General features: G+C 71.8%; 44 protein-coding genes (2 of these 44 cut by a window edge). 25 read left to right on the plus strand and 19 right to left on the minus strand.

Annotated elements, in window-relative coordinates:
* Both AS029_RS08180 and AS029_RS08185 read left to right on the plus strand, forming a co-directional pair.
* A protein-coding gene (locus AS029_RS08180; protein ID WP_058232111.1) for a glycosyltransferase crosses the window boundary here: on the plus strand, positions 1-2,779 show its 3' portion. 65 nt of this gene lie to the left of the window's left edge; only the last 2,779 of its 2,844 coding nucleotides appear in the window; its start codon lies off the left edge, out of view; its stop codon occupies positions 2,777-2,779.
* Positions 2,776-4,167, plus strand: a complete 1,392-nt coding sequence (locus tag AS029_RS08185) for a DUF5719 family protein (RefSeq protein WP_058232112.1) — start codon at positions 2,776-2,778, stop codon at positions 4,165-4,167. The genes AS029_RS08180 and AS029_RS08185 overlap by 4 nt, the downstream gene beginning before the upstream one ends.
* Before the next feature lie 42 nt (positions 4,168-4,209).
* Here the strand turns inward: AS029_RS08185 and AS029_RS08190 are convergent, their stop codons facing one another.
* Positions 4,210-4,644 (minus strand): metallopeptidase family protein, encoded by a 435-nt coding sequence (locus AS029_RS08190; protein WP_228375911.1) that lies wholly within the window; start codon positions 4,642-4,644, stop codon positions 4,210-4,212.
* A 215-nt stretch (positions 4,645-4,859) separates the two neighbouring features.
* Here AS029_RS08190 and AS029_RS08195 point away from each other — a divergent pair, with 215 nt between their 5' ends.
* On the plus strand, positions 4,860-5,066 hold the full coding sequence (locus AS029_RS08195; protein WP_058232113.1) for a DUF3499 family protein: 207 nt from the start codon (positions 4,860-4,862) through the stop codon (positions 5,064-5,066).
* A gap of 407 nt (positions 5,067-5,473) precedes the next feature.
* Here the strand turns inward: AS029_RS08195 and AS029_RS08200 are convergent, their stop codons facing one another.
* On the minus strand, positions 5,474-6,304 hold the full coding sequence (locus AS029_RS08200) for an RDD family protein (RefSeq protein WP_058232114.1): 831 nt from the start codon (positions 6,302-6,304) through the stop codon (positions 5,474-5,476).
* 16 nt (positions 6,305-6,320) lie between these two features.
* On the opposite strand from AS029_RS08200, the gene AS029_RS08205 reads away from it, so the two are divergent.
* From AS029_RS08205 to katG, 3 genes are all read left to right on the plus strand, one after another.
* Positions 6,321-7,316, plus strand: a complete 996-nt coding sequence (locus tag AS029_RS08205; protein WP_058232115.1) for a stage II sporulation protein M — start codon at positions 6,321-6,323, stop codon at positions 7,314-7,316.
* Positions 7,317-7,387: 71 nt separating this feature from the next.
* On the plus strand, positions 7,388-7,849 hold the full coding sequence (locus AS029_RS08210; protein WP_058232116.1) for a Fur family transcriptional regulator: 462 nt from the start codon (positions 7,388-7,390) through the stop codon (positions 7,847-7,849).
* Entirely contained in the window at positions 7,846-10,098 is a 2,253-nt protein-coding gene (katG, locus tag AS029_RS08215; RefSeq protein ID WP_139168068.1) for a catalase/peroxidase HPI, read from the plus strand. The genes AS029_RS08210 and katG overlap by 4 nt, the downstream gene beginning before the upstream one ends.
* Before the next feature lie 514 nt (positions 10,099-10,612).
* Here the strand turns inward: katG and AS029_RS08220 are convergent.
* The 8 genes from AS029_RS08220 to AS029_RS17585 all read right to left on the minus strand — a co-directional run bounded on the left by AS029_RS08220 (position 10,613) and on the right by AS029_RS17585 (position 21,021).
* Entirely contained in the window at positions 10,613-11,572 is a 960-nt protein-coding gene (locus tag AS029_RS08220) for an NAD-dependent epimerase/dehydratase family protein (RefSeq protein WP_058232117.1), read from the minus strand.
* Entirely contained in the window at positions 11,569-14,250 is a 2,682-nt protein-coding gene (locus AS029_RS08225; RefSeq protein ID WP_058232118.1) for an alpha/beta fold hydrolase, read from the minus strand. The genes AS029_RS08220 and AS029_RS08225 overlap by 4 nt, the downstream gene beginning before the upstream one ends.
* Complete coding sequence (locus AS029_RS08230; protein WP_058232119.1) at positions 14,247-15,269, minus strand: 3-oxoacyl-ACP synthase III; 1,023 nt, start codon at positions 15,267-15,269, stop codon at positions 14,247-14,249. Before AS029_RS08230 ends, AS029_RS08225 begins: the two co-directional genes overlap by 4 nt.
* Positions 15,270-15,394: 125 nt before the next feature.
* Positions 15,395-16,696: a DUF58 domain-containing protein gene (locus AS029_RS08235; protein WP_058232120.1), complete on the minus strand. Its 1,302-nt coding sequence runs from the start codon at positions 16,694-16,696 to the stop codon at positions 15,395-15,397.
* Positions 16,696-17,802, minus strand: a complete 1,107-nt coding sequence (locus tag AS029_RS08240; RefSeq protein WP_082642230.1) for an AAA family ATPase — start codon at positions 17,800-17,802, stop codon at positions 16,696-16,698. Before AS029_RS08240 ends, AS029_RS08235 begins: the two co-directional genes overlap by 1 nt.
* Positions 17,799-18,965: a DUF4350 domain-containing protein gene (locus tag AS029_RS08245; RefSeq protein ID WP_058232121.1), complete on the minus strand. Its 1,167-nt coding sequence runs from the start codon at positions 18,963-18,965 to the stop codon at positions 17,799-17,801. The genes AS029_RS08240 and AS029_RS08245 overlap by 4 nt, the downstream gene beginning before the upstream one ends.
* On the minus strand, positions 18,962-19,615 hold the full coding sequence (locus AS029_RS08250; protein WP_058232122.1) for a DUF4129 domain-containing protein: 654 nt from the start codon (positions 19,613-19,615) through the stop codon (positions 18,962-18,964). The genes AS029_RS08245 and AS029_RS08250 overlap by 4 nt, the downstream gene beginning before the upstream one ends.
* Complete coding sequence (locus tag AS029_RS17585) at positions 19,612-21,021, minus strand: DUF7847 domain-containing protein (RefSeq protein ID WP_058232123.1); 1,410 nt, start codon at positions 21,019-21,021, stop codon at positions 19,612-19,614. Before AS029_RS17585 ends, AS029_RS08250 begins: the two co-directional genes overlap by 4 nt.
* Before the next feature lie 161 nt (positions 21,022-21,182).
* On the opposite strand from AS029_RS17585, the gene mtrA reads away from it, so the two are divergent.
* From mtrA to hpf, 5 genes are all read left to right on the plus strand, one after another.
* The gene (gene mtrA / locus AS029_RS08260) at positions 21,183-21,863 is read left to right on the plus strand and encodes an MtrAB system response regulator MtrA (RefSeq protein WP_058232124.1); all 681 of its coding nucleotides are present in this window, start codon (positions 21,183-21,185) and stop codon (positions 21,861-21,863) included.
* A 7-nt stretch (positions 21,864-21,870) separates the two neighbouring features.
* Positions 21,871-23,553, plus strand: a complete 1,683-nt coding sequence (gene mtrB / locus AS029_RS08265) for an MtrAB system histidine kinase MtrB (RefSeq protein WP_058232125.1) — start codon at positions 21,871-21,873, stop codon at positions 23,551-23,553.
* Positions 23,550-25,208: an LpqB family beta-propeller domain-containing protein gene (locus AS029_RS08270; RefSeq protein WP_058232126.1), complete on the plus strand. Its 1,659-nt coding sequence runs from the start codon at positions 23,550-23,552 to the stop codon at positions 25,206-25,208. Before mtrB ends, AS029_RS08270 begins: the two co-directional genes overlap by 4 nt.
* An 80-nt stretch (positions 25,209-25,288) precedes the next feature.
* The gene (locus AS029_RS08275; RefSeq protein WP_058232127.1) at positions 25,289-25,957 is read left to right on the plus strand and encodes a ComF family protein; all 669 of its coding nucleotides are present in this window, start codon (positions 25,289-25,291) and stop codon (positions 25,955-25,957) included.
* A 93-nt stretch (positions 25,958-26,050) separates the two neighbouring features.
* A complete protein-coding gene (gene hpf / locus AS029_RS08280) occupies positions 26,051-26,716 on the plus strand; it encodes a ribosome hibernation-promoting factor, HPF/YfiA family (protein ID WP_058232128.1) in 666 nt (221 codons plus the stop codon).
* 195 nt (positions 26,717-26,911) lie between these two features.
* On the opposite strand, the gene AS029_RS08285 is transcribed toward hpf, so the two are convergent.
* The gene (locus AS029_RS08285; protein ID WP_058232129.1) at positions 26,912-28,228 is read right to left on the minus strand and encodes a coiled-coil domain-containing protein; all 1,317 of its coding nucleotides are present in this window, start codon (positions 28,226-28,228) and stop codon (positions 26,912-26,914) included.
* 183 nt (positions 28,229-28,411) lie between these two features.
* Here AS029_RS08285 and secA point away from each other — a divergent pair, with 183 nt between their 5' ends.
* Both secA and AS029_RS08295 read left to right on the plus strand, forming a co-directional pair.
* On the plus strand, positions 28,412-31,213 hold the full coding sequence (gene secA / locus AS029_RS08290) for a preprotein translocase subunit SecA (protein ID WP_058232130.1): 2,802 nt from the start codon (positions 28,412-28,414) through the stop codon (positions 31,211-31,213).
* A gap of 118 nt (positions 31,214-31,331) precedes the next feature.
* Positions 31,332-32,558, plus strand: a complete 1,227-nt coding sequence (locus AS029_RS08295; protein WP_058232131.1) for a pyridoxal phosphate-dependent aminotransferase — start codon at positions 31,332-31,334, stop codon at positions 32,556-32,558.
* A gap of 175 nt (positions 32,559-32,733) precedes the next feature.
* On the opposite strand, the gene AS029_RS08300 is transcribed toward AS029_RS08295, so the two are convergent.
* A complete protein-coding gene (locus tag AS029_RS08300; protein WP_058232132.1) occupies positions 32,734-33,177 on the minus strand; it encodes an Rv3235 family protein in 444 nt (147 codons plus the stop codon).
* A gap of 621 nt (positions 33,178-33,798) precedes the next feature.
* Between AS029_RS08300 and AS029_RS08305 the strand changes: the two genes are divergently transcribed.
* On the plus strand, positions 33,799-35,295 hold the full coding sequence (locus AS029_RS08305; RefSeq protein ID WP_058232133.1) for a sensor histidine kinase: 1,497 nt from the start codon (positions 33,799-33,801) through the stop codon (positions 35,293-35,295).
* 295 nt (positions 35,296-35,590) lie between these two features.
* Here AS029_RS08305 and AS029_RS08310 read toward each other — a convergent pair whose 3' ends face one another.
* Positions 35,591-35,839, minus strand: a complete 249-nt coding sequence (locus AS029_RS08310) for a WhiB family transcriptional regulator (protein WP_013583608.1) — start codon at positions 35,837-35,839, stop codon at positions 35,591-35,593.
* 208 nt (positions 35,840-36,047) lie between these two features.
* Between AS029_RS08310 and AS029_RS08315 the strand changes: the two genes are divergently transcribed.
* Entirely contained in the window at positions 36,048-36,428 is a 381-nt protein-coding gene (locus AS029_RS08315) for a hypothetical protein (RefSeq protein ID WP_058232134.1), read from the plus strand.
* Positions 36,429-36,518: 90 nt separating this feature from the next.
* Here AS029_RS08315 and bcp read toward each other — a convergent pair whose 3' ends face one another.
* From bcp to aroA, 3 genes are read right to left on the minus strand one after another with little or no spacing between them, the layout of a single operon-like run.
* Positions 36,519-36,992 (minus strand): thioredoxin-dependent thiol peroxidase, encoded by a 474-nt coding sequence (bcp, locus tag AS029_RS08320; protein WP_058232135.1) that lies wholly within the window; start codon positions 36,990-36,992, stop codon positions 36,519-36,521.
* The gene (gene rsgA, locus AS029_RS08325; protein WP_058232465.1) at positions 36,989-38,050 is read right to left on the minus strand and encodes a ribosome small subunit-dependent GTPase A; all 1,062 of its coding nucleotides are present in this window, start codon (positions 38,048-38,050) and stop codon (positions 36,989-36,991) included. The genes bcp and rsgA overlap by 4 nt, the downstream gene beginning before the upstream one ends.
* A 20-nt stretch (positions 38,051-38,070) precedes the next feature.
* Positions 38,071-39,411: a 3-phosphoshikimate 1-carboxyvinyltransferase gene (gene aroA, locus AS029_RS08330; protein ID WP_058232136.1), complete on the minus strand. Its 1,341-nt coding sequence runs from the start codon at positions 39,409-39,411 to the stop codon at positions 38,071-38,073.
* 31 nt (positions 39,412-39,442) lie between these two features.
* On the opposite strand from aroA, the gene AS029_RS08335 reads away from it, so the two are divergent.
* Genes AS029_RS08335 through AS029_RS08355 form a run of 5 tightly spaced genes read left to right on the plus strand, consistent with a single transcriptional unit; the run spans position 39,443 to position 45,564 of the window.
* Complete coding sequence (locus tag AS029_RS08335) at positions 39,443-40,126, plus strand: sigma-70 family RNA polymerase sigma factor (RefSeq protein ID WP_414683037.1); 684 nt, start codon at positions 39,443-39,445, stop codon at positions 40,124-40,126.
* A complete protein-coding gene (locus AS029_RS08340) occupies positions 40,123-40,365 on the plus strand; it encodes a zf-HC2 domain-containing protein (RefSeq protein WP_058232137.1) in 243 nt (80 codons plus the stop codon). Before AS029_RS08335 ends, AS029_RS08340 begins: the two co-directional genes overlap by 4 nt.
* Positions 40,366-40,410: 45 nt before the next feature.
* Positions 40,411-41,715 (plus strand): GNAT family N-acetyltransferase, encoded by a 1,305-nt coding sequence (locus tag AS029_RS08345; protein ID WP_058232138.1) that lies wholly within the window; start codon positions 40,411-40,413, stop codon positions 41,713-41,715.
* A gap of 37 nt (positions 41,716-41,752) precedes the next feature.
* The gene (locus AS029_RS08350) at positions 41,753-44,266 is read left to right on the plus strand and encodes a bifunctional lysylphosphatidylglycerol flippase/synthetase MprF (protein WP_058232139.1); all 2,514 of its coding nucleotides are present in this window, start codon (positions 41,753-41,755) and stop codon (positions 44,264-44,266) included.
* Positions 44,263-45,564 (plus strand): alpha/beta hydrolase, encoded by a 1,302-nt coding sequence (locus tag AS029_RS08355; protein WP_058232140.1) that lies wholly within the window; start codon positions 44,263-44,265, stop codon positions 45,562-45,564. The genes AS029_RS08350 and AS029_RS08355 overlap by 4 nt, the downstream gene beginning before the upstream one ends.
* A gap of 86 nt (positions 45,565-45,650) precedes the next feature.
* Here the strand turns inward: AS029_RS08355 and AS029_RS08360 are convergent, their stop codons facing one another.
* The gene (locus tag AS029_RS08360; protein ID WP_082642232.1) at positions 45,651-49,343 is read right to left on the minus strand and encodes a multifunctional oxoglutarate decarboxylase/oxoglutarate dehydrogenase thiamine pyrophosphate-binding subunit/dihydrolipoyllysine-residue succinyltransferase subunit; all 3,693 of its coding nucleotides are present in this window, start codon (positions 49,341-49,343) and stop codon (positions 45,651-45,653) included.
* A gap of 138 nt (positions 49,344-49,481) precedes the next feature.
* Between AS029_RS08360 and guaB1 the strand changes: the two genes are divergently transcribed.
* On the plus strand, positions 49,482-50,942 hold the full coding sequence (guaB1, locus tag AS029_RS08365; RefSeq protein ID WP_058232141.1) for a GMP reductase: 1,461 nt from the start codon (positions 49,482-49,484) through the stop codon (positions 50,940-50,942).
* On the opposite strand, the gene AS029_RS08370 is transcribed toward guaB1, so the two are convergent.
* Positions 50,932-51,963, minus strand: a complete 1,032-nt coding sequence (locus AS029_RS08370; RefSeq protein WP_058232142.1) for a glycoside hydrolase family 76 protein — start codon at positions 51,961-51,963, stop codon at positions 50,932-50,934. The genes guaB1 and AS029_RS08370 overlap by 11 nt on opposite strands.
* 155 nt (positions 51,964-52,118) lie before the next feature.
* Between AS029_RS08370 and AS029_RS08375 the strand changes: the two genes are divergently transcribed.
* On the plus strand, positions 52,119-53,459 hold the full coding sequence (locus tag AS029_RS08375; protein WP_058232143.1) for a hemolysin family protein: 1,341 nt from the start codon (positions 52,119-52,121) through the stop codon (positions 53,457-53,459).
* Positions 53,459-54,514 (plus strand): hemolysin family protein, encoded by a 1,056-nt coding sequence (locus AS029_RS08380; RefSeq protein WP_058232468.1) that lies wholly within the window; start codon positions 53,459-53,461, stop codon positions 54,512-54,514. The genes AS029_RS08375 and AS029_RS08380 overlap by 1 nt, the downstream gene beginning before the upstream one ends.
* Positions 54,515-54,681: 167 nt before the next feature.
* Here AS029_RS08380 and AS029_RS08385 read toward each other — a convergent pair whose 3' ends face one another.
* Entirely contained in the window at positions 54,682-55,740 is a 1,059-nt protein-coding gene (locus AS029_RS08385) for an NADH:flavin oxidoreductase/NADH oxidase (RefSeq protein WP_058232144.1), read from the minus strand.
* Between the two features lie 29 nt (positions 55,741-55,769).
* Here AS029_RS08385 and AS029_RS08390 point away from each other — a divergent pair, with 29 nt between their 5' ends.
* Positions 55,770-56,624: an ADP-dependent NAD(P)H-hydrate dehydratase gene (locus AS029_RS08390; RefSeq protein WP_058232145.1), complete on the plus strand. Its 855-nt coding sequence runs from the start codon at positions 55,770-55,772 to the stop codon at positions 56,622-56,624.
* Positions 56,625-56,709: 85 nt separating this feature from the next.
* A protein-coding gene (locus AS029_RS08395) for a glycosyltransferase family 87 protein (RefSeq protein ID WP_058232146.1) crosses the window boundary here: on the plus strand, positions 56,710-57,671 show its 5' portion. The gene runs 346 nt beyond the window's last position; only the first 962 of its 1,308 coding nucleotides appear in the window; the start codon lies at positions 56,710-56,712; its stop codon lies beyond the right edge, outside the window.

The raw sequence follows: 57,671 nt of genomic DNA on the forward strand, positions 1-57,671 counted from the left end.
TCTGACGCGAACGCTCGCCGCGCTCGCCGCGCAGACCCGCCCCGTCGACGCCCTCACGATCGTGCTCTGCGGTCCCGACGCCGAGCTGACCCGCCTGGCGGCCGAGTCCGGTGCCGAGGGCGTGATCACCGCCTCCGCCGGCACCTCGTTCGCGACCGCCACGGCACTGGCGACGCCCCGTCTGACAGGCGACGCGGTCTGGCTCCTCGCGCAGGACACCGCCCCCGACCCCGAGGCGCTCGTACGCCTCGCCGGTGCCCTCGAGCTCTCGCCGCCCCTCGTGATCGCCGCCCCCAAGCTCGTGGATTGGGACGACCGCGACGTCATCCGCTCGCTCGGTGTGAGCATGAACCGCTACGGCGGCACCGTCGAACTCGCCGCCGGTGAGCTGGACCAGGGCCAGCGCGACCGCGATTCCGACGTGCTCGGTGCCGACGTGCGCGGGATCCTCGTGCGGCGCGACGCCTGGGCGGCGCTCGGCGGACTCGACCCCGCGCTCGGCGGAGCCGACGAGGGTCTCGACCTGGGCGTGCGTGCGCGCCTCGCCGAACGGCTCGTGGCGGTGGTCCCCTCCGCGCGGGTCGCCGTCGCCGGCGACGGGGTCGCGGCGATGGCACGCGGTCGTCGGCGCGCCCGGCGTCGCGCGTTCGCCACGCGCACGGCGCAGTTGCACCGCCGCCTTGCCTACGCCCCGGCGGCCACGGTGGCGCTGCACTGGCTGTCGTTCCTTCCGCTGGCGCTGTGGCGCACCGTGGCGCACCTCGTCACGAAAGCGCCTCACCGCGTGCTGCCCGAGTGGGGGGCGACGCTGCTGGTGATGGCACGCCCGGCGGCCGTCGCCCGTGCGCGGCGCCGCATCCGAGCGGTGCGCACCGTCGGCTGGTCGCGGATCGCGCCGCTGCGCGTCTCGCGCGCCGAGATGCGTGTGCGGTGGCAGGGCGACGTCGGCGACCCCGATGCGCCGGTGCGCAGCGAGCTGCACTTCTTCGTCGGCGGCGGTGCGTGGACGGTCCTCGGCGCCCTGGCGGTGTCGGTCGCGCTGTTCGCCCCGCTGCTCGCGTGGCCGGTGCTGGGCGGCGGCGGCCTCGCGCCGCTGCGCGCGAACGTCGGGCAGTTGTGGCAGGACGCCGCCTGGGGTCTTCGACCCCTCGGACTGGATGCCGTCGGCCCCGCCGACCCGTTCTCCGGCGTCGTCGCGCTGATCGGCACCCTGTCGCCGGGGGACCCGTCGCGCGCGTTCGTCGTGCTGTGGGTGCTGGCGCTGCCGCTCGGGGTTCTGGGCGGGTGGTTCGCCGCCACCCGCGTCACCGAATCGTCGCCCCTGCGCATCGTCGCGGCCATCGCCTGGGCTCTCGCCCCGACCTTCGTGTCCGCTCTCGTCGAGGGCCGCCCCGCGGGCGTCCTCGTGCATCTGCTGCTGCCCTGGCTGTTCTACGCCGCCAGCGTGGCCCATCGCTCCTGGGCGCCGGCCGGGGCGGCATCCGTGCTCCTGGTCGTGGTGCTCGCCTGCGCGCCCTCGCTCGCTCCCGCCGCCGTCGTGCTGTGGTGCGCCGCCCTCGTGGTCGTCGCCCTGGTCGCGGGGCGCGGCATCGCCCGCGTCGTGTGGCTCGTCATCCCCTCCGCCGTCGTCTTCGCGCCACTGGTGTGGTCGCAGGTGCGGGCGGGCAACGCGTGGGGCCTGCTCGCCGACCCGGGTGTGCCGTACGCGGGCGCGGAGGTTTCCGCCGATCCGATCGGCAGGGCTCTCCTGGCGGCGGGCTTCCCCACCTCCGACCCGGGCGGATGGGCGAGCCTGCTCGGCCACCCCGTGTGGTGGGTGGGACTGCTGATCGCGCCCCTCGCCGTCCTGGCGGTGCTGTCGGTGCTCACGCCGCGCTGGATCACGGCATCCGCCCTCATCGTGGTCGCTGCCACGGGCCTGGCCACGGCGTTCGCCGCGATCGGCATCGCGGTGTCGTTCGCGGACTCGGTGCCGGTGTCGCTCTGGCCCGGCGCGGGTCTGAGCCTCGCGTGGATCGGTCTCGTGGGGGCTGCCGTCGTCGCCCTGGATGCCGGCATCCCCGACCGTGCGCGGGTGCTGCGGCCGATCGGGGGCCTCGCGGCGGTGCTGGCGCTCGCCGTCGCGGTCGCACCGGCGCTCACCGCGCAGCTCTCCGACGCCGGCGGCGACCGCACGGCGCTGACGAACGGTCCCGTGTCGACGCTGCCGGCCTTCATCGCCGCGGAAGGTCGCGGGTCGCTCTCCATCGGCACGCTCGTCCTCGATCCACGCGCCGACGGCCTGCGCGTGCAGGTCGTCTGGGGCGGCAGCGCCACCCTGTCGGGCCAGAGCACCCTCGAGGCCACCCGCACCTCCGCCAGCGCGCAGGATCGGGAGCTCGCCGCCCTCGCCGTCGACCTGGTGTCGCCGTCGACCGACGACGCCGTCGCGCGCCTCGCGCAGCGCGGCATCGGGTTCGTTCTGCTGGAGTCGGCGCCCTCGGGCGAGGGTGACGTGGCCCTGGGCGATCGACTGGGAGCGGCGACGTCGCTTGACCAGCGCGATCTGCTCGACCCGGTGGGCGCGACCTCTCGCGGCGATCTCTGGCGCGTGAACACCGCCGTCGCTCCGCGTGCGCCGCTGGACGACCACCGCATCGGGCTGCAGCGCCTCGTCGCGCTGGGATCGCTCGCCGTTCTGGTCGTCGCGCTCCTTCTCGCCGTTCCCACCGCCGCCTCGCGGCGCGTCGCCCGGCGCACCCCGCGTATCGTCGGGCCGAATCCGGGAGGTTCGCGATGAGCGAGCGCCGCATCGTCCGTTACGCCGCCACCAGCGCCCGCCTCGTGGCGGGAGCCGCCGTCGCCGCCGCCGCCGTCGTCGGCACGGTCGCCGCGATCGCCGCGCCGTGGCCGCAGTACAGCGCCGAACCGGTGCGCCTGCAGACGACCCCCGCCCCGAGCGACACCGTTCTCGCGTGCGACGGGCCGCTGCTGGCCCTGGGCCGCAGCGCGGACTCCGCCGGCGGTCTCAGCTCGGCGTCGGCCTCCGACATCGTCAGCGGGCCCGCCGACGCCGGCGCCTCCACCGACACGCTGAGCGGTGCCACCGGCTCCGCCGACGGTGACGCGCCGGTGCTGCGCGCCGCCCCGCGCGACGGCATCCGGTCCTCCCTCGCCGCGGCGACCTCCGCCACCGCCGCCTCCGACGACCTCGTCGGGTTCGCGGCATCCGCCTGCCGTCCGCCGCTGGCGGAGTCGTGGCTGGTCGGCGGGGCGAGCACCACCGGCGCCAACGACCTCATCGAGCTCGCGAACCCCGGCAGCGTGCCGGCCACCGTGCAGCTCTCGGTCTACGGCGCCCAGGGCGTCTCGACGCCGCCGAGCGGCCAGAACATCGTGGTCGCGGCGGGTGAGCGCCGAGTCGTTCCGCTCGCGGGTCTGCTGCTGGGCGAGGAGAGCCCGGTCGTGCGCGTCGTCTCGACGGGCGCACCCGTGCACGCCGCTCTGCAGGCGAGCGTGACGCGCGTGCTCCTTCCCGGGGGCGTGGAGCAGGTGGCGCCGATCGCGCAGGCCGACACCCGGCTCGTCATGCCGGGCGTGCAGGTCATCGAGACGGCCGCGGGCCAGGCGGCGACTCTCCTGCGTCTGCTGGCGCCCGGTGCCGACGCCACGGCGACCGTCACCCTCGTCCCGGTGGATGCCGCGGCCACCGCGCCCGCCCCCATCGAGGTTCCGCTGACGGCGGCGCTGCCGCTCTCGATCGATCTGTCGGGCATCGCGGCAGGGACATACACCGTGAACGTCACGTCCACCGAGCCCGTCGTCGGGGCGACCTGGTCGACCACGGGGTTCGGGCAGGGGGCCGACTTCGCCTGGTACGCCGCCGCCCCCGAGATCGTCGACCCGAGCGTCATCGCGGTGGCCCCGGGCGGCGGAGCGTCGGTGGTGCTCGCCGGAGGCGCGAGCGAGGCGAACGTCACGCTCATCGCCGTCGACGGCGGGAGCCCGGTCTCGGCCGTGGTCGGTGCCGGGGCGAGTGTGGCCCTGCCGATCGCCGACGGCGTGTACCGCCTCGAGACGACCGCGCCGGTCCACGCCGCGGTGGCGTACGCGGGTGCATCCGCGCTGGCTTCGTATCCGCTGTGGCCCGCCGATTCGGCTGCGGCGGCGGTGACCGTCCTTCCCTGACGCCGAGCGCGCACGCACGCACGTGGGCGGGTCGCGGCGGGCTCAGAAGAAGCGGAAGCGCTCGGGCCCGAGGTCCCAGGGGTCGCGGTCGAGGTATTCCGCGGCCGCGCGGAACACCGCACCTTCGATCATCATGCGACGGTGCAGGTCGTCATCCTGGTGCGGGTGACCGAGACGCTCGATCGGTATGCGATACAGGATGATGCGCTTCTCGTCGCGCAGAACGGTCCACCGCGGGATGCCGTCGTCTGCCGCGGGCGGCATGATGCCGATCTCGAACGACACCTCGCGCAGCTCCGACCACGCGGAGCGGAGGAACTCCGCGGCGGTGCTCACCGCGACGTCGAAGCGTTCGACACGCGTGTCGATCGGGGGGAGTGGCGGGCGCACCACCGGGCTGCGGTTCTCGCGCCCGTGACGACCGTGTCGCGACGGGCGGGTGACCGGTCGTGCCGCGCGGGATCGGCGACGCATCATGCGCCCATCCTACGGTCGCCGGTCGAACCCGCTGCCCACGACGGCCATCGCCGGCCGGCCCGGGCACAACGGCGGGGTCCGTGTGGACACGCCGCGGGTTCGGCGCCGGCACCCGGCGTGTCGCCCCGAAGTCCCGCCGTTGTGCTCGAGTCGGCCCGCGGGCAGACGGCGCGGCGTCGCTGCAGCGCGAGGCCTGCTGATTAGGCTGGCCCGCGATGCGAGACAGACTCTGCTCGAAGGTCGGGTGCGCCCGCGAGGCGATGAGCACCCTCACCTACGACTACGGCGACCAGATGGCGGCGCTCGGCCCGCTGGGCCGTGCCGGAGATCCGCACGCCCACGACCTCTGCGCCATCCACGCTGACCGGTTGTCGGTTCCGCAGGGCTGGGTCGTCGTGCGCCACGAGACGCTGCGCGCCTGACGCCGCTTCCGCGGCATCCGGGAACGAGTCGCGTGGGGAGCGGGCTCGGACGTTCGGAGCGGGCTCGCCCGTTTGGGGCGGGATAGGCCGACTGGGGCGGTAAATTCCTGCCCCGAACGGCGGAATCCGCCCCAAACCGAGCAGACGGGTGTCTCGTGCGTGGCCCCGCCGCTCCCGCGCTGCCGCGGTGCGGGGCTTGCCAGCGTCGCGGGAGTTCGGGTTGGGATCGGCGATCTGGGGCGGGATCGGCCACTTGGGGCGGTGGATTTCCGCCCCGAACGGCGGAATCCGCCCCAAACCGAGTACGCGGGTGCCTCCTGCGTCGCCCGAACGGCAGAACGCGCCCCGAGGCGCACGAGGGCGTTCGCGGCGCGCTCCGCGCCGGGCCAGCGGTGGGGCCGGGGGCCTCAGGGACGCTCGGTGAGCGCCGCGGCGCGCTCGTTCTCGAGCAGCAGCGCGCGGTACTCCCGATCGCGTCGCACCGCCGACACGGCGCGCACGAACGTCTCGGCATCCACCGTGGGATGGGGGGACACGAAGGGCGCCACCGCCTCGGCGAGGGATGCCGCGACGCGCGCCCGGGCGGCGGGTTCCAGGGCGTCCGCACCGCGCACGAAGCGCGACACGCGGGCGGCGAGGCGATCGGGGAGCCGCGAGACGTCGGCGACGTCGGCCCAGGCATCGAGCCCGGGCGGGAGGCCGGGTGCGGCGGGCGGGAGGGGGCGTGTGCGGGTGCGTTCGCTGGCGGTTCCCGCGAGCAGGTCGCCGAGGCGTTGCGCGCGGGGCGTGAACATGCCGACCACCGCCGCGACTGCGCCGAGCGTGAACCAGAGCTCCAGCACACCGATCAGTGCGCGGATCATCGCGTGGCGGAAGCCCGCCGCCCCGCCGTCCGCGCGCACGATGCGCGCCCCGACGGCCAGACGCCCGAGACTCCGCCCGCGAGAGAGCGTCTCGATGGTGGTGGGCACCACGACCATGACCAGCACCAGCAGCGAGATGACGCCGATACCGATGGCCGACTCGGGCAGCGTGCCCTCTCCGACCATGGCGACCAGCAGCAGCCCACCCCCGATGAGCAGGGCCACGCCGACGAGGAAGTCGATGAGCGCGCCGACGGCCCGCAGGAAGAGGCCGACCGGCTGCACGTCGAGGGCCACCGCCTCGCCGGTGAGCGTCTCGTCGGCGCTCATGTGGACGAGGGCGGCCGCGGGGGCCGGGGGCGTCGACGAAGCCATGCGTACAGTTGACCACATGGATCTCGACGCCCTCACGGCCGCCCGCCGCGACGAGTGGGCACGCCTCGACGAGCTCGGGCGCACGCGGCGTCTGAACGGCGCCGAGGTCGATGAGCTCGTCACCCGCTACCGCGCGGCGTCGGCCGACCTCGCCGACATCAAGAGCTCGGCCGGACGCACGCCCCAGGGCGACTACGTGTCGATCCTGCTCGCGCGGACGCGTCTGCGCCTCACCGGGGTGCGCGAAAACGTTCTGAAGCAGTTGCCGCGTTTCTTCCTGCTTCAGCTGCCGGCGGCTCTGTACCGGGTGCGGTGGATGACGCTGGCGGTCACGGTCTTCTTCGTGGCGGTGTCGACGCTGGTGGCCGCGTGGATCTCGAGCGACCCGGCGACCGTCGCCGCGCTCGGCGCGCAGAGCGATCTGCAGAACTACGCCGACGAGCAGTTCATCGACTATTACCGCGAGAATCCGAATGCGATCTTCGCGGGGACGGTCTGGACGAACAACGCCTGGATCGCGGCGCAGTGCGTGATGTTCGGGGTGACCGGCATCTGGCCGGTCATGGTCATCATGCAGAACGCCGTGGGCGTGGGCCAGTCGGCCGCCATCATGATCGCCTTCGACCGCGCCGATGTGTTCTTCCAGTTCATCCTCCCGCACGGTCTGCTCGAGCTCACGTGCATCTTCGTCGCGGGAGCGGCGGGGCTGCAGATCTTCTGGGCGTGGGTGGCGCCCGGACGCCGGACGCGCGCGGCGGCGCTCGCCGCGGCCGGACGCTCGCTCGCGACGGTGGCGGTGGGCCTCGTCTTCGCCCTCGCGCTCTCGGGCGTGGTCGAGGGCTTCGTCACACCGCGCGACTGGCCGTGGCAGATCAAGATCGCCATCGGGGCGGGGGCGCTGGGTGTGTTCCTCTTCTACATGCTGTGGGTGGGCCGCCGGGCCGCACGCGCCGGCGAGACGGGAGACCTGACGGAGTACGAGGCGGGCACGCCGACGCTGACGGCCGGGTGAACGGCATCCCGATTCCGACCTTTCACCGGCGTGTCATTTTTGATTCATTCAAAAGTAGGTAGGCTCGTCGTGTGCTCGATAGTCGACCGGATGCCACCGCGGATACCCTCATCCGCGACGCGGGTCTGCGGGTCACGGCGACGCGCGTCGCCGTGCTCGAGGCCCTGCGCGCGCACCCGCACGCGACGGCGGACGCCGTGTACGCGCAGCTCCGCGGCATCCTTCCCGGCACCAGCAAGCAGTCGGTGTACAACGCGCTCGGCGACTTCGCCGACGCGGGCCTCGCGCGCCGCATCGAACCCGCCGGCCATGCCGGCACGTTCGAGCTGCGCGTGGGCGACAACCACCACCACGTGGTGTGCACCGCATGCGGACGCATCGACGACGTGGACTGCGTCGTCGGCGCCGCACCCTGCCTGCACGCGCCGGAGGGAAGCGGCTACGTCATAGAGACCGCCGAGGTGACGTTCTGGGGCGTGTGCTCCGATTGTCGAGCGACGTCCGAAGCCGAACAACCGAGAGGATCCCGATGAGCGACACTCTGAACGGATGCCCCGTCTTCCACGACGGCGGCGCCCCCGACGACAACCGACTGCCGGTGGGCGAAGCCCCCGCCGACAGCGAGCCCGCCGGCGCCCTGCCGCACCCGACCCAGGGCTCCGCCAACCGCGTGTGGTGGCCCGAGTCCCTGAACGTGAAGATCCTCGCGAAGAACAACGCCCTGCGCGACCCGCTCGACGAGGGCTTCGACTACAAAGCCGCGTTCGAGGCGCTCGACCTCGCCGCCGTCAAGGCCGACATCAAGGCCGCGCTCACCACCTCGCAGGACTGGTGGCCCGCCGACTTCGGCCACTACGGCCCCCTCATGATCCGCATGGCCTGGCACAGCGCCGGCACCTACCGCGTGACCGACGGTCGTGGCGGCTCGGGAGCGGGCATGCAGCGCTTCGCCCCGCTGAACAGCTGGCCCGACAACGTCAACCTCGACAAGGCCCGGCGCCTGCTCTGGCCCATCAAGAAGAAGTACGGTCAGTCGATCTCGTGGGCCGACCTCATGATCCTTGCCGGGAACGTCGCCCTCGAAGACATGGGCTTCCCGACCTTCGGCTTCGCCGGTGGCCGCACCGACGTGTGGGAGCCCGACGACGACGTGTACTGGGGCCCCGAGACCACCTGGCTCGGCGACGAGCGCTACACGGGCAACCGTGAGCTCGAGAAGCCTCTCGCGGCCGTGCAGATGGGTCTCATCTACGTCAACCCCGAGGGTCCCAACGGCAACCCCGACCCGCAGCTGTCGGCCCACGACATCCGCGAGACGTTCGGCCGCATGGCCATGAACGACGAGGAGACCGTCGCGCTCATCGCCGGCGGCCACACCTTCGGCAAGACGCACGGCGCGGCGAGCGACTCGCACGTCGGCGTCAACCCGGAGGCCGCCGACATCAACGACCAGGGCCTCGGCTGGAAGAACAGCCACGGCACAGGCAAGGGCGACGACACCATCACCAGCGGTCTCGAGGTCACGTGGACCTACCACCCCACCCGCTGGGACAACGAGTTCTTCCACATCCTCTTCGCCTATGAGTGGGAGCTTTTCCAGAGCCCCGCGGGCGCCCACCAGTGGCGTCCGGTCAACGGCGGGGGAGCCGACATGGTCCCCGAGGCGCACTCCGCCGGTCGCCGCGAGCCCCGCATGCTCACCAGCGACCTGGCGCTGCGCGTCGACCCGGCGTACGAGAAGATCTCGCGTCGCTTCGCTGAGGACCCGGCGGCGTTCCAGGACGCCTTCGCCCGCGCCTGGTTCAAGCTGACCCACCGCGACATGGGTCCGCGTGAGCGCTACCTGGGCTCCGAGGTGCCGTCCGAGGTGCTCGTCTGGCAGGACCCGGTGCCCGCCGTCGACCACCCGCTGATCGACGCCGCCGACGCCGCGGCGCTGAAGCAGCAGATCCTCGACAGCGGCCTTACGGTGCAGCAGCTCGTCACGACGACCTGGGCCGCGGCATCCACCTTCCGCGGGAGCGACAAGCGCGGTGGCGTGAACGGCGCGCGCATCCGCCTCGAGCCGCAGAAGAGCTGGACGGTCAACAACCCCGAGCAGCTGGCATCCGTGCTCGACGTGCTCGAGAAGATCAAGGCCGAGTTCGACGCGCAGGGCGAGAAGAAGGTGTCCATCGCCGACCTGCTCGTGCTCGCCGGTAACGCGGGTGTCGAGCAGGCCGCCCTCGCCGGCGGCGTCGAGGTCGAGGTGCCGTTCACCCCGGGCCGCACCGATGCGTCGCAGGAGCAGACCGAGATCGAGTCGTTCCGCTGGCTCGAGCCGATCGCCGACGGCTTCCGCAACTACGCGTCGCGCGAGGCGCGGCTTCCCGCGGAGTTCCTGCTGCTCGACAAGGCCAACCTGCTGACGCTCACCGCGCCCGAGATGACCGTGCTCGTGGGCGGCCTCCGCGCGATCGGCGCGAACTGGGACGGCAGCGACTGGGGTGTGTTCACCGACACCCCCGGTGCGCTGACGAACGACGTCTTCGCGAACCTGCTCGACCTCGGCACCACGTGGAAGCCGCTCGACAGCGGCAAGCACGCGTTCGAGGGCACTCGCGACGGGTCGGGGGAGCGCATCGGGATCGGTACGCGTGTCGACCTGGTGTTCTCGTCGAACTCCGAGCTGCGCGCGCTCGCCGAGGTCTACGCCTCCGACGACGCCAAGGAGAAATTCGTGCGCGACTTCGTCGCCGCCTGGCGCAAGGTCACCGAGCTCGACCGGTTCGACCTGGTCTGAGCCCCGCCCCGGCCGCTCCGCGGCGCGGTGCACGCAAGGCCCGTCCCCTGATCGGGGGCGGGCCTTCCGTCGTCCTGCCTGTGCTCGTCGGGTGCCGACCTGCGCGGTGTCAGGGGGCGCCGAGTGCTCGCCGTCAGCGGATGAGTTGCGGCCTGTGTTCGCGGTGGGCGCGGCGGGGCGGGCAGAGGGCGCAAGTCACCGGGGGTGGGGGGCGGCGGCCCAGCGGGGTCGGGGCGGCGAGTCACCGGGGTGGGTCGATGCGCCGGGCGTTAGGCGCGGGTTGTCGTGACGTGGGAGGCGTTCGGGGGTGAGTTGCGGCGTGTGTTCGCGGTGGGTGCGGCGGCGCGGGCGGAGGGCGCAAGTCAGCGGGGGTGGGTGCGGCGGCGCGGGCGGAGGGCGCAAGTCGCCCGAGGTGGGGGCGGCGGGGCGGGCGGAGGGCGCAAGTCACCGGGGGTGGGGCGGCGGCCCAGCGGGGCAGAGGGCTCCGGGAACGGCGGAGCAGGATGCCGGCGCGTCAGGCGAGCGACAGGCGGTGCAGGCCCTCATCCAGCGTCACGGCGGGCGCCCACCGGAGGTCGCGGCGGATCTCGCTCTGGTCGAACCAGTGCGCCGTCGACAGCTGCTCGGCGAGGAAGCGGGTCATGGGCGGCTCGTCCTCGCCCGGGCGAACGGCCCAGACACGCTCGACCACAGCGCCCGCCGCGCGCGCCAGCCCCGCCGGCACGCTGAACCGCGGCGGCTCGACACCCGAGGCGCGGCAGATCCCCGCGAGCAGATCGCCGACCGGCCGCGGTTCGCCGTTGGTCAGCACGTACGCCCGCCCGCTGACGTCGTCGACGCGGTCGAGGGCGGCGACGATCCCGGATGCCGCGTTGTCGACGTACGTGGAGTCGATCAGCGCCGTACCGCCGTTGAGCAGCGGCAGGCGGCCGCGGCGGGCGCGGTCGACGATGCGCGCGACGAGCTGGGTGTCGCCCGGCCCCCACACCAGGTGCGGGCGGATCGCGACGAGCGCCATGTCATCGCCCGCGCGCGAGAGCGCGAGCAGCTCGGCCTCGGCCTTCGTGCGGGCGTATTCGCCGCGCGCGGCATCCGGATCCGCGGGCTCGGCACCGACGCCCGCGAGGGCGTGTCCGGCGTGCGCGACCGACGGCGACGACACGTGCACGACGCGCGAGACCCCCGCGGCTCCGGCCGCGTCGAGCAGCGTGCGCGTTCCCTCGACGTTGACGGCGCGGAACTGCGCCGGGTCTCCCGCGAGCGAAACCTTCGCGGCCAGGTGAATGACACCGTCGACGCCGTCGAGGGCGGATGCCACGGCATCCGCATCGGTGACCGAACCGAGGTGGTCGTCGGCGCCGTCGACGCCCGAGGGACGGCGCTGCAGGGTGCGCACATCGTGCCCGGCGTCGTGCAGGGCGCGCACGACGGCCCGGCCGAGGAAGCCGGACGCGCCGGTCGCGAGAACCTTCACGGCGCCGTCGGCTTCTCGCCCGCGAGGAGGCGCTCGGCCCAGGCGGCCACGCGCGTGCGGTCGATCTTGGAGTTGTGCCGGATGTCGGTGGGGAGCGTCGGCACCACCAGCACGGCGGCGAGGCGCTGCGAGGTGGACGCGCGCACATCGTCGGCGAGGGAGGGGGATGCCAGGCCGGGACGCCGCGCACCCGCCTCGACGACCGCGACGACGACCTGGCGGCCGACGGGTCCGACCCCGACCGCGGCGGCGCGGGTCACGGCGTCGACGGTCTCGGCATCCTGTTCGATGCCGACGGGGGTGACGGGACCCTCGGCGGTGGTGATGACGTGGGGGAGGCGCCCCTCGACCCAGAGGCGCCCGTCGGCGTCGAGGTGACCGACGTCGCCGGTGCGGTGCCAGCGGTCGGGGAGTCCCCGCCGGGCCTCGCGGTCGGTGACGTAGAGGCGGAAGTAGCCGCGCTTGAGGTGGGGAGCCGAGATGACGATCTCGCCGGTCACGCCGGCCTCCGTCGTCGGCTCGCCCGTCGCACGTCCGTCTGCGTCGATCGCCGAGATGCGCACCTGGCCCGTGCCGAGCGGCCGGCCGACGCAGACGCCGCGGTCGCCGGCCGCCCGTTCGATCTCGGGCAGGGTCACGTCGGCGACGAGCAGGCACTCGGTCATGCCGTACGGAGTGTGCGCGACCGCGTGGGGCATGAGCCGTTGAGCGCTGCGCAATAGATCGACGCTCACGGGCGCGCCGGTCGAGAGGAAGGTCTCGACGCGCTCCAGGGCGGCGCGGTCGTCGGGGGCGAGCGCCGCAGCGGTGGCGACCACGTTGGCCACGGCCGCCGGGGAGAGGAACACCATCCGCGCGTCGGAGGCGCGCACCGCCGCCGCGACCGCCGCGGCGGTGAGGGTGCGGGGCGCCGAGACGTCCATGTCGGGCGTCGCCGACCGCGTGCCGAGGGCCGGGCCGAGCAGCGCGAACGGTGCGAACCCGGTGACGAGGCCCGTGTCGGCGGTCACCCCGAAGTGGGCGGCGAGGGTGTCGCGCAGCGCCGTCAACTGCGCGTGCGTGTACACGACGCCCTTCGCGGGGCCCGTGGAGCCCGAGGTGAACAATACGGCGGCCTCGGCGTCGGGGGCCGGCGGCTCGGGCAGCGCGCGACCGCGGCCGGCGCGGGCGAGGTCGGACAGGCTCGCCTCGACCCCCAGCGCGCGGCTCGTGGCGGCGGGCAGCGCCGCGGCCGAGATCCGACGACCGGGCCAGCCCAGGGCGCGTGCGGCGGCGAGCCCCGCGACCTCGCCGATGACGACGTCGGGCACGGCGCCGCGCACGGCGCGCGACAGACCCCGGATGCCGAGCCCCCGGTCGGCCACGACGACCACCGCGCCGATGCGCAGGCACGCGTACAGCGCGGCGGTGAGGGTGGGACCGGGCTGCACGAGGAGGGAGACACGGTCGCCCGCGCGCACACCGAAGGCGTCGAGGCCGGCGGCGAGCTCGTCGACGCGTGTCGAGAGCTGACGCCAGCTCACCCGGAGCGGCTCGCCGTCACGGGTGGCGGTCATGTCGATCACCGCGGTGTCGTCGTCGTCGCGGCGGGCGTCGAGGGCGTCCCAGAGGTGCCCGCGGGAGGGTGTCGCGCCCTCCGCGGGTGTGGTCGGCTTCGAGCCGCGGCCGGCGGCGGTGCGGCGCGTCGCGGCTGCTGTGGCCGTCATGCCCGCGTCACCGGCATCCACGACCTTCTCGTCGAGCCAGTCGAGCACCACGTCGGCGTACGGGCGCTCTTCGGCGATGAGGTGTCCGGCGCCTTCGAAGCGGTGCACGTCGGCGTGGGGGAGGCGCTCGGTGAGGTCGTCGAGGTGTCCCTCGCCGAACACGGGGTCTTTCGGACCGCGCAGGAACAGCGCCGGCACCGTGAGCTCGCGGAGCCCCGCCGACATCCGGCGCAGCGCGGGCGTGCTCTCATCGGCCGCGGTGGCGGGGATGTCGGCGACGAACCCGCCGATGCCGCGGCGGCGCGCCACCGTGGCGTACGGCGCGCGGAAGGCGGCGCGGACGGCCGGGTCGAGGTCGGCGAGGGCGAGGGTGGTGTCGAGGAACGCCGTGGTGCCGGTCGTGCCGGCGGCGAGCATCCCGCGAGCGGTGGCCACGCGCAGCGCGAACGGCAGCGGGGCGCCGTCGGGGTGATGCACGGCGGTGTTCAGGGCGATGACGGCTGCGAGGCGGTCACGGTTCTCGACGGCCCACCCCAGCGACACCGGTCCGCCCCAGTCGTGGCCGATGGTCACGATCGGACCCCGGATGCCGAGCTCGTTCACGAGCGCGTCGAGGTCGGCAATGCGCTGGGCCAGGGTGCGACGAATGTCGGAGCGCTCCGAGAAGCCCATCTCGAGCTGATCCACGGCGACGACGCGCCACGCGGTGCCGGTATCGGCACGAGCGAGAGAGGCGGCGATGAGCGCCCGCCACAGGTACGACCACGTGGGGTTGCCGTGGACGGCGACGATGGTGCCGACGGGCTCGATGCCGCGCGCGTCGAGCGCGTCGCCGGTGTCGAGCACGTGCCAGGTGCGGGTGGAACCGGCGTCGGCGGCGACACCGTCGACGGCGACGAGGCGGGAGAGCGCCGGGTCGAGTCCGGGCAGACCCACGGGGGGAAGGGTGGCGCCGAGGGCGGTGACCCTCACCAGGCCAGCTCCAGCATGCCGGTGTTCAGCCCGGAGCCCACTCCCATCAGCAGGACGCGGTCGCCGCGGCGCAACGTCTTCTGCTCCGCAGCGAGGGTGATGGGGATGGATGCCGGACCCACGTTGCCCAAGGTCGGGTAGGTGACGGGTACCTTGCTGCGGTCGAGCTTGGCCGCGCGGACGATGGCGGAGGTGTGGACCGACGAGACCTGATGCGTGACGTAGCGATCCATTCCCGTCCACGAGAACTCGTCCTTCGCCTCCTTCCAGGCCGAGACGACGAGGTCGAGACCGCCCTTGAGCAGCGCCTTGGCGTCGGTGAACATGCCGTCGACACTGCCGACGCACAGGTCGTAGAACTGCGTCGCCGCGCGCGTGACGCCGCCCACGATGCGGTGGCCCTCGGGGTGGGCGCTCGCGCGGCCGAGCACCGCGGCGGCCGCTCCCGACCCGAGGGTCAGCGAGGCGAACTCCTGCATGAACGCATCGCGGTCGAGGTCTTCGCGCACGAGGCGGTTGATGGTGTTGACCTGGATCTCGTCGGCATCCTCGCCGTTGACGATGAGGGCGTAGTCGACCTGACCCGACTGGATCATGCCGGCGGCGAGGCTCATGCCGTTGATGAACCCGAGGCAGGCGTTGGCCACGTCGAAGTTGATCGCCGAGCTCGGCAGCCCCAGGCCGTGGTGCAGCCGCACGGCCACCGAGGGCTCGAGGTGCTTGCGCGTCACCGAGGTATTGATGATCAGACCGATCTGGCTGGGGTGCACCCCCGCCTCGGCCAGAGCCTGCTTGCCCGCGGCGATCGTCGCCTCGTCGGACGACTCGCCCTCGGCCCAGTTGCGGCGCTCGTTCACGCCCGCCACGCGGCGCAGCAGGCCCGGCTTCAGCTTCAGCCGCTGGAGCGCAGGAGCCAACCTCGCCTCGATGTCGTCGGACGTCGTCACGCGGCTGGGCAGGACGCCCGCCACCGAAACAAGGGCCACATCATCGAAGCGCGTGGTGGCGTTACCTGGCAAGAGAGCTCCCGCATCCTGTGCGTAGACGGCGCAGCCGCGCACGGAGGGGACGCGCGTACGGCTCGAAGGGTACCCCTCAGGATAAGCCGCGACGTATGTCCGGGGCTGCATGGGGGCTGGGTGTGCTACAGCCGACCCGCCGCCTTCAATGCGAGATAGCGGTCGGCGACGAGGGGCGGCAGGTCGTCGGCCGAGGCCGAAACCGCGTCGCCGCCCGCGCGGACGACGGCATCGCGCACGCGCTCGGCGTCGTGGCGCGCGCGTTCGACCGCGGCCGCCGCGTACACGTCGGCGGCATCGTGATGCGGCATCGTCTCGCCGGGCCCGTCCGTGGCGGTGGCGACCAGCAGGCGCGAGCGTGCGGCGACGGCGGGGAGCGAGGCGAGGAAGGCGCGCGCGGCCTCGGGGTCGTCGGCGGCGGTGAGCAGCACGACGAGGGCGGGGCGCACCGAGAGCGCGCGCACCTGGGCGAAGGCGGCATCCCAATCGGTGTCGATGAGTTGCGGGTCGACCGGGCACATGGCATCCACCAGCGCGGGCAGCAGCGGCGTCCCCTCGATCCGGGTGACGCGGGCGCGGGTCACGCGGTCGAACATGAGCAGGTGCACGTGGTCGCCGGCGCGGGACGCCAGCACCGCCAGCAGCAGGGCCGCCTCCAGCGCGGCATCCAGTCGCACGCCGTCTCCCACCCGAGCCGCGGCGGTGCGCCCGGTGTCGATGACGATGACGACGTGGCGGTCGCGCTCGGGCCGCCAGGTGCGCAGCATGGTCGTCCCGGCGCGGGCGGTGGCCCGCCAGTCGATCGAGCGCACGTCGTCGCCGCGGACGTACTCGCGCAGGCTGTCGAACTCGGTGCCCGGACCCCGCACCTGCAGGGTGGTGTTGCCGTCGAGCTCGCGCAGGCGAGCGAGGCGCGAGGGCAGGTGCCGGCGCGAGGTGAACGGCGGCAGCACCCGCAGGTGCGCGGGGGCGTCGATCACGGCCTGGCGGCCGGCGAGACCCAGCGGTCCGACCGAGCGCACGACGACGAAGGCGCTGCGCAGCTCCCCGCGACGGCGGGGCTGCAGCCGCAGCGGCGCCCCCCGGCGTTCGCCCGGCGGCACGGTGACGCTCTGACGCTCCGCCGGGGCTCCGGCGGTCGGCTGCCAGGCATCGCGCACGCGCGCTCGCAGTAGGCGGGTGCCGAGGTTGCGCACCCGGATCTCGCCCGCGATCGGCTCGTCGCGCAGGGCGCGCTCCGGCAGGACGCGCGTGATCTCCACGCGGCGCGGATCGCCCGCCGCCGCGACGTCGACGGCCGCCAGCACCGCGCACAGCATGATCCATCCGCCCGCGGCGACCCACGCCGAGACCCCCGCGCTGCTGAGCAGTACGAGAGGCACGACGCCGAGGGCGACGAGCAGGGCGAGGCGGCCGGTGACGATCATCAGATGGGGACGCGGGTCTGCTGCAGGACGGAGGTGAGGATGGCATCCACCGAGACGCCCTCGATCTCCGCCTCGGGACGCAGGCGGATGCGGTGGCGCCACACGGGCACGAGCATGGTCTGCACGTGGTCGGGGGTGATCGCGGGGTACCCGCCGAGCCATGCCCAGGCCTTCGCCGCGGCCAGCAGTCCGGTCGTCGCACGCGGGCTCACCCCCACCAGCACCGACGGGCTCTGCCGGGTCGCGCGCGCCAGGTCGACGACGTAGCCGAGCAGGTCGTCGTCGACGGCGACGGATGCCGCGGCGCGCTGCGCCGCGAGGATCTCGGCTGCCGTCACCACCGGCGCGAGCCCCGCGTCGCCGAGCCGTCGCGGGTCGAAGCCGCTCGCGTGCCGGCGGAGCACGTCGACCTCGGCGTCACGGCCGGGCAGGTCGACGATCAGCTTGAGCAGGAAGCGGTCGAGCTGGGCCTCGGGCAGCGTGTAGGTGCCCTCGTGCTCGATGGGGTTCTGCGTCGCGGCGACGAGGAACGGGTCGGGCAGGGGGCGGCTCTCGCCGTCGGACGACACCTGTCGCTCCTCCATCGCCTCCAGCAGGGCCGCCTGGGTCTTGGGGGGCGTGCGGTTGATCTCGTCGGCCAGCAGCACGTGGGTGAAGACGGGACCGGGGCGGAAGTCGAAGCCGCCCGCGCGCGGGTCGTAGACGAGCGAACCGGTGACGTCGCCCGGCATGAGGTCGGGAGTGAACTGCACGCGGCGGGTGTCGAGGCCCAGTGCACGACTGAACGAGCGCACGAGCAGGGTCTTCGCGACGCCCGGGACGCCCTCGAGCAGCACGTGGCCGCGCGAGAGCAGCGCGATCAGCAGGCCCGTGACCGTGCCGTCCTGCCCGACGACGGCCTTGCCCACCTCGACGCGCACGCGGTGCATCGCTTCGCGCAGGGCCGCGTGGTCGTCGGCGGCGCGGGCCTGGGCGCGCGTGGTGGCGGGGGCCGCGTGCGACGGTGCGGGGGCGGTGCCGTCGGCCGGCGCGGGTGCCTCGGGGACGGCGTCCGCGGCCGGGTACGACGGGGCGGGCCAGGCCGGGTTCTCGGGGCTGTCGGTCATCGGGTGGTCCCTTCGGTTCGGACGGCGGCGCGCACGCTCGCCTCGAGGTCGCGGAGTCGGTCGGCGGCAGCGACGAGGTCGCGGTCGGTGCGGGGCCGGTCGTCGGCGAGGATGGCGCGCACCCGGGCGCGATCCGCCCCCAGTCGTTCGGCGACCGCGTCGACCACCTGGTCGGGCGCACTCCGCGTCGGCAATCCCAGCAGCCGCTGCAGGCGCGAGCGCGCTGCCCGTCGCAGTTCGTCGAGGGCGTGCGGCGCGTCTCGCGCGGTGGCGTACAGGCGCGCGCGGCCCTCGGTCGTCTCGTTCGCCCGCACGGTGACCGGCAGGCGTTCGGTCACGAGGGGGCCGAACCGGCGCCCGCGCCAGAGGGCGGAGACCAGGGCGGCGACGAGCAGCATCAGGATGCCGGGGGTGACCCACGGCGGGGTCAGCTCGCCGAGCGTCGGGGCGTCGGCGGCGCGGTCGGCGTCGGCGGGGGAGGGCACGTACCAGACGAGGGTGTCGGTCTGGCCGAGGACGGCCAGGGCCAGGGCGGCGTTGCCGTCGAGCGGGAGGGTGGCGTTCGTCGCCGTCGCCAGGGCGTCGAGCGCGGTGACCGTGCGGCCGTTCGCCTCGCTGAAGAGGAGGCCGACCTCTCCGTCGACGGGGAAACACCCCCGCACCCCGTCGCCGGGCGTCATCAGCTCGCCGACCCGTGCTGTCGCGGCGTTCGCGGCCGCGGGCACGCGGCAGTCGGCGGCGACCGCCCGATCGTCGGCGAAACCGCCCGTACGAGAGCCGTTCAGCAGCACGTCGAGCGTGCGCGAACGGGGTTCGAGCAGGATGACGTGTCTCGCGCGACCGGTCACGTCGCGCAGCGCGTCGTCGGACAGCATCGGGGCGTCGCGCATCGCGAGCGAGGCCTCGCCGCCCTCCAGCGCGCGCTCGGCGGCGCGGCGATCGCGGGCGATGACCACACGCACGCCCTGCTGCTCGAGCACGCGGACGACGGCCCGCGTACCGTCGGCCCCCGCGGACTCCGGGTCGAGGGCGTCGCGCTGCGAGTATCCGCCGAAGACGAGGGTGCCGCCGACGAGGGCGACCACGAGCACCGCCACGACCAGTGCCGCCCATCCGAGCGCGCCCCGACGTCGTGACCGGGGCGGCGCCTCCGCGACGCTCACGCGGTGACCGCCGGCGTCGGGCGCGTGCGCACGGCCTGATCGTCGAGGTCGGCGACCGACCGATAGTGCTCGGCGGTGCCGGGCCGGCGGAGGTAGCGCACGTCGTCGAAGATCTCCGCGGCGGCCTCCAGCGACAGGGCGAGAGGGGGGAGGGATGCCGCCGCATCACGGCAGAAGGCGCGAACGGTCGCGCCCGGCGGAGGGTCGACGAGCCCGCGCTCGGTGAGACCGCGCGCGACGGCGCGGAAGCGCAGCACGATGGCCTCGTCCCAATCCGCGCGGGCGGCGGCGCGGGCGGCGTCGGCGCGCAACTCATCCGCGGAGCGGGCGTCGTCGTCGTCGAAGAGGGCGTGGGCGGCCGGCGCGGCGCGCCGCGCGAGCCGGGGGCGCCCCCAGATGAGGAGGCCAACGACGATCAGCGCGGCGACGACGATCGCGAGGACGATGAGCGCCGACGGGCCCCATCCCGCTGTGTCGGGCACGCGCAGCAGGTCGCCGAGGAACCGGCCCACCGCCTGGGCGATGCGGTCGATGATCGTCGGTTCAGCCGCCTCGTAAGCCGGGTCGGCGAGTTCGCGCTCGGCCCACTCCCGCGCCTGGTCGGGATCGGGGAGGAGCGGGAGCGCTGTCGCGAGCGTCGGAAGGGTCACGCGTCGCCGTTCGAGCCGGGGGCGGCCCAAGTGGTCGGGCTCTGCGGGTGCGGCGTGGGCGGGGCGTTCGGCGCGGGGACGGGCGGCGGTGGCGGGGCGTCACCGGCGGGAGCGCCGTAGCCCGGGGTCCCGGCGGGAGCGCCGTAGCCCGGTGACCCGGCGGGAGCGCCGTAGACCGGTGACCCGGCGGGAGCGCCGTAGACCGGAGAAGCGGCGGAAGCGCCGTAGCCCGGGGACCCGGCGGGGGCGCCGTAGACCGGTGACCCGGCGGGAGCGCCGTAGACCGGAGAAGCGGCGGGAGCGCCGTAGCCCGACACCCCGCCGTACCCGGACTGTTCCTGCGCGCCGAAGGGTGCCGGCCGCGCGACGACCCGCCCGACGCCGACCAGGTAGGGGTCGTCGAGATCGGTCGCGCCGGCGTCACGCGCCTCGACGTAGGTCTGCAGGTCGTGATCGAGCGCCTCGACGCGCATGCGGGCGTCGACGTACACCAGCACCGCCGAGGTGGACTGCACGACGAGCGCGATGCACTGCACCAGGAGGATGCCGAACTGGCCGAGGATCTGCACGCCGATGACGCCGATCAGCGCGCCGCTCTCGGTTTCGCCGGTCGGAGCGAGGATGGCCGGGACGAGGCTGCCGATGAGGCTGAACGGGATCGAGATGATCTGGGCGATGATGCTGAACGCGACCGAGATGACGACGACCACGCCGAGGGTCGACCAGAACCGCCCGCGCGTGAGCCGCCACGACCGGCCGATGGCCCGGAACACGGGTGAGCGCTCGAGGATGATGACCGACGGCACCAGGAACAGCTTGGCGGCGAGCCAGAGGGCCACCACGATGAGGCCCAGCACCGCGAGGATGCCGACGAGGATGCCGAGCCACAGCACCGACATCACCAGCAGGGCGACGATGCCGGCAAGGACGCCGAGCGCGACAACCGTGGCGAGCAGGGTCAGGGCGCTGTAGCCGATCAGGCGCCAGACCACCGGTTTCACCCGCCCCCAAACGACCTTCAACGTGGGCTTCTCGGAGACGACCGCGTGCGCGACCTCGGCCACGACGACGCCCTGCACGATGACGCTCAACGCGCCGGTGGCCACGCCGAGCACGAGGGCGGTGGCCGCGGTGAGCACGATCGAACCCGCCAGGATGGCGTCGTAGTCGTCGCTGCCGGGGGCCACGGTGTCGAGTCGCGTGAAGCTGGCGACCGCCGCGCCGGCGACGGCCGCCGTGAGGATCAGGTAGGCCGCGGTCTGGGCGATCAGCGCGAAGCCCAGGAGCACCTTCGGGTTGTGGCGCAGCGCGACGAACGAACGGCCCAGGATCGTGCCGAACCCGTAGGGATGCAGCGGAACGATCCCCGGGCGGGATGCCGGAGTCCAGGCCGGATACGCGGTCACGGTGGCGCCTCCTCGTCACATGGCGGTCCGTTCATCGTGTCACACACCCCCGATACGCTCGCCTCGCGTGCAGGGAGGTCGACTACTCTCGATGAGACGTGCCCCCACCGGGGCGACATGCCCGTTTCCGAGCGGGTCCGAGCTGGAAGACGCACACCCGAATGACTTCACGGATCCTGGTTGTCGACGACGACACCGCGCTTGCCGAGATGATCGGCATCGTGCTGCGCACCGAGGGATTCGACACCGTGTTCTGCGCCGACGGCGCGCAGGCCGTGGACGCATGGCGCAGCGAGCGCCCCGACCTCATCCTCCTCGACCTAATGCTGCCCGGCGTCGACGGCATCGAGATCTGCACGCGCGTGCGCGCGGAGTCGGGGGTGCCCATCATCATGCTCACCGCGCGCACCGACACCGCCGACGTGGTGAAGGGCCTCGAGTCGGGCGCCGATGACTACATCATGAAGCCTTTCAACCCGAAGGAGCTCGTGGCCCGCATCCGCACGCGCCTGCGTCCGGTTCAGGCTCCGGTCGATGAGACCCTGCGTATCGGCGACCTGGTCGTCGACGTCGCCGCGCACGAGGTGCGCCGGGGCGATGTCCCGATCGCGCTCACCCCGTTGGAGTTCGAGCTGCTCGTCGCTCTCGCCGAGAAGCCCCAGCAGGTGTTCTCGCGCGAGATGCTCCTCGAGCAGGTGTGGGGCTACCACTACAAGGCCGACACGCGTCTGGTGAACGTGCACGTGCAGCGCCTGCGCGCCAAGATCGAGGCCGACCCCGACAACCCGCGGATCGTGACCACCGTGCGCGGTGTCGGCTACCGCGCCGGCGCGGTGGCCTGAGCGAGTCATGACGGGGGCGGTGCGCACCCTCCCGCCCCGGGCGCGCGGACTGCGCGACTGGCGGCGGATGCGCGATCGGCTCCGCACGCTCTGGCGTCGTTCGCTGCGTTTCCGCACGATCCTCATCACGGTCACGCTGACGGCGGCGACGATCCTCGCGACCTGCCTCGCGATGGCGCTCGTGATCCAGAACGAGCTCTTCACCGCGCGGAAAGACCAGGTGCTGCTGGAAGCGCAGCGGGCCACCGCGGCCGCGCAGGCGACGCTTGACGCCGCGGTCGACTCCACCGACCCGGCCGCCGCGCAGACCCTGATGAACGGCATCGCGACGCGGCTGTCGCAGCAGTCCTCCAGCGATCTGATCGCGCTGTACCGCATCGGTCCGCCGTCGAACCTCGCTCCCCAGCCCTTCATCTCACCCGCCTTCGATTCGGACCTGGTCACCGATGCCCTCCGCACGCAGGTGCAGTCGAGCCCCGACCTGCAGTGGTGGCAATCGGTGGCGCTGCCCTCCGACGGCGGCCGCGAGGTCCCCGGCATCCTGGTCGGACACCAGCTCCGCTTCCCCGCATCCGACGGAGTCGATTCGTACGAGCTGTACATGGGGTACGACCTCGTCAGCGCGTCGCAGACCCTTTCGTTCGTGCAGGTGCTGCTGTGGGTGGTGGGGCTTGTGCTCGTCGTGCTCATCGGGGCCATCGCGTGGTTCGTCCTGCGGTCGGTGACCACCCCGATCGCGGACGCCGCCGAGACCAGCGCGAAGCTCGCCGCGGGCGACCTGGGGGTGCGGTTGCCGGTGCGCGGCGAAGACGAACTCGCGACCCTGAACCGCTCGTTCAACGCCATGGCCGACAGCATCGAGTCGCAGATCAAGGAGCTGGCCGACCTCTCGCTCGTGCAGCAGAGGTTCGTCTCCGACGTCTCGCACGAGCTGCGCACGCCCCTGACGACCATCAAGCTCGCCGCCGACATGATCAACGACCAGCGCGAGGAGTTCGATCCGGTGACCGGCCGCGCCGCCGAGCTGCTGCACGCGCAGGTGCAGCGCTTCGAGGTGCTCTTGACCGACCTGCTCGAGATCAGCCGCTACGACGCCGGCTCCGTGCAGCTCGAACTCGAGCCCACCAGCCTCGCCCATCTCGCCGAAGACGTCATCCTCTCGATGGAGCAGCTGGCCGAGGGGCACGGCTCCGACGTGCGCCTGGTCGCCCCGGGCGGATACACCCCCGTCGACATGGACGCCCGCCGCATCCGCCGCATCGTGCGGAACCTCCTCGGCAACGCCATCGAGCACGGCGAGGGCCGACCGATCGTCGTGTCGGTCGACAGCGATCGGGATGCCATCGCTCTGGGCGTCCGCGACTTCGGTCTCGGCATGCGCGGTGAAGACGTCGAGCGGGTGTTCGACCGGTTCTGGCGCGCCGATCCCTCGCGGGTTCGCACGATCGGCGGCACGGGTCTCGGGCTGTCGATCGCCCTCGGAGACGCCCGCCTGCACGGTGGCACGCTCGCGGTGTGGTCGGAGCTGGGCCGGGGGTCGAACTTCGTGCTCACCCTCCCTCGCAACGGCGATCCGGTGACCGGTTCGCCCCTGCCGCTCGTGCCCGATGACGAGCAGGGCGGAGCCCTCGAGGCACTCGGTCTCACGCAGCCCATCGCCACCCGGCCCGGCGTCCGGAGGTCGTCATGAGACGCGTGCTCGCCGCCGTCAGCCTCGCCCTCGTGCTCGCGCTCGCCGCGTGCACGGGTCTGCCGACCACCGGCTACGTCAACCCGGGTCGCGGTCCGCAGTCCGACGACACCCAGGCGTTCGCGTTCGTGCCCGACGGGCCGCAGGACGACGCCACGCCCACCGAGATCGTGGAGGGGTTCCTCCGCGCCGGCTCCGGCCCCGCCGACGACTGGGCGACGGCGAAGCTCTTCCTCGCCCCGGGGACGCAATGGGATCCTCGAGCGCGCGTGACGATCGACCGTCTGGTCGACAGGCGCTCTTCGGCCGCCGGCGACGGCACCTCGGTGTCGGTGTCGTTGACCGCGACGGCCGAGGTGGATGCCAACGGCGCCTACGCCCCCGCGGCCTCCGGCACGGCCGAGACGCTGTCGTTCTCGCTGGCGCGGGTTGACGATCAGTGGCGGATTACCTCGGCACCCGACGGCGTCGTGCTGTACGAGGAGGTCTTCCCGACCGTCTATCAGACGGCATCCATCGCGTACTTCGACCCGAACTTCGACTTCATCGTCCCCGACGTGCGCTGGTTCCCCCGCGCGCTGGTGGCCAGCCGGGTGGCGACCGCCCTGGTCGACGGGCAGCCCAGTGCCTGGCTGGCGGGTGCGGTGGCGTCCGCCTTCCCCGACGAGCTCTCGCTCGTGGGCCGCTCGGTCACGCTGTCGCAGAACGGCGTCGCCCAGGTACAGCTGCCGCAGGCGGCGCTGAGTCTGGACCGTACGCGGCTCGACCGCATGCAGACCCAGCTCGCGCGGAGCCTCGCCACCGCCGGGATCAGCGAGGTGCAGATGACCGTCGACGGCACCCCCATCGCCGCCACCGAGGTGCAGGTCCGCGTGACGCGCGTCGACCCCTCGCCGGCCGTGCTCACGGCGGCGGGCGCGTTCGGGTCGCTCGCGGGCGACACGGTCGAGCCGATCGCGGGGCTCTCCGACGCGGTCGAATCGCTCGAGCCGGCGGCCGTCGAACTGGAGGCCGATCGCAGCCTCGCGGCCGTCCGGACGCGGCAGGGTGCGGTCGCCAGCGCCCTGTCCGACGGCCGTACCTTCCTGCTCGACGACCGCCCCGGTCTCATCACCCCCTCGATCGACGCCGAGGGCGCGATCTGGAGCGTCCCGGCGACGACACCCACGCAGGTGCGTGCCATCAGTCCCGAGGGCGTCCCGCGTGATGTCGGCAACGCGTGGCCGGATGCCGGCGAGATCACGGCCATGCAGATCTCGCGGGACGGCACGCGCATCGCGGCCATCGTCACGGTCTCCGGGGCGCGGGAGGTCTGGGTGGCCGGCATCCAGCGGGTGAGCGGCGACATCGATCTCGGCCCGCCCCATGTGCTGTCGTTCTCGCAGCCGGGCTCGTTCGACCTCGCCTGGCTCGACGACACCACGGTGGGCGTGCTGTCGAGCGCCGACGGCGTGAGCACCCTGCACGAACTCGGTGTGGGCGGTCGCGGCACCGACTCGGTCGCGCCGGAGGGAACCCGGTCGCTGGCGGCGGGCAGCACGAGCGTGCGGGTGCTCGACGACCAGGGCCGGTTGTTCAGCCGTCGCGGCAGCTCGTGGACGCTGGTCGCTTCCGGCATCCGCGTTCTGGCCGCGCAGCAGGGCACCACCTCCTGACCCTCCTCCCCAGGCGGAGCGGCGTCCACAGACCTGATACACACCGGTGCGACGGTGCGGTCGGGGACGAGGCTGGCGGGATGACGCTCCTCGCCCTCATCGCCTCCGGGTTGCGCGACGCGCTGACGTTCTGGTTGCCCCTGGCGTGCGCGGGCTGCGACGCGCCCGACGTCTCGCTCTGCGACGGATGCCGCGCCGCTCTGGTGCCGCGCCCCTCGAGGCGTCACGCCGGGCCGTCCCTCCCGATCGTCTGCGGGCTGCGCTTCGAGGGCATTGCGGCGCGAGTCATCCGTGCGTTCAAAGAGGAGGGTCGCACAGCCCTCGCGCGCGACCTCGCCCCCGCGCTGGCGGCCGCCCTCGCGGCATCCGTCCCTCCCGGGGCGCGGGTCACGACCGTCCCGTCCTCGTCCGCGGCGTTCCGCCGCCGCGGGTACCGTCCGGTCGACCTGCTCGTGCGACGCGCCGGGCGCCGGCCCGAGCGGCTGCTGCGCCTGCGACGCTCACCCGAGGATCAGCGGGGCCTGGGCGACCGTGCGCGTCGAGAGAACGTGCGGGGCGCGTTCGCGGCCCGCCGCCCGCTCGACGGTGCGGTCGTGGTGGTCGACGATGTCGTGACGACGGGTGCGACCCTCGCCGAGGCCGTTCGCGCCCTGCGCGCGGCGGGTGCTACCGATGTGCGAGCCGTCGCGCTCGCGCACACGCCGCGTCGCAGCGGATCCCGAGATGAATCGGAGGTGATTATGACGTGACACGGCGGTGGCCTCCCACTAGCGTGGGGATGACTGAAGGCGACGGATGTTCCGCCCTTAGACCGGGCGGAACCCGGAACAAGGAGGTCACGGATGGACATCAACATCGTCGGCGTGGGAGTCGGTATCACCGATCGTTTCCGCTCGGTGGTTGAAGAGAAGGTCAGCCGCATCGAGCACCTGGCGCCTCGCGCACAGGCTCTCGAGGTCAAGGTCACGCATCGCTCGTATCGCAACGGACGCATGGAAGACGACACCGTCGAGCTCACCCTCGACGGCAAGGGCCCCGTCGTTCGCGCCGAGGCCACCGACGCCGACAAGTTCGCCGCCCTCGACCTCGCGGTCGACAAGATCTCCGAGCAGGTGCGCCGCGCGAAGGACAAGCGGGTCGACGCTCGCAACCACCCCCGCGGCGCTCGCTTCGAGAAGGGCACCGGTGAGCTCTCGGGCATCGACGTCGAGCCGGCGTCGGTCGAGGTGCTGCGTGCCGTCGCCACGGGATCCATCCCCGTGCAGAACGAGGGCGCTGGCGACGACGAGGACTACTCGCCCGTCGTCATCCGACAGAAGGAGTTCGGCGCCGAGTGGATGACGGTCGAAGACGCCGTCGACCGCATGGAGCTCGTCGGTCACGACTTCTTCCTCTTCATCGACGCCCGCACCGATCACCCGAGCGTCGTGTACCGCCGCAAGGGCTGGGACTACGGCGTGATCGCCCTCGCGACACAGGCCGCTCCCGCGGCCCAGGTCGCGTCCTGATCCGATTCGCGTGCGATGCCCCCGGCCGGAAACGGTCGGGGGCATCGTCGTCTCGGTGCGCCGAGGGTACGGCGCAGCCGTGACTTCCCGATGTTTCGCGCTGCCGTCGGTCGGGACGCCGATGCCGCGCGAGTGAAGATGCACCGCGCAGCCTGCACCACTCGGTGTGCGCGTCCTGAGTGCCGCGCGAGCCGGTCAGCCGTCGAAGATGTCGCCCAGCAGCGAGCCGATGACGAGACCGCCGAGCATGCCGCCCACCATGTTGCCGCCGCCCATGCCGCCGCCGCGACCGTATCCGCCGCCGCGTCCGTAGCCGTCGCCGCCGCCCCAGTCGTTCGGTCGGGACTGCTCGATGTCGCGCTGGGCGATCTGCAGCGCCTCGGAGGCAAGCGAGCCCGCGCGACGAGCGGTCGCGAGCACCGTCTCGCGCTGGTCTTCGGCCACCGGTCCGAGCGGGAGCCCGGCGCGCAGGCGCTCGGCCTCGACGAAGCGGGTGCGCGCGTCGGCACCGATCCAGCCGCGGTGGCCGGTGATGAGGCCGCGGGCGACCGCGAGCTGACGGTCGGCGTCGTCGATGGCGTGCTCGACCTGCTCTTGCGAGGGCACGGGGCGAGCGGCGCGCTCGCGCGCGAGATCGAGGTCGGCGTTCGCCTGCCGCAGCGACGACAGCGCGGCGAAGGGGTCGCTTCGGGTGCCCGATGCCGGCAGCGCGGCGAGCGCGCTCTGCAGCGTCGCCATCGCCTGCGTCACGGCCGGCGTCTGCGCACCGCGTCGTGCCTCGACGAGATCGTTGCGGGAGTCGTCGATGACGGCCGCGAGGGTCGACTCGGCCCGCAGCGCCTCGATCTCGAAGGTGTCCACGGCGTCCAGGAGCGATTCGGCCCGCCGCACGGCTTCGGTGGCGGCCTCCAGGGCGACGGAGGCCTGCTCGCGCTGGCCCGCGTCGCGGCGGCGTTCCGAGACGGATGCCGTGTGCACGGCGAAGTCGAGCAGCTGTTCGATCTCGTCGGGGTTGCCGCCGATCTGGGCCAGGGCGGAGTCGCTGTAACGCCGTGACAGGCGCGCGACGACGTCGCGGGCGTTCGGGATGCGCTCGGCCAGACGGTCGCGGTCGGCTCGCACGCGCGCCAGGGTCTCGGGCGCCCGGCGGACGGCGTCGATCTTGGGCTGCAGCACCTGCGTGCGCTCCTCGAGCAGGTCTTCCGCCCACTCGGAGAGCTGGATGATGCGCGCGTTCCGCGTGCGCAGCTCTTCCTTGGTGTCGGGGATCTCGTCGTGGTTGAGCTGATGCAGCTGGAAAGCCTCGGCCAGGTGGGTGCGCACGGAGTCGAGGGCTGCGCCGAGGTCTTCGGTGGCCTTGTCGCCGAGCTCCGCCCGGGCGAAGTCGAGTTCGTCCGAAGTGAGTCGCACCCGCTCGTCGGCAGCGACGATCGCCAGCTCCGCCCGGCGCGCCAGATCGGCGTCCGCGGCATCCTGCTCTTCGCGCTTCCTCTTACCCCAGAAACCCGCCATGGCTCGATCCTAGGCGGCGGCTCGGTGCGCGTCGCCGTGTGTTCGCTGCGGGCGCGCAACCCGGCCGAGGGATTGCGGCTCACTCGCAGGTCACGAACCGGTAACACCGATAACATGGCGATGTATGCCTGTTCGCAGGCCGGCGTCCGCACGGACGCTGCACCCGACAGATGGAGATTCTTCGTGGCAAATCCGCTCGAGAGACTGCTGCGCGCCGGAGAGGGCCGCATCCTGCGTCGCCTGCAGGGCGTCGTCAAGGCGACCGGGGCGCTCGAAGAGGACTACGAGCAGCTCACCGATGACGAGCTGCGCAACGAGACCATCGAGCTGCGCGCCCGCTACGAGGCCGGCGAGACGCTCGACCAGCTCATGCCCGAGGCGTTCGCCGCGGTCCGCGAGGCGGCCAAGCGCACCCTCGGCCAGCGTCCTTACGACGTTCAGATCATGGGCGGCGCTGCCCTGCACCTGGGCAACATCGCCGAGATGAAGACCGGTGAAGGAAAGACGCTCACCGCGGCCCTCCCGGCCTACCTCAACGCGATCGCCGGCAAGGGCGTGCACGTCATCACGGTGAACGACTTCCTCGCGAGCTACCAGTCGGAGCTGATGGGGCGCGTGTACCGTGCGCTCGGCATGACGACGGGCACGGTCGTCGCCGGTCAGACGCCCGAGGTGCGCCGCGAGCAGTACGAGGCCGACATCAGCTACGGCACGAACAACGAGTTCGGCTTCGACTACCTGCGCGACAACATGGCCTGGCGCAAGGAAGACCTCGTGCAGCGCGGTCACTTCTTCGCCATCGTCGACGAGGTCGACTCGATCCTCATCGACGAGGCCCGCACCCCGCTGATCATCTCGGGTCCGGCATCCGGTGAGGCCAATCGATGGTTCGCGGAGTTCGCGAAGCTCGCCCGCACCCTCGAGGCCGGCGTCGACTACGAGGTCGACGAGAAGAAGCGCACGATCGGTGTGCTCGAGCCCGGTATCGAGAAGGTCGAGGACTACCTCGGCATCGACAACCTGTACGAGTCGGCCAACACCCCGCTCATCTCCTTCCTCAACAACTCGATCAAGGCGATCGCGCTGTTCAAGCGCGACACCGACTACGTCGTGATGAACGACGAGGTCATGATCGTCGACGAGCACACCGGCCGCATCCTGGTCGGCCGTCGCTACAACGAGGGCATCCACCAGGCCATCGAGGCCAAGGAGGGTGTGCCGGTCAAGGCCGAGAACCAGACCCTCGCGACGGTCACGTTGCAGAACTACTTCCGTCTGTACGAGAAGCTCTCGGGCATGACCGGTACCGCCGAGACCGAGGCGGCCGAGTTCATGTCGACCTACAAGCTCGGCGTGGTGCCCATCCCCACGAACAAGCCGATGGTCCGTAAGGACCAGTCCGATCTGGTCTACAAGAACGAGACGGCGAAGTTCGCGCAGGTGGTCGAAGACATCGTCGAGCGTCACGCCAAGGGTCAGCCCGTCCTCGTCGGCACGACGAGCGTCGAGAAGAGCGAGTACCTCTCGCGCCTGCTCGCGAAGAAGGGCGTGCGCCACGAGGTGCTCAACGCCAAGAACCACGCGCGCGAGGCCGAGATCGTCGCCCGCGCCGGTCGCCTCGGCGCCGTCACGGTCGCCACCAACATGGCCGGTCGCGGCACCGACATCATGCTCGGCGGCAACGCCGAGTTCCTCGCCGTGCAGGAGATGAAGGCGAAGAACCTCGACCCGGTCGAGACGCCCGAGGCCTACGAGTCCGAGTGGGATTCGGTCTACCAGTCGGTGCGCGACACCGTGGCCGAAGAGGCCGCGAAGGTCACCGAGGCGGGCGGACTGTACGTCCTCGGCACCGAGCGTCACGAGTCGCGCCGCATCGACAATCAGCTGCGTGGTCGCTCCGGCCGTCAGGGCGACCCCGGCGAGAGCCGGTTCTACCTGTCGCTCACCGACGACCTCATGCGCCTGTTCCAGTCGGGTGCCGCCGAGGCGATCCTCGCGCGCACCAACTTCCCCGACGACGTCGCGATCGAGTCGGGTCTGGTGTCGCGCGCGATCAAGAGCGCCCAGTCGCAGGTCGAGGCGCGCAACGCCGAGATGCGCAAGAACGTCCTCAAGTACGACGACGTGCTCAACCGCCAGCGCGAGGCCATCTACGCCGACCGCCGCCACATGCTGCAGGGCGACGACATCGCCGACCGCGTGCAGCACTTCATCGAAGACGCCATCACCGCCGTGATCGACGACCACACCGGCTCGGGTCACACCGAGTCGTGGGACTTCGACGCGCTGTGGACGGAGCTCAAGACCATGTACCCGGTCAGCGTCACGATCGACGAGGTCGTGGCCGAGGCCGGCGGCAACAAGGGGCGCATCACCCCCGAGGGCCTCAAGCGCGAGATCATCTCCGACGCCCGTATTGCCTACGAGAACCGCGAGAAGCAGCTCGGCGAGCAGGCGCTGCGCGAGCTCGAGCGTCGGGTCGTGCTGCAGGTGCTCGACCGCCGCTGGCGCGAGCACCTCTACGAGATGGACTACCTGAAGGACGGCATCGGCCTGCGGGCCATGGCCCAGCGCGACCCGCTCATCGAGTACCAGCGCGAGGGCTACCAGATGTTCCAGTCGATGATGGGACAGATCAAGGAGGAGTCCGTCGGATTCCTCTACAACCTCGAAGTCGAGGTCCGCAAGGTCGACGGCGACGAGGCGCAGGTCGAGGCCAAGGGCCTCACCCCGACTCCCGTCGAGACGCAGCGTCTGGAGTACTCGGCCGCCAACGATGCGGGCGAGGTCGAGGTGCGCAACGACCGCGGCCAGGTGCAGCAGGCGGCGACCAACCGCCTCCGTCAGGCGACGCAGCAGCAGGCGGCACCCGCCGCTGAGCCGGCGCCCACCGGCGCCCGCGGCGCCTTCGGACAGCGCACCGACGGGGTCGACGAGTCCGCCGGCTCCAACCGCGCCGATCGTCGCGCCGCCAAGAAGAAGTAACACCCGTCATCGGATGCCGCGTCACTTCCCCGGGGCGCGGCATTCGTCGTTCCCGGTGGCGCAGGCGTGGTCCACTCGGTGTCGATTGGCCCGATCACGGCGGGGATATCCTGATCCGATGAGCCCGCTACGCCCCCTCGATCAGTCGTCGAAGCTGAAAGACGTCCTCTACGAGATCCGGGGGGAGGCCCTGGTCGAGGCCGACCGTCTCGAGGCCGAGGGGCACGCGATCCTCAAGCTCAACACCGGCAACCCGGCGATCTTCGGCTTCGAAGCCCCCCATCAGATCGTGCGCGACATGATCGCCTCGGTGCCGAACGCGCACGGGTACAGCGACAGCCGCGGCATCCTGTCGGCCCGCCGCGCGGTGGTGTCGCGTTACGAGCAGGTGCCGGGTTTCCCCGCGGTCGATCCCGACCACGTGTTCCTCGGCAACGGCGTGTCCGAGCTCATCACGATGACGATGCAGGCGCTCCTCGACGAGGGCGACGAGGTGCTCATCCCCGCTCCCGACTACCCGCTGTGGACGGCGATGACCAGCCTCGGCGGCGGAACGCCGGTGCACTACCTGTGCGACGAGTCGCGCGAGTGGCAGCCCGACCTCGACGACATCCGGTCGAAGGTCACGCCCCGCACCAAGGCGATCGTCGTCATCAACCCGAACAACCCGACCGGTGCGGTCTATTCGCGGGAGGTGCTCGAGGGCATCGCCGACATCGCCCGCGAGCACTCGCTGCTGCTGCTGGCCGACGAGATCTACGACCGCATCCTGTTCGACGACGCCGTGCACATCCCCATGGCGACCGTCGCGCCCGATCTGCTCTGCCTGACCTTCAACGGCCTGTCGAAGACCTACCGCGTGGCGGGTTATCGCTCCGGCTGGTTGGCGATCACCGGCCCCAAAGACCACGCGCAGGGCTTCCTGCACGGCATCAACCTGCTGGCATCCACGCGCCTCTGCCCGAACGTGCCGGCGCAGTTCGCGGTGCAGGCGGCACTCTCGGGCGTGCAGTCCATCGACGCGCTCATCGCCCCGACGGGCCGTCTCCACGAGCAGAGGGATGCCGCCTGGCAGGGCCTCGAGGCCATCCCGGGCGTCTCGTGCGTGCTCCCGCGCGGTGCGCTCTACGCCTTCCCGCGCTTCGATCCCGAGGTGTACGAGATCCCCGACGACGGGCAGTTCGTTCGCGACTTCCTGCTCGCCGAGCACGTGCTGCTCGTGCAGGGTTCGGGCTTCAACTGGCCGGCCACCGATCACGTGCGGATCGTGACGCTCCCCGAGGCCCGCGTGATCTCGGATGCGATCGAGCGGTTGGGGAACTTCCTGGCGTCCTGGAGGCCCTGACCGGCAGGCCGGTTCCGTCTGCCACGTCCGTCGACGGGGCGGGCCCCAGCGGGGATTCCGCGCCCGTTGTGGGCGAGGGGGCGGCCCCGAGCGTGGAGTCCGCCCCCCCGTCATATCGGAGGTGCCCTTCGTCACGCGCGCGATCGGTCCGTGCGCCCTTCGCGGCGTCGCCCGTTCACAGGAGGCCGAGCGAGGTCACACGCCAGCGACCGTCGAGACCCTCGAGGCGGAGGGCGACCGCTCGTGTCCGGAGGCGGGTCGCAGCGGTGACCGTGGCCTCGACGACGTGGTCGGCGGGGGAGGAGAGGTGGACGCTCTGGATGATGTGCGTCGCTCGTGGCGCCGGCATGCCGCGGGCGCTGCGCGCGCGAGCCGCGAGATTCGCCCGCACGACCACGGTGCGGTAGACGTCTTCCGAGAGCCATCGCGCGAGCTGGTCGACCTCGCGGACGCCGGCGAGCACCTCCAGCACGCCGCGCACGATGTTGAGGGTGAACGTCTCGGCGGACGGCAGCTGATGGGCCGAGGTCTTCTGCCGGTCGAAGTATCCCTCCGATCGGGCTGCGGCGAGCGACCGGCGCGTCGGACTCGTGGCGGTGTGGGCGTTCTGCTGTGACATGGGTCCCTCCGTGGATGTGGTGCGGCGAGTGGGCGGGGGGTGACGCCGACAGTAGGGCAGGTCGCGCCCGCGCGGACGTGCAGCGGCCGCGCCTGTGGAAGGGGCGCACGGAGGTGACGGTGAGCTTCCCGGTGTCGTCGGGAAGGCGATCGGCGCGGCGTCTCGGCCCGTGCGATCAAGGCCCCCGGCCCGTGCGCCCTACGTTCGAAGGCTCCGCGATCCGCGTGTTGACGCGCCTCCCGCCGTCCTCGGTGGCACCGCAGTCGGGGTGCGCGACGCCGAGGAGTACCGAGGCGACGTCACCGACCGGTGACCGCGGGATGTGTTCCCGGTGATCCGATGTCCGGGTGGGCCGGGTCGTGCCACCCGATGAGGAAACAGGCGCAAGATCAGCATTCGGGGAACCGTCGCTCACGATGTCCCCCTTTCGGGGGAGGACGACGACTCACCCGATGACGGGCAGAGCGGGTGAATGATCCCGTCGGAGGTTCGGGCCCGCGCATCCGCCCGGTCGCCTCGCCGCTGGCCGCGGGCGGGACTCGATCACCTGGTGGCTCACCTGCTCACCTCGCGTCGCGCGCGTCAGCGGGCGGTGTCCGACCCCTCCTCTAGGGTGGAGTGGTGTCGACACTCAGTGAACTCGTCTACGCCCAGGGCCGCTCCAGCGAGGCCGACGTCGAGTGGCTGCACCGGCTCGCCGGCGACGGGCAATTGCTTGCCGACCTGGCCTTCGCCGACATCGTGATCTGGGTTCCGACGCAAGACGACTCCTTCGTCGCCGTCGCGCACACGCGGCCCGGGGGAGCGGCGACCCTGTTCTACCGCGACATCGTCGGAGACCGGGTGCGACCCCAGTGGCGCACGCAGGTGCGCGAGGCGTTCCAGAGCGGACGCATCGTCGATTCGGCATCCCCCGACTGGTTCGAAGAGACCCCGACGCGCGTGCGCGCGGTGCCCATCGTGCGCGAGCTCTCGCGTGAGGGTGACGCCGTGACCACCGTCGGCGTGCTCACCCGTCACACCAACCTCGGCGAGACGCGCACTCCTTCGCGTCAGCAGATCACCTTCAACGACTGCGCCGACGACCTCTTCGGAATGATCGCCTCTGCCGAGTTCCCCGACCTCGCGGCCCCCACCGCCCCGCGACGCGGCGCTCCGCGCGCCTCCGACGGCCTCATCCGCCTCGATGTCGACGGCATCACCACCTTCGCCAGCCCCAACGCGCTGTCGGCGTTCAACCGCATGGGCTTCGACGACGAGCTCGAGGGGGAGTCCCTCGCCGACGTGACCGCGCGCATCCTCCCCGCCAAACGCCAGGACGTCGACGAGTCGCTCCCGGTCGTCGTCAGCGGTCGGGCGCCGTGGCGCGCCGACATGGAGGCGCGGGGCGTGCAGGTGTCGTTGCGCACCATCCCGCTGCGCGATCGTGGCAACCGCATCGGCGCGATCGTGCTGAGCCGTGACGTGACCGAGATCCGTCACCAGGAGCAGGAGCTCATCACCAAAGACGCGACGATCCGCGAGATCCACCACCGCGTCAAGAACAATCTGCAGACGGTCGCCTCGCTGCTGCGCATCCAGGCGCGCCGCACGCACTCCGACGAGGCCCGCGACGCCCTCACCCAGGCCATGCGGCGCGTGTCGGCGATCGCCGTGGTCCACGACACCCTCTCGGAAGGGCTCGCCCAGAACGTCGACTTCGACGACGTGTTCGCCCGCGTGCTCAAGCTCGTCGCCGAAGTGGCCGCGGCGCCCAACACGCGCGCGCGGACGCGCTCGACGGGTCGGTTCGGCACCCTGCCGAGCCAGTTCGCGACGCCGCTCGCCCTCGCCCTGACCGAGCTGGTCACCAACGCGGTCGAGCACGGTCTCGCGGGTCAAGAGGGTGACGTCGAGATCGCGGCGGAGCGCACCGGCGAGATGCTCGAGGTCAGCGTTCGCGACACCGGCGTGGGCCTGCCCGAGGGGCAGGTGGGCCGCGGGCTCGGCACGCAGATCGTCCGCACCCTGATCCAGGGCGAACTCGGCGGCACCATCGACTGGCACACGCTGATGGGCAGCGGCACCGAGGTCACGATCGAGATCCCGTTGCGCTATATCGGCGGCGCCTCCGCCTGAGGCGCGCCGCACGGCATCCGCTTTCCTCTTCTATGCCACGGCGCCCGCCGTCACGACGGCGGCTTTCGTGGGGGAGGCGGCGTCGTGACGCGCGTATCAGCCCGAATACATGGGCCGTCGACGAACGCTCGTCCTTCCCGACGTCGGTTCGGCCCGCATCTCGCAGAACCGCGTGTTCTCGCGAACGTCGGATGCGGTGCGGCGAGCAACGTGCGACGGCGTCTCGCAGAGGCGGGCCCCCGCTCACGCGAAGACGCCCGCCCCGAGAGGGCGGGCGTCTTCGCGGATGCTGTCGTCAGGAGGCGCGGCGCGCGCGAGCGGCGCGGCGCTTGAGCGCGCGACGCTCGTCCTCGCTCAGACCGCCCCAGACGCCCGAATCCTGACCGGACTCGAGGGCGTACTGCAGGCAGACCTCGGTGACGGTGCAGCGTGCGCAGACCGACTTGGCCTTCTCGATCTGGTCCACCGCGGGGCCGGTGTTGCCGACGGGGAAGAACAGCTCGGGGTCGACGGTCAGGCAGGCTGCTTTGTCGCGCCAGTCCATAGGGTGCTCCTTGTTACAGAAATGTTGGTCGATTCGGCACCGGCTATCGGGTCCGGTACCCTGGTGGGAACGCGAGCGATTGCTCGCCCCACTTCGCTGTGGGAGCACACGGCTTGTTCCATGCTCCCATAGGGTTTCCCCCTGATCAAGAGGTAACCGGTAGGTTTCCAAATTATGACGGCGCTGCCGCGCCTTCGGAGGGACTCGGATGCCGGTACGTTTCGCGGCCGCCGCGCTTCTGGGCCTCGAGGCTCTCGGCATCCTGGCTCTTGCCGGGTGGCAGATCGTCGCGCTCATCGGCGGCGACACCGACTCCGTGGTGAGCTCGATCGCACTCATCGTGCTGACCGTCATCGGTGCGGCGATCGTCGGCGCGTTCGGCGTGGCGACGGCGCGAGACGTGTCGGCGGGCCGTTCGGGCGGCATCGTCACGCAGCTATTGATCCTCTCGGTCGCCATCGGTGCGATCACGGGGGAGTGGGCCGCCCCGGCCGCCGCGGCGCTCATCGCCGCGCCCGCTGTGCTCGGGCTCGTGCTCCTGGTGGGCGCCGTGCGCCGGGCCGCGCCGCGGCGCCGCGACGACGACTGACGCTTCCGCGCGTATCCCGCCGTCGGTCCGCGCGGCGAACGACGAACCCCGCCGACCGCGCGAGCGGAGGGCGGGGCCGGGAAGGGTGGGTCAGGCGGCGGCGAGACCGAGCGTCTTGCGCAGGCGCGCGACGTGCCCGGTGGCCTTGACGTTGTAGAGCGCCTCGACGATCTTGCCGTCTTCGTCGACGACGAAAGTCGAGCGCAGCACGCCGGTCACGGTCTTGCCGTAGTTCTGCTTCTCGCCCCAGGCGCCGTACGCCTCGTGCACGGCGTGGTCGGGGTCGCTCAGCAGCGGGAACGTCAGCCCGTCGCTGTCGCGGAACGCCCGCAGCTTCTCGGGGGTGTCGCGCGAGATGCCCAGCACCGTGTAGCCGGCGCCCTGCAGCGACGCGAGGCTGTCGCGGAAGTCGCAGGCCTGCGTCGTGCACCCGGGCGTCTGCGCGGCCGGGTAGAAGTAGAGGATCACGCGGCGACCGCGGAAGTCGCCGAGCGAAACGGGGTGCTCGTCCTGGTCGAGCAGGGTGAAGTCGGGCGCGGCGGTGCCGGGTTCGAGGTTCGTCACCCCTCCAGCCTAGAACGCTCGATCGCCTGGAACGTGGTCAGCAGTCGATGCAGCGAGTCCAGGCGCGCCTCGGCGCCCGGCCCGAGGCGCCCGGATGCCACGGCCTCGGCGATCGCGCAATCCGGCGCGTCGGGGAGGTGCGTGCATCCGCGCGGGCAGTCCTCGGCGACTTCGGCGAGATCGGTGAACGCACCGAGCACGTGCGCCGGATCGACGTGGCCCAGACCGAAGGAGCGGACGCCGGGGGTGTCGATGACCCAGCCCGAGCCCGCGGGTCCGCGGTAGCGCAGCGAGACAGCCGACGACGAGGTGTGTCGCCCGCGTCCGGTGACGACGTTGACGTGACCGATCGCACGCTCCGACCCCGTCAGAGCGTTCACCAGCGTCGACTTCCCGACGCCGGAATGCCCGACGAAGACGGTGGAGTGCCCGGCGATCGCCGCGCCGATCTCGTCGAGCGGCATGGCGCCCTGCGCACTGGTGAAGACCCGCAGGTCGATCCCCGCGAAGTGCGACAGGAACTCGGTGGGGTCGGCCAGGTCGGTCTTGGTGACCACCAGAAGCGGGCGGATGCCGGCGTCGAGGGCGGCGACGAGGTATCGGTCGACGAGCCGCTCGCGCGGCTCGGGGTCGGCCGCTGCGACGACGATCAGCATCTGGTCGGCGTTGGCGACGATCACCCGCTCCACCTGATCGGTGTCGTCGGCGCTGCGCCGCAGCAGTGAGGTGCGTTCCTCGATGCCGACGATGCGGCCCAGGGTTCCCTCGTCGCCCGACAGATCTCCGACCACGCGGGCCCGGTCGCCGTTGACGATGGGCTGCTTGCGGAGCTCGCGGGCGCGCGTGGCGAGCACGCGTCGTTCGTCGGGACCGTCTTCGTCGACGAGCACGGTGTAGCGGCCGCGGTCGACGCCGAGCACCCGCGCCACCTGCGCGTCGGCGTGAGCCGGACGCCGTTTGGTGCGGGGGCGGTTCGCTTTGGGATTCGGGCGGGACCGGATCGACGACTCGTCGTAGGCGAGATCGTCGTCGTCGTCGTCCGCGTCGAGCCAGCTCACGCGCATCCGCCGATCATGCGTCAGACCGCGGCATCCGTGCCCAGCATCTCGTGCCACAGGGCGGCGAACTGCGGGAGGGTCTTGGCCGTCGTGCCGATGTCGTCGATCTGCACGCCGGGCACCCGCAACCCGATGAGGGCCCCGGTCGTCGCCAGACGGTGGTCGTGATGGGCCTTCCACTCGCCGCCGCGGAGGGCGCGAGGGACGATGCGGATGCCGTCGTCGAGCTCGTGGGCCTCGCCGCCGAGCGAGCGGAGGTTGCCGACCAGGGCGGCGATACGGTCGGTTTCGTGTCCGCGGATGTGCCCGATTCCGTGGAGCGTCGTCGGCCCGTCGGCGAAGGCGGCCAGGCCGAAGAGCGTGGGGGCGAGCTCGCCTGCGGCCGACAGGTCGAGCTCCACACCCAGGATGCCGTCATCGCCCGCGGCGACGGTGAGTGCGCCGCCGCGGCGGCTGACCCGTGCCCCCATCTCGGTGAGGATGTCGACGAGGAGGGCGCCGGGTTGCGTGCTGTGCAGCGGCCAGCCCGTGACGGTGACCGAGCCGCCCGTGACCATCGCCGCCGCCAGGAACGGCGAGGCGTTGGAGAGGTCGGGCTCGATCGCCACGTCTTTGGCGCGCACAGGACCCGCGGGGACGATCCATTCACCGGGGGCCGGGCGCTCGACGTGTACCGCGCGGTGCGCGAGTGCCTCGACGGTCATGTCGATGTGCGGCACGCTCGGCAGGCGGGAGCCGACGTGTCGCAGCCGCAGGCCGACGTCGAAGCGGGGGGCCGCCAGGAGCAGGCCCGAGACGAACTGGCTGGACTGACTGGCGTCGATGTCGACCTCGCCGCCGCGCACGTGACCGTGCCCGCGCACCGAGAACGGCAACGACCAGTGGCCGCCGTCGTCGATGTCGACGCCCACGTCGCGCAGAGCACGGATCATCGCGCCCATGGGGCGATGCAGGGCGCTCTCGTGCGCGGTGACGTGCACGTCGCCCCGGGCGAAGCCCGCGAGCGGCGCGACGAAACGCATGACGGTGCCCGCCTGACCGCAGTCGACCGTGCCGCCGCCCGCGAACGACGACGGCGGGGTGACCAAGAGGTCGGGGCCGAAGGGCGAGTCGGTGTCGACCTCGTCGATGCGGACACCGAGCGCGCGCAGCGAGTCGATCATGCGCGCCGAGTCATCGGAGTGGAGCGGGGCGTGCAGCGTGCCCGGACCGTCGGCGATCGCGGCGAGCACCAGTTCGCGGTTGGTGAGCGACTTCGAGCCCGGCACGGTGACCGTGGCATCCACGGGACCGGCGGCGACGGGCGCGTCCCACGCGCCGCGGGGAGTGGCGGCGGAAGGGGAATACCCGAGCGGAGTCATCGGTTCCTACCCTACTGAAAGGGGACGACACGTGACCGCACTTCTCGAGCGCGAACGCCCGCAGCAGACCCGCCTGCCGGCGTCGGACATGCCCGACGTAGACTGGCGCGCGATGGACGACACCGCAGAAGCGGGCTCGCAGGTCGAGCCGCGCGCACAGTTCGAAGAGCAGGCTCTGCCCTTCATGGACCAGCTCTACGCCGCGGCGATGCGCATGACGCGCAATCCCGCTGATGCGGCCGACCTCGTGCAGGAGACCTTCGTGAAGGCTTTCGGCTCGTGGGCGACGTTCACGCAGGGCACCAACCTGAAGGCGTGGCTGTACCGCATCCTGACGAATACGTACATCAACACCTATCGCAAGAAGCAGCGCGAGCCCTATCAGAGCGCCATCGACGACCTCGAGGACTGGCAGCTCGGCGGGGCCGAGTCGACCACCGCGAGCAGCGCGCGTTCGGCCGAGGCCGAAGCGATCGACCACATGCCGGCATCCGTCGTCAAAGACGCGCTGCAGTCGATCCCCGAGGATTTCCGGATGGCGGTGTACCTCGCCGACGTCGAGGGCTTCGCCTACCAGGAGATCGCCGACATCATGAAAACCCCGATCGGCACGGTCATGAGCCGTCTGCACCGCGGCCGGCGGCTGCTGCGCGACCTGCTGTCGGACTACGCCAAGGAGCGCGGCATCACGGCCGCGACGGGAGAGAAGAAATGAGCGACTGCGGCTGCGACAAGGCACGGCGCGATCTGGAGGAGTACCTCCGCAACGAGGTCTGCAAGACCGAGGCGAAGGACATCCGCGAGCACCTCGAGAACTGCCCCGGATGCCAGGATGAGGCGCTGGTTGCGCGGACCCTGACCGAGGTGGTCGCCCGGGCCTGCAAGGAGAGCGCCCCGGACGAGCTGCGCGACCAGGTGCTCGCGCGCCTGCGTGCGGTGCAAGCCACCCACTGATCCCGCCCCGGTTCGGGTGTCGGTGGGCATCCGTAGGCTGAGGTCATGGCATCCCTCGACACCCTGACGCTGCCCCTCGATCAGATCTCCGCCGACGAGCTCGCGGCCTCGGGCCTCGAATACGCCCGGGTGGATGCCGACGGTGACGGGTACCGTCCTTTCCAGCGTGCCGTGGCACGCGGTTTCCTCGGCGGGGAGTCCACCGACGACGAGGCCGAGAACGCCCGGCGCACCCTGCGCACACGCCGGCTCACGGGCGTGTACGACCGCGGGGCGATGGAACCCGACGTGCCCGTCGGCACGGTCGATTCCTGGGCCACCGAGCTCACCACCTCGCCCGGACGACAGGCTGCGCTGTGGGCGATCAGCGCGGTGACGGTAGCGCCGACCCACCGACGGCGGGGAATCGCCCGTGCCATGCTCGGCGGTGAGCTGCGAAGCGCCGCGGCTGCAGGCTTCGCGCTCGCGGGCCTCACCGTCACCGAGGCGACGATCTACGGCAGGTGGGGTTTCTCGCCCGCGACGTGGGCCTCCGACGTCGAGGTCGACACCGCCCGCGCCCGGTGGACGGGACCCCTCGCTCCCGGACGCCTCGATTTCGTGCCCCGAGAGGGTCTCGCTGCGCGCATCGGCGAGGTGCACGAGAGGGTGCGGCGTCAACGGCCCGGGTCTGTGCCGGGCTGGGACGGGCGGTGGCGCGGGATCGCGGGCGTCGCCCCCGGCGACAAGGACGGCGAGAAGGTGCGCGGCGTGGTCTACCGCGACACGGAGGGCGTCGAACGGGGCATCGTCGTCTACACCATCGCCGAGCGCGACGACTTCGCGGCGCACGATCTCGACGTCCGCACGCTCTTCGCCGAGACGCCCGACGCGTACGCGGCGCTGTGGCGGTTCCTCCTCGAACACGACCTGGTCGGGAAGGTGAAGGCCTGGCTCCAGGCGCCCGTCCCGCCCGTGCAGTGGATGGTCGCCGATCGGCGCGCGGTGACGGCGACGCTGACCGACCATCATTGGCTGCGAATCCTCGACGTGCCGCGCGCGCTGACGACCCGCACGTACAGCGCGCCGCTCAGCGTGGTCCTGCGGGTGAGCGACCCCCTCGGGTTCGCCGACGGTGCATGGAGCGTGCGGATCGGCGACGACGGCGAGGCGGTCGTCGAGGCATCGGCCCCCGACCGCGAGGTCGAGGTCGAGCTGACCGTCAACGCCCTCGGGTCGCTGCTGCTGGGCGGTGTGCGCATCGCCGATCTGGCGGCGGCGGGGCTCGCGTCCGGACAACCTGCGGCGCTCGGGGCGATCGATCGGTCCTTTGCGCCGGCTATGACTCCGCTGCTCGACATCTGGTACTGATCTCGTCGAGGCGGCATTTGCTCGTAGGCTTTCGCCGATGTCCCAAACAGCACCACCCGAGTCCGGCGCGACGGCGCCCTCGCGCCTGCGCGCGGCCGGTGCGTTCCTGCGCCGCTACGTGGCCCTCCACCCCGTCTCGGTCGGCACGGCGGTGGCCGTGCTCTCCGCCGCCGCGGCGACCGGGGCGCTGTTCAACAGCGACGCGGCCTTCGTGTGGGGAGCCGGGCCCCTGGCGACGTTCGCGAGCGGTCGGTGGTGGACGGTGTTCACCGCCCTGGTCGTGCCGGACTCGGCCGTGGATGCCGTCTCTTCGGTGCTGCTCGCTCTCACGGTGCTGGCATACAGCGAGCGTCTGCTGGGGTCGCGTCGCACCGCGGCCCTGCTCGCCGTCACGGGCGTGGCGGGGCTCCTCGTCGGGATCGGCCTCCACGCCGCTGCCTGGACGCTGACGGATCTGCGCCCCGTCGTCGCAGCCGAGGTGCCCGTCCTCGATCCGACCACGCCGATCGCCGGTGCCGTCATGGCGGCGTCGGCCTTCGCGACCACGCTGTGGCGGCGCCGGCTCAGACTCGTCGGGTTCGCTCTGCTCGCCCTCTTCGCTCTGTACGCCGGTGACGCCGACTCCTGGTACCGCCTCACCGCCGCGGCGATCGGACTCGTCGTGGGCGCGGTCCTCGCGCGCGGTCGCGAGCGTCGCTCGTGGCATCGCAGCTCGACGAGGGAGATCCGCACGCTTCTGGCGCTGCTGGCGGCCGTGGTCGCGAGCGGACCGATCGTCGCGCTGGTCAGCGGCGGCGGACGCGGTCCGCTCTCGCTCGTTGTCGACGCCTACACCCAGTACGACGACGAATTGCTCGCGCAATGCGGGTCGGTCGCGGCGTCCGTCTGCGACGAGCAGGTGGCGCTGCTGATGACGCGCGGTGCGGGACCGGCGCTGCTGGCGATCACCCCGCTGGTGCTGCTGCTGGTGGCGGCGTGGGGTCTGCGGCAAGGACGCCGCGCCGCCTGGATCGTCGCGGTGTTCGTGCTGGTGGCATCCGCGGTCCTTCCCGTCGTCTCGCTCGCCGACGGGCGCCTGCGCATCGACCCGTGGGTCGACGGCAGCGGGGCGGAGTACGTGCTCTGGGCCATCGCGAGCATCGTCATCCCCCTTGCGCTCGCCGCGGCGCTGATCGTCGCTCGACGCCGGTTCTCGGTGCGCGCGACGCGGCAGGCGGCGCGCAGCGTCGCGGTGGTGGTGACGCTGGCGTTCCTCGCGTGCGCCACGACCCTCTTCACCATCGAGGCCGTGGGCAGACGCGCGTTCGACCGCGACGTCTCAGCGCTGGAGCTCATCGAGCTGACGCTGCGCCGTTTCCTCCCGCCGGCGTTCACCCATCCGGGCGGGGCGACGGCGTTCCCGCACAGCGGACCGGCGCTGTTCGCCTACCAGTGGGTCGGCGTGTTGTTCTGGGCGATCGTGGTGGCATCCATCCTGTGGCTCTACCGGCGCGTGCAACGCCCCGAGGGCGACGGCGACGCGCGGTATCGCCACCTGCTGCGGCGGGGGAGCGACACCCTCGGATTCCTCGGTACCTGGGACGGCAACCGCCACTGGTACTCCGACGACGCCGAGTGCGCCGTCGCCTATCGCCTCGTCGGCGACGTCGCCCTGGCCGTGGCGGATCCCCTCGCGCCCGCCGGCCGGCGTCCCGAGGCCCTGCGCGGCTTCACCGACTTCTGCGTCGAACACGGCTGGACGCCCGCGTTCTACAGCATCCACGCCGACACGCTCGACGATCTCGTCGATCTGGGCTGGCGGCACGTGCCGGTGGGGGTCGAGACCGTCATGGACCTGCCGGGGCTCACGTTCGCGGGCAAGACGTGGCAGAAGGTGCGTCAGCCCCTCACCCGGGCCGAGCGCGAGGGATACACCGCGGTGTGGTCGCGCTGGCACGAGCTCAGCGTCGCCCAGGCGTCGCAGGTGGTCGCCATCGACGAGGAGTGGGTCGCCGACCGCGCACTTCCGGAGATGGGCTTCACGCTCGGCTCCCTCGACGAGCTGAAGGACCGCGACGTGCGGCTGCTGCTCGCCGTCGGACCCGACCAGCGGATCGAGGCGGTCACGAGCTGGATGCCCAGCTGGACCGACGGCGAGATCACCGGCTGGACGCTCGACTTCATGCGACGCCGTACCGACGGGCCCAACGGCATGATGGAGTTCCTCATCGCCAAGGCCGCCCTGCAGCTGCAGGACGAGGGTGCCGTCGTCCTGAGCCTCTCGGGCGCGCCTCTGGCCGATGACCCCGACGAACCCGCCGACGGCGACCCGGCTCCCCTCCGAGCCCTGCTGCGCCGCCTCGCCGAGGTGCTGGAGCCGGCTTACGGCTTCGCGTCGCTGTTCCGCTTCAAGGGCAAGTTCCGTCCGCGGTACCGCCCGCTCGCGCTGGCCTATCGGGATCCGCTCGAACTGCCCGCCATCGGCGCCGCCGTCGGACGCGCCTACCTTCCCGACGCGTCGCGACATGAGATGGTCGCTCTGGCGAGGACCGCCTGGGAGGGGCGTCGGTGAACAAGTTCGTTCTGTCTTTCGAGTTGATCGACAGCCCCCTGCTGACCATCGCCGCGATCGTCGCGGCCGTCGGGGTGGCCGTGGTCATCGTGTGGTCCCCCCGTCGCATCGTGCGCACCCTCATCGTGGGTGCGGTGGCCGGCGTGGTCATGTTCCTCGTCGCGAAGATCCTCGAGGCGATGGGCACCTTCCAGGGGCCGCTGCCGGGGGCGGCGGTGTGGTGGGGCTCCGGGGCGGTGGCCGCCGTCGCGATCGGCGTCGTCGGGATCTGCCGGCGCCCCTGGGTCCGGCGGGCGTCCGGCGTCGTCACGGTCATCGCCGCGCTTCTGGCGGGCGCGCTCGGCGTCAACGCCAGCTACGGCGTCACCCATAACCTCGCCGCCATTCTCGGGGTGCAGGCGCTCGACCCCGCCTCGCTTCCGCAGGGTGGGGCCAGCTCCGGTGACCCCGCGACGCTGTACCAGCGGTGGGAGCCCCCGGCAGGAATGCCCGCGCAGGGATCGGTGAGCGCCCTGACCGGGAACACCAAGATCCCCACGGGACAGTACGCCGCGCGCGACGCCTCGCTGTACCTGCCGCCGGCCGCACAGGTTCCGAACCCGCCCGTCCTGCCGCTGCTGGTCTTCATGATGGGCCAACCGGGCTCGCCCGACCCCACCGCGCTGGCGAAGGCACTCGACGCGTTCGCCGCGAAGAACAAGGGTCTCGCGCCCATCGCGATCGTCGTCGATCAGTTGACGGCGCCCGATCGCGACCCCGCGTGCGTCGACTCCGCTAAGTTCGGTGCCGTCTCGACGTACATCAATCAACTCGTGCCGGAGTGGGCCGAGAAGAACCTCAACATCATCAAGGACTCGAAGTACTGGGTGATCGGCGGCTTCTCCAACGGGGGATCGTGCGCGGTCACGTACGGGGCGAAGTATCCGACGACGTGGGGACAGATCCTCGACGTGATGGGCAACGAGTTCCCGGGTTCCGAGCACGTGTCCCAGACCGTCGCCGATGTCTTCGGGGGCGATGCGAACGCGTTCCAGGCCAACAAGCCGTCGTCGCTGATGGCGGCTGCTCCCGCGGGGTCCTACGCCGGACACACGGCCGTCTTCACGTGGGGCAGCGAGGACACGACCTACGGTCCGGGGCAGAAGGCCAACTCCGAAGCGGCGCAGGCCGCCGGGTTCACCGTGCTGACGTACATCGTGCAGGGAGCCGGACACACCGGCGAGGCGCTGGACGGCAGTCTCGCCTATGCCATTCCGGCGCTGGCGCCCGCTCTGGGCCTGGCGGCGCCCCCGTCGTGAGCTGAGCGGATGCCCGCGGGCACAGCCGGCGCACACGGAGAAAGGGCCCGGTCGACCGAAGTCGTCCGGGCCCTTTCCCGATGGCGTCAGCGCGCGAGCGCTTCCTTCATGATCGCGGCGTGCTCGTTCGCGTGCACCTTCGGCGAGCCGGTCGCCGTCGATGCGGCAGCCGCACGCGAGATGCGGCGCACCGGGCGACCTCCGAGCCGATCGGCGACCTCGAGGGCGATGAACGGCCACGCACCCTGGTTCTCGGGCTCGTCCTGCACCCAGACCAGTTCGGCGTTCGGGTACTCCGCGAGCACCCGGGTGAGCTCCTCGATCGGTGCCGGGTAGTACTGCTCGAGGCGCACGAGGGCGATCTCGGGGTTGGGGTTCTTGTCGAGCTCCGCGCGCAGATCCCAGTGGATCTTGCCGGCGTGCAGCAGCACGCGCGTGACGGCGCCGCGGTCGATGCCCCGGTCGTCATCGAGCACCGGCTCGAACCGGCCCGAGAGGAAGTCCTCGACGGGGCTCGTCGCGCCGCGCAGGCGCAACATGGCCTTGGGAGTGAAGACCACGAGCGGGCGACGGGGGCGCTGGTACGCCTGTCGACGCAGCAGGTGGAAGTACGACGCGGGGGTCGAGGGACGCGCCACGATCATGTTGTCTTGCGCGCACATCTGCAGGTAGCGCTCGATACGGGCCGACGAGTGGTCGGGGCCCTGACCCTCGTAACCGTGGGGGAGGAGCAGCACGACGCTCGACTGCTGCGCCCACTTCTGGTCGGCCGACGAGATGAACTCGTCGATGACCGACTGCGCACCGTTGGCGAAGTCGCCGAACTGCGCTTCCCACAGCACGAGGGCGTCGGAGCGTTCCACCGAGTAGCCGTACTCGAACGCCATGGCCGCGTACTCGCTGAGCAACGAGTCGTAGACCCAGAAGCGGCCCTGGTTCTCGCTGAGGTTGGCCAGTGGCAACCATTCCTGACCGTTGCTGCGGTCGTGCAGCACGGAGTGGCGCTGCACGAAGGTGCCGCGGCGCGAGTCCTGACCCGCGAGGCGTACCGGCGTGCCTTCCATCAGCACGGAGCCGAAGGCGAGGAGCTCGCCGAAGGCCCAGTCGATGTTGCCGTTGCGGCTCATGTCGAGGCGCTTGTCGAGCAGCTGCTGGAGCTTGGCGTGCACCGTGAAGCCGTCGGGCTTGTTCACGAACGCGTCGCCGATGTGCTGCACGACCTCGCGCGCGACGCCCGTCGTCTCGGGCTCGCCGACAGCCGGCTCGTCGGCGGCATCCGTGGTCACGACCGGGTTGGTCCCGGTCTCGGCCTCGTGCGTGTCGGCGAAGGCGACCTCGAGACGGTTCTGGAAGTCCTGCTTCGCCTGCTCGTACTCGTCTTCGGTGATGTCGCCGCGACCGACGAGCGACTCGGTGTAGAGCCGTCGCACGGACCGCTTCGCCTCGATGAGGTTGGTCATCAGGGGCTGGGTCATCGAGGGGTCGTCGCCCTCGTTGTGACCGCGACGGCGGTAGCAGACGAGGTCGATGACGATGTCGCGATGGAATTCTTCGCGGTACAGGAACGCGAGCTCCGCCGCGCGGACGACCGCCTCGGGGTCGTCGCCGTTCACGTGCAGGATCGGCGCCTGGATGGTCTTCGCCACGTCCGTGGCGTAGACGGAGGTGCGCGCGTCGGTCGGAGTGGTGGTGAAGCCGACCTGGTTGTTCACCACGACGTGGATCGTGCCGCCGGTGCGGTAACCGCGCAGCTGCGACATCTGCAGCGTCTCGACCACGACGCCCTGGCCCGCGAACGCGGCGTCGCCGTGCACGAGGATGGGCAGCCACGAGAACGTGCCGATGGGCTTGCGGTCCTGCTTGGCACGCACGATGCCTTCGAGCACGCCGTCGACGGTCTCGAGGTGAGACGGGTTGGCGGCCAGGTAGACGGGCAGTTCGTCGCCGTTGTCGCCGACGAAGGTCCCCTCGGTGCCGAGGTGGTACTTCACGTCGCCCGAGCCGCGCTTGCTGCCGATGGCGACCGCGCCCTCGAACTCGCGGAACACGTGGCCGTAGGTCTTGCCCGCGATGTTGGTGAGGACGTTGAGGCGACCGCGGTGGGCCATGCCGATCGCGGCACCGTCGAGGCCGACGGAGGCCGCGCCCTGCAGGATCTGGTCGAGCAGCGGGATGAGCGACTCGCCGCCCTCGAGGCTGAAGCGCTTCTGGCCGACGTACTTCGTCTGCAGGAAGGTCTCGAAGGCCTCGGCCTGGTTGAGCTTCGACAGGATGCGCAGCTGCTCGTCGTGACCCGGCTTGGTGTACTTGACCTCGACGTTGCGCTGGAACCACTGGCGCTGCGCGGGGTCTTGGATGTGCATGTACTCGACGCCGATGGTGCGGCAGTAGGAATCGCGCAGGACGCCGAGGATGTCGCGCAGCTTGGCGACGCGCTTTCCGCCGAGGCCGCCGGTGACGAACTCGCGGTCGAGGTCCCAGAAGGTCAGACCGTGCGACTCGATCTCGAGGTCGGGGTGCGTGCGCTGGACGTATTCGAGCGGATCGATGTCGGCCATGAGGTGGCCGCGCACGCGGAACGAGTTGATGAGCTCCTGGACGCGGGCGCTCTTGTCGATGCGCTCGGAGATGTCGACGCTGATGTCGGCCGCCCAATGGATGGGGGCGTAGGGGATGCGCAGCGCGGCGAAGATGTCGTCGTAGAAGCCGCGCTGGCCGATGAGCAGCTCGTGCACCTTCTTGAGGAACTCGCCGGAGCCGGCGCCCTGGATGACGCGGTGGTCGTAGGTGCTGGTGAGGGTGATCGTCTTGCCGATCGCCAACTCGTTGAGCGTCTTCTCGCTCGCACCCATGAACTCGGCGGGGTAGTCGAGGGCGCCCGCGCCGATGATCGCACCCTGGCCGCGCATGAGGCGCGGGACCGAATGCACGGTGCCGATGCCGCCGGGGTTGGTGAGCGAGACCGTGGTGCCCTGGAAGTCGCCCGGGGTGAGCTTGTTGCCGCGGGCGCGCCGCACGAGGTCTTCGTAGGAGGCGAGGAACTCGCCGAACGTGAGCGTGTCGGCCCGCTTGATGCTCGGCACGAGCAGGGCGCGCGAGCCGTCGGGCTTGGGCATGTCGATCGCGATACCGAGGTTGACGTGCGCGGGGGCGACGACCGAAGGCTTGCCGTCGACCTCGGCGTAGTACACGTTCTGGCTCGGGAACTCCTTGAGCGCCTGGATCAGCGCCCAGCCGATCAGGTGGGTGAAGCTCACCTTGCCGCCGCGCGTGCGCGACATGTGGTTGTTGATGACGATGCGGTTGTCGATCATCAACTTCGCCGGGATCGTGCGGACGCTGGTGGCGGTGGGCACCGTCAGGGAGTCGTCCATGTTGGATGCCAGGGCCTTCGGCATCCCCTTGAGAACCGTCACGCGGTCTTCTTCGGTGCTCTCGGCACCCGTCGACGGCAGGGCGTTCGGGGCCTGCGCCGGGATCGGCTGCGGGGCCGCCGGCTTCGTCGTGGTGCGAGCGACCGGCGCCTGACCGACCACGGGGATCGGGGCGGTCACCGGCTTGGGCTCCGAGCCCGTCGGCGCCGGCGGCGCGGCAGGCGGGGGAGCGGCGGCGGAGGACCCGTCGACGACCGGGTGGTACGCCTCCAGGATCGGCCACCAGGCCTTGTCTACGGAGTGCTTGTCGACTTTGAACTGTTCGTAGAGTTCGTCTACGAGCCACTCGTTCGCGCCGAACTCGCCCTCGCTCGAAGTACCGACGCCCGTCACCTGGCTCGACACAGTCGATCGCCTGCTTTCCTCGATGAAGATTCCTGTGGATGCGCCGACGTCGCCGTCACGCGCGCCCTCAACCCTAGCCGAGGATTTCTCCCGCGAACGGGGGCCTTTACATTCCCGTGATGTGGTGAGGTGGATGCCATGGAGTTCTCCGGCGCGCAGCCCGAAGTCGACCTCACCTACTCGGACGTGTTCCTCGTCCCGCGTCATTCCGAGGTGCGCAGCCGCCTCGACGTGGACCTCGCGCCGGCCGACGGCAGCGGGGCCACCTTGCCCTTGGTCTCGGCGAACATGAACTCGGTGACGGGCACGCGATTGGCCGCCGCTCTGGCGCGTCGCGGCGGTCTCGGGGTGCTTCCGCAAGACCTCCCCCTGCCCGAGCTGCTCGAGGCGGTCGAGTGGGTGAAGTCGCAGCCCGTCGCCTGGGATGCGCCGCTGGTGTTGCCGCCGGGGGCCACGGTCGCCGACGCGCGCCTGCTGCTGCCGCCGGTGAGCGGGCGGGGCATCGTCGTCGCCGACGCACGCGACGACGGATCGATCGACCTGGCCGGCTTCCGCGGCATCGTGCCGGCCACGCGCCTGGCCACCGCCCTGCTCGACGCCACCCTCGGCGACATCACCCGAGGCGAGACCCCGGTCATCGAGGCGTCGCGGATCGGCGACCCCCGGGCTGTGTTCACGCTGATCGAAGAGACCGGGGCCGACGTGGTCGCGGTCGTCGATGACGACCGCGTGGTCGGCACCCTGTCGCTGCGCAGCGCGCTGCGCGATTCGGTCTACCGCCCCGGCGTCGACGCGGACGGGCGCCTCATCGTCGCCGCGGCGGTGGGCATCAACGGCGACGTCGCCGGCAAGGCGCGCGCTCTCGCGGCCGCCGGTGTGGATGTGCTGGTGGTCGACACCGCGCACGGGCACCAGGCGCAGATGCTCCGGGCGCTGCGCGAGGTCGCGGCTCTGGATCTCGGCATCCCGATCGCCGCCGGCAATGTGGTCACCGCCGAGGGCGTGCGCGACCTGACCGATGCCGGCGCGACCATCCTCAAGGTCGGGGTGGGACCGGGGGCCATGTGCACGACGCGCATGATGACCGCGGTCGGCCGCCCGCAGTTCTCGGCCGTGCTCGAGACCGCCGAGGCGGCGCGCAGCGTCGGCGCGCACGTATGGGCCGACGGCGGCGTGCGCTACCCGCGCGACGTCGCTCTCGCGCTCGCCGCGGGCGCGGCATCCGTCATGATCGGCTCGTGGTTCGCGGGCACGATCGAATCGCCGGGGCGGCTGCTCACCGACGACACCGGGCTGCTCTACAAGGAGTCGTGGGGCATGGCCTCGACCAAGGCGGTGCAGGGGCGGTTCGGTCGACTGGATCCGTTCGAGCGTGCCCGCAAGGAGCTGTTCGCCGAGGGGATCTCGTCGTCGCGCATCTACCTCGACCCGCAGCGGCCGGGTCTGGAGGACCTTCTCGACATGATCACGTCGGGCGTGCGCTCGTCGTTCACCTACGCCGGCGCGTCCACGGTGGCCCAGTTCCACGAGCGGGCTCGCGTCGGGCTGCAGTCCGCGGCCGGCTACGAGGAGGGCAAGGCGCTCCCCGTCAGCTGGTGAGACCCGACACCTGCACGTCGGCCTCGAGAGTGATCCACGCGCCGAGCTGCACCGAGAGGTCGAGGTCGTCGCCCTCCGCGCGGGCGGGTCGGCGCGGGTCGGCGGAGAACAGGCCGTCGCGGCGCCCGTTCCACAGCGCCTCGGCGTTGCGGTGCACGAGATCATGGGCGGCGCGGGATACCTCGCGATGCTCGTCGTTCGCGACGTCGCGGGCGAACCACTCCGCGGCTTCCGCCAGATAACGGGCGAGGATGCCGGAGAACAAGCCGCCGTCGCCACCACCGGCGGCGGGGAAGAGCCCCCCGTCCGCCTCGCACCAGCGCTCGACCGCGCGCACGAGCGAGATCGCCCGCGCCTCGTGGGCTTCGCGGGCGTCGGCATCGGGCGCCCCCTCGGCCAGGGCGAGGGCCGAGCCGATCGCGACGCCCTGGTTGTACGTCCACAGCTCGCTGCGGACGGTGCCGTGCTCGACGCCGTCGCGCACCAGGCCCGTCGCCGGGTCGTCGAGGGTCGCCGCGACCCAGGCGTCGAGATCGACGGCCGATCCCCGTCGCGCCGACCACGCCAGGGCGATCGCCGCCGGCCCGTTGGCGGGCGCGTTGTAGAGCGCACTGCCGACCGCCCACGGCAGAGCCCCGACGGTCGGGTCGACGGCGTCGCCGAGCCGCCGCGTCAGGCGGTCGACCCGGCGGTCGTGCAGGTCGTAGCGCTGCAGGGCGAGGGTCATCCACGCCACGTCGTCGTAGAACGGCGTCGTCCAGCGCCCGAGCGTGCGCAGCGTGACACCGCGGTGGATCGCCCGCAGGAGGCGACCGCGGCGCGGATCGGGGCGGTGCTCCTGCGCATCGCGCAGCACGTGCAACAGGTGGGCGTGCCACCAGTAATGCCAGGTCGTCGCGCCCGGGACGCCCGTCGGCCCGGCGTGCGCCCACGCGACCGGCCCGTAGCGGTGGACGTAGCGGCGGACGACGGCCGACTCTGCGGCCATGGCACGCGCCTGCGCGGGGGATTCGGCATCCATCCCCCTATCCTCCACAGGTGCGGGGTGGGGACGATCCGGATGCCGCGGGGTCGGGACTGCCATAGAATCATCGGCACGATGGACGACCCTCCCAGTTGTAGACCCACGCCCCACCGACCCTCTTCCGCCGAACGCTCGAGCGGGGGTGATGCCTGATGGATTACGTCATGCTGGGCGTGGGGCTGCTTCTCACCGTGGGAACCGGACTGTTCGTCGCGAGCGAGTTCGCCCTCGTCAACCTCGACCGCGCCGATCTCGAGGCCCGCCGCGACGCCGGCGAGTCACGACTGTCGCTGACCATCGACGCCCTGCGCATCACCTCGACGCACCTGTCGAGCGCGCAGCTCGGGATCACGCTGACCACGCTGCTCACCGGTTACACGATGGAGCCGGCCATCTCGAATCTCCTGCGCCCGGTGTTCGAGGCATGGGGCCTGCCGGAGGCGCTGATCGTCTCGCTCGCCGCCGTGATCGGCGTCGGCTTCGCGACCGTCCTGTCGATGATCCTGGGTGAGCTCGTGCCGAAGAACTTCGCGCTCGCGATCCCGCGGCAGACGGCGAAGCTCGTCATCCCGTTCCAGGTGGCCTTCACCGCGGTGTTCAAACCCGCGATCCTCGTGCTCAACGGCAGCGCGAACGGCGTGCTGCGCGCCATGGGCGTCGAACCGAAAGAAGAGCTGTCGGGCGCCCGGTCGGCCGAGGAGCTGTCGAGCCTGGTCAAGCGCTCGGCCAGCGCCGGCATGCTCGAGAAAGACACGGCCTCGCTGCTGGATCGCAGCCTCACGTTCGCGCGCCTGAGCGCCGCCGACGTCATGACCCCGCGCCCCAGCGTGCACGCACTCGCCGCCGGTGACCCGGCCGACGACGTCGTCCAGCTCGCGCGGCGTACCGGCCACAGCCGCTTCCCGGTCTACGGCGAATCGATGGACGACATCGTCGGGGTCGTGCACCTGAAGGCGGCCATCGGGGTGCCGCGCGAGAAGCGCGGCGAGGTGCCGGTCGCGGCCCTCTCGACCGAGCCGCTGCGCGTTCCCGAGACCGTCCACCTCGACACGCTCGTCTCCGAGCTGCGGTCACGGGGCTATCAGATGGCCATCGTCGTCGACGAGTACGGCGGCACCGCCGGCGTCGTGACCCTCGAGGACCTCGTGGAAGAGATCGTCGGAGAGGTGCTCGACGAGCACGACCGCTCGCGCGCCGGAGTCGTGAGGTCTGCGGCATCCATCACGTTCCCCGGTGACCTGCGACCCGACGAGGTGCTCGATCGCGCCGGTGTGCGCGTGCCCGAGGGCGAGGTCTACGACACCGTGGGCGGTTTCATCATGGCGGCGCTGGAGCGCATCCCGGTCGTCGGCGACACCGTCGACATCGACGACGGCGTGCTCGCGGTGCAGCGCATGGACGGCCGTCGCGTCGACCGCGTGCAGTTCACGCCCGCCCCGCAGGAGCAGAACGTCGACGACCTCGTCCGTGCGGCGAAGGGCGGTGATCAGTGATGAGCGATTGGGCGGGAATCGCGTGGCTGGTCGTGCTGCTGGTCGCGAATGCCTTCTTCGTCGGCGCGGAGTTCGCCGTCATCTCGGCGCGTCGGTCGCAGATCGAACCGCACGCCGACCGCGGCTCGCGGGCCGCGAAGACGGCGCTGTACGCGATGGAGCACGCCACGCTCATGCTGGCGACGTGTCAGCTCGGCATCACGATCTGCTCGCTGCTGATCCTGAACGTCTCGGAGCCGGCCATCCACCACCTGCTGGCGGGGCCGCTCGGTCTCACCGGCATTCCCGAGGCGGCGGTCGACATCGCCTCGTTCGTCGTCGCGCTGCTGATCGTGTCGTATCTGCACGTCGTCTTCGGTGAGATGGTGCCCAAGAACCTCGCGTTCTCGCTGCCCGATCGCGCGGTGCTCATGCTCGCGCCGCCCCTGGTGGCGGTGTCGAAGGCGTTCCACCCGGTCATCGTGGCGCTGAACTGGACGGCGAACCACGTGCTGCGTCTCTTCCGCGTCGAGCCGAAAGACGAGGCCGCCTCGACGTACACGCTCGACGAGGTCGCGACGATCGTGACGCAGTCGCGGCGCGAGGGTGTGCTCGACGACGCCGCAGGCACCGTCACGGCGGTGGTGGAGTTCACCGAGAAGAAGGCCGCCGACATCGCGGTGCCGATGGGTCAGCTGGTCACACTCCCCGAGACGACGACTCCGGCCGAGATCGAGCGGGCGGTCGCGCAGCACGGCTATTCGCGCTACGTGATCGTCGACCCCGCAGGCAACCCGACGGGCTACGTGCACTTGAAAGACGTGCTGCGTGCGGCGGAGGGAGCGGATGCCGACATGCTGCGGCCCATCCCGAGCAAACGCGTGCACCACATGGTGTCGGTGCTGGAGACGACCGACCTCGAAGATGCTCTCGCGCTCATGCGCCGCTCCGGCCGCCACCTCGCGCAGGTGCGCGACGAGCGCGGCGACGTGCAGGCCGTGCTGTTCCTCGAGGACGTCATCGAAGAACTGGTCGGCGAGGTGCAGGACGCCACCGAGCGCCGCCGCTTCGTCTGACCGCAGAACACCGGATGCCACGGGGCCGCGGCCTCGTGGCATCCGGTGTCTTCGTGCCGGCGGCGGGCGACGACATGACCGAGTTCCACCGACCCGACACGGGATGAACATGAAACGCGGGTGATCTCGGGAAGCGCGAGTGATCTCGCCGCGGGCCGGCGCGGCGGTCAGTACGCGCGGAGGTACTGCGCGGGAGCGGGATTGTCCGCCCCGAGGGCCGCGGCGGCGCGGAGGGCGTAGTGCGGGTCGCGCAACCACTCGCGGCCCGACATGATCGCGTCGGCGCGACCGTCGGCGAGGATCTGCTCGCCGAACGTCGGGTCGTCGATCATGCCCACGGCACTGACGAGCAGACCGGTCTCGCGGCGGACGATGGCGGCGTGGTCCACCTGATATCCGGGGCCCGGGACGATGCGCTGCTCGGGCACGAGTCCACCGCTCGAAACGTCGATCAGATCGGCCCCGGCATCGGCGACGAGGCGTGCGGCCGCGACCGTGTCGGCGACGTCCCACCCGCCCTCGGCCGCGTCGGTGGCCGAGAAGCGCACGAAGACGGCCGCGTCACCCACAGCCTCGCGGACGGCCTCGGTCACGCGGACGAGGAGTCGCACACGGTTGTCGAACGACCCGCCGTACTCGTCGTCACGGTGATTGGTCAGCGGCGAGAGGAACTGGTGCAGCAGATAGCCGTGGGCGGCGTGCACCTCGATGACCTCGAAGCCGGCGGAGACGGCCCGCCGGGCGGCATCGGCGAAGTCGGACACCACCTTCTCGATGCCCTGCGCGTCGAGCGCGATCGGCTCGGCGAAGGCGTCGTAGGCGAGAGCCGAGGGCGCCACGGTGGTCCACCCGCCTGCGTCGCGCGGAACGGTGCCCCGCCCGCCGGTGAGCGGCGACGTGGTCGAGGCCTTGCGGCCTGCGTGGCTCAGCTGGACGCCCGCGACGGCGCCGCGCGAGCGGATCGCCGCGACGATCGGCGTCCACGCCTCGGCCTGCGCCTCGTTCCACAGCCCGGCGTCGTCGGGCGAGATGCGACCCTCGGGCGAGACGGCGCTCGCTTCGGCGATGACCAGGCCCGCCCCGCCGGCGGCGAACTGGGCGAGGTGCACGTGATGCCAGTCGTTCGGCACCCCGTCGACCGCGCTGTACTGACACATCGGCGACACCCAGAGTCGGTTGCGCAGCTCGATACCGCGGATGGAGAGGGGTGTGAAGAGGGCGCGCATGGGGGACCTTTGCGTTCTAGGGTGTCGCCATGACGGCGAAGGACTGGAGCGGGCTCGACGCCGCCCGCGTACTGCGGAGGCCAACGGCCGACGACGACAAGTATTCCCGCGGGGTCGTAGGGCTCCGCACCGGGTCGTCCCGCTACCCTGGCGCCGCTGTGCTCGGGGTCGAGGCCGCGTGGCGGACCGGCACGGGTATGGTGCGCTACCTCGGGCCCGAGCGCGCACAGGACCTCGTGCTGCAGCGCCGCCCCGAGACGGTGACCGCCGACGGACGCGTGCAGGCGTGGGTGATCGGATCGGGAACGGATGCCGCCGAGCGCGGTTCATCCGAGACGGCCGCGTTGCGCGGCATCCTGAATGCCGACGTGCCGGTCGTCGTCGACGCCGGGGCGCTGGATCTGGTGCCGGGGGCGTCGGCGCCGGTCATCGTGACCCCGCACGCGCGGGAGCTCACCCGGTTGCGCGAAGCGCTCGGCCTGAAGTCTGACGATGCGCGCGACGACGACGCGAGGGAGGCCGTCGCTCGCGAGACGGCGGAGGCGTTCGGCGGGGTGGTGCTGTCGAAGGGGGCGGTGACCATCGTGGCGGCGCCGGGCGGGTGGAGTCGTCGCGTGTCGGCGGGGACGCCGTGGCTGGCCACGGCGGGGACGGGTGACGTGCTGGGCGGTGTGCTCGGGGCGATCACCGCCGGCGCGGTCGCGGCCGGGCGTACCGGGATGGACGACCTGGCGGCGTGCGCGGCGACCGCGGCGTGGGTGCATGGACGCGCCGGTTCGGTGGCATCCCTCTCTCGGGGCGGCGGCGGGCCGGTCGCCGCGCTCGACGTCGCGGAGGCGCTGCCGGGGGTGGTCGCCGCGCTTCTCGAGGACTCGATCGCGTAACTTTCGGTCCCCGTCCGCCCGCCCTGGCGGGGGCGGGGCGGGCGCTCGTCAGGGGCGCTCAGGGAGCGCCGCTTAGGATTGGCCGGTGCTGAGGCGTGTCATTCCCCTGTTGGTCGCGTTCGTCGCCGTGCACGTCGTCGTGGCCGTCCTGGGCTATCAACAGCCCAACGAGCCGATGGGCGATGTGTACCTGGTATACGAGCCGTGGTCGCGTTGCGCCCTCTTCGGCGGCGTCGATGTGACCTCGTGCACGCGCAGCGACACCTGGCAATGGCCCGGGATCACCGAGAAGTGGATCTACCCGCAGCTCGCGTTCCTGCCGATGACCTTCGCCTGGGTGTTCGCGTGGGCGATCAGCTACACGCCCGCGTGGGCGCTGACGGTGTCGCTGTTCAACCTCGTCGCCTTCCTCGTGCTGGTGGGCGACGCGCGTTCGCGGGGTCGTGTGATCGCGGCGTGGTTCTGGCTCGCGGCGATCCTGCTCATCGGCCCGGTCGGGATCTACCGCATCGACGGCATCACCGTCCCCCTCGCGCTGCTCGGCGGAATCTGGATGCTGCGTCGCCCGTTCGTGGCATCCCTTCTCCTGTCGATCGCGGTGTGGATGAAGGTGTGGCCCGCGGCCATCCTCGCTGCCGGTCTCGTGATCATCCGACGCCGGCTCGCGCTGGTCTGGGGCGCGGTGGCCGTCTCGCTCGCCACGATCATCCCCGTCGTGGCGCTCGGCGGCGCCCCCTACGTCTTCGGCTTCGTCGGGGATCAGACCACGCGTGGCATCCAGATGGAGGCGCCGGTCGGCGGCCTCTACATGTTCCTCGCCGCCTTCTACGTGCCGGGCAGCGAGGTCTACTACGACGGTGACGTGCTGACCTTCCAGGTGACCGGACCGGGCGCCGAGCCGCTCATCGCCGCGATGACGCCGATCATGCTTCTGGTCATGGCCGGCGTGGCCGCCGTCGGCGTATGGAAGCTCCGTCATGGCGCGACCTTCCTCGCCCTCTTCCCGCCGCTCTCGCTCGCGCTCGTGACGGCGTTCATCGCGCTGAA

Source organism: Microbacterium enclense (assembly GCF_001456955.1).
Lineage (GTDB): Bacteria > Actinomycetota > Actinomycetes > Actinomycetales > Microbacteriaceae > Microbacterium > Microbacterium enclense.

Coding starts and splice junctions, on each gene's coding strand:
- AS029_RS08185 (WP_058232112.1), top strand. CDS start 2,776: ATGAGCGAGCGCCGCATCGTCCGTTACGCCGCCACCAGCGCCCGCCTC.
- AS029_RS08190 (WP_228375911.1), bottom strand. CDS start 4,644: ATGATGCGTCGCCGATCCCGCGCGGCACGACCGGTCACCCGCCCGTCG.
- AS029_RS08195 (WP_058232113.1), top strand. CDS start 4,860: ATGCGAGACAGACTCTGCTCGAAGGTCGGGTGCGCCCGCGAGGCGATG.
- AS029_RS08200 (WP_058232114.1), bottom strand. CDS start 6,304: ATGGCTTCGTCGACGCCCCCGGCCCCCGCGGCCGCCCTCGTCCACATG.
- AS029_RS08205 (WP_058232115.1), top strand. CDS start 6,321: ATGGATCTCGACGCCCTCACGGCCGCCCGCCGCGACGAGTGGGCACGC.
- katG (WP_139168068.1), top strand. CDS start 7,846: ATGAGCGACACTCTGAACGGATGCCCCGTCTTCCACGACGGCGGCGCC.
- AS029_RS08235 (WP_058232120.1), bottom strand. CDS start 16,696: ATGATCGTCACCGGCCGCCTCGCCCTGCTCGTCGCCCTCGGCGTCGTG.
- AS029_RS08240 (WP_082642230.1), bottom strand. CDS start 17,802: ATGACCGACAGCCCCGAGAACCCGGCCTGGCCCGCCCCGTCGTACCCG.
- mtrA (WP_058232124.1), top strand. CDS start 21,183: ATGACTTCACGGATCCTGGTTGTCGACGACGACACCGCGCTTGCCGAG.
- mtrB (WP_058232125.1), top strand. CDS start 21,871: ATGACGGGGGCGGTGCGCACCCTCCCGCCCCGGGCGCGCGGACTGCGC.
- AS029_RS08270 (WP_058232126.1), top strand. CDS start 23,550: ATGAGACGCGTGCTCGCCGCCGTCAGCCTCGCCCTCGTGCTCGCGCTC.
- AS029_RS08275 (WP_058232127.1), top strand. CDS start 25,289: ATGACGCTCCTCGCCCTCATCGCCTCCGGGTTGCGCGACGCGCTGACG.
- hpf (WP_058232128.1), top strand. CDS start 26,051: ATGGACATCAACATCGTCGGCGTGGGAGTCGGTATCACCGATCGTTTC.
- AS029_RS08285 (WP_058232129.1), bottom strand. CDS start 28,228: ATGGCGGGTTTCTGGGGTAAGAGGAAGCGCGAAGAGCAGGATGCCGCG.
- AS029_RS08295 (WP_058232131.1), top strand. CDS start 31,332: ATGAGCCCGCTACGCCCCCTCGATCAGTCGTCGAAGCTGAAAGACGTC.
- AS029_RS08300 (WP_058232132.1), bottom strand. CDS start 33,177: ATGTCACAGCAGAACGCCCACACCGCCACGAGTCCGACGCGCCGGTCG.
- AS029_RS08310 (WP_013583608.1), bottom strand. CDS start 35,839: ATGGACTGGCGCGACAAAGCAGCCTGCCTGACCGTCGACCCCGAGCTG.
- AS029_RS08315 (WP_058232134.1), top strand. CDS start 36,048: ATGCCGGTACGTTTCGCGGCCGCCGCGCTTCTGGGCCTCGAGGCTCTC.
- aroA (WP_058232136.1), bottom strand. CDS start 39,411: ATGACTCCGCTCGGGTATTCCCCTTCCGCCGCCACTCCCCGCGGCGCG.
- AS029_RS08340 (WP_058232137.1), top strand. CDS start 40,123: ATGAGCGACTGCGGCTGCGACAAGGCACGGCGCGATCTGGAGGAGTAC.
- AS029_RS08345 (WP_058232138.1), top strand. CDS start 40,411: ATGGCATCCCTCGACACCCTGACGCTGCCCCTCGATCAGATCTCCGCC.
- AS029_RS08350 (WP_058232139.1), top strand. CDS start 41,753: ATGTCCCAAACAGCACCACCCGAGTCCGGCGCGACGGCGCCCTCGCGC.
- guaB1 (WP_058232141.1), top strand. CDS start 49,482: ATGGAGTTCTCCGGCGCGCAGCCCGAAGTCGACCTCACCTACTCGGAC.
- AS029_RS08370 (WP_058232142.1), bottom strand. CDS start 51,963: ATGGATGCCGAATCCCCCGCGCAGGCGCGTGCCATGGCCGCAGAGTCG.
- AS029_RS08375 (WP_058232143.1), top strand. CDS start 52,119: ATGGATTACGTCATGCTGGGCGTGGGGCTGCTTCTCACCGTGGGAACC.
- AS029_RS08380 (WP_058232468.1), top strand. CDS start 53,459: ATGAGCGATTGGGCGGGAATCGCGTGGCTGGTCGTGCTGCTGGTCGCG.
- AS029_RS08385 (WP_058232144.1), bottom strand. CDS start 55,740: ATGCGCGCCCTCTTCACACCCCTCTCCATCCGCGGTATCGAGCTGCGC.
- AS029_RS08390 (WP_058232145.1), top strand. CDS start 55,770: ATGACGGCGAAGGACTGGAGCGGGCTCGACGCCGCCCGCGTACTGCGG.